50 protein-coding genes (1 of these 50 running past the window's edge) are annotated in these 50,751 nt (G+C 77.4%); 29 read left to right on the plus strand and 21 right to left on the minus strand.

Annotated features, from left to right (window positions below):
• A protein-coding gene (locus Q0789_RS11515; RefSeq protein WP_366917727.1) for a glycoside hydrolase family 13 protein crosses the window boundary here: on the minus strand, positions 1-1,279 show its 5' portion. It extends 407 nt beyond the left edge of the window; 1,279 of the gene's 1,686 nt are visible here — the first part of the coding sequence; its start codon is at positions 1,277-1,279; its stop codon lies beyond the left edge, outside the window.
• A 221-nt stretch (positions 1,280-1,500) separates the two neighbouring features.
• Here Q0789_RS11515 and Q0789_RS11520 point away from each other — a divergent pair, with 221 nt between their 5' ends.
• The 3 genes from Q0789_RS11520 to Q0789_RS11530 all read left to right on the plus strand — a co-directional run bounded on the left by Q0789_RS11520 (position 1,501) and on the right by Q0789_RS11530 (position 4,581).
• On the plus strand, positions 1,501-2,655 hold the full coding sequence (locus tag Q0789_RS11520; RefSeq protein WP_298805281.1) for an SDR family oxidoreductase: 1,155 nt from the start codon (positions 1,501-1,503) through the stop codon (positions 2,653-2,655).
• Between the two features lie 257 nt (positions 2,656-2,912).
• Positions 2,913-4,148 carry an FAD-binding domain-containing protein gene (locus Q0789_RS11525; protein ID WP_298805282.1) on the plus strand — a complete coding sequence of 412 codons (1,236 nt, stop codon included), beginning with the start codon at positions 2,913-2,915 and terminating at the stop codon, positions 4,146-4,148.
• A gap of 16 nt (positions 4,149-4,164) precedes the next feature.
• A complete protein-coding gene (locus tag Q0789_RS11530) occupies positions 4,165-4,581 on the plus strand; it encodes a DUF2256 and DUF3253 domain-containing protein (RefSeq protein ID WP_298805283.1) in 417 nt (138 codons plus the stop codon).
• Between the two features lie 31 nt (positions 4,582-4,612).
• Here Q0789_RS11530 and Q0789_RS11535 read toward each other — a convergent pair whose 3' ends face one another.
• Entirely contained in the window at positions 4,613-5,032 is a 420-nt protein-coding gene (locus tag Q0789_RS11535) for a hypothetical protein (protein ID WP_298805284.1), read from the minus strand.
• Between the two features lie 208 nt (positions 5,033-5,240).
• Between Q0789_RS11535 and Q0789_RS11540 the strand changes: the two genes are divergently transcribed.
• The 8 genes from Q0789_RS11540 (at position 5,241) to Q0789_RS11575 (ending at position 10,314) form a co-directional block, all read left to right on the plus strand.
• Positions 5,241-5,957, plus strand: a complete 717-nt coding sequence (locus Q0789_RS11540) for a TetR/AcrR family transcriptional regulator C-terminal domain-containing protein (RefSeq protein ID WP_298805285.1) — start codon at positions 5,241-5,243, stop codon at positions 5,955-5,957.
• Positions 5,958-6,038: 81 nt separating this feature from the next.
• On the plus strand, positions 6,039-6,524 hold the full coding sequence (locus Q0789_RS11545) for an Asp23/Gls24 family envelope stress response protein (protein WP_298805286.1): 486 nt from the start codon (positions 6,039-6,041) through the stop codon (positions 6,522-6,524).
• Positions 6,521-6,880 (plus strand): hypothetical protein, encoded by a 360-nt coding sequence (locus Q0789_RS11550; protein WP_298805287.1) that lies wholly within the window; start codon positions 6,521-6,523, stop codon positions 6,878-6,880. Before Q0789_RS11545 ends, Q0789_RS11550 begins: the two co-directional genes overlap by 4 nt.
• 97 nt (positions 6,881-6,977) lie before the next feature.
• Entirely contained in the window at positions 6,978-7,157 is a 180-nt protein-coding gene (locus tag Q0789_RS11555) for a DUF2273 domain-containing protein (RefSeq protein ID WP_171201624.1), read from the plus strand.
• Positions 7,150-7,578 (plus strand): Asp23/Gls24 family envelope stress response protein, encoded by a 429-nt coding sequence (locus Q0789_RS11560; protein ID WP_298805288.1) that lies wholly within the window; start codon positions 7,150-7,152, stop codon positions 7,576-7,578. The genes Q0789_RS11555 and Q0789_RS11560 overlap by 8 nt, the downstream gene beginning before the upstream one ends.
• Complete coding sequence (locus Q0789_RS11565) at positions 7,575-8,186, plus strand: DUF6286 domain-containing protein (protein ID WP_298805289.1); 612 nt, start codon at positions 7,575-7,577, stop codon at positions 8,184-8,186. The genes Q0789_RS11560 and Q0789_RS11565 overlap by 4 nt, the downstream gene beginning before the upstream one ends.
• Positions 8,183-8,770, plus strand: coding sequence for a hypothetical protein (locus tag Q0789_RS11570; protein WP_298805291.1), 588 nt, complete (start codon positions 8,183-8,185; stop codon positions 8,768-8,770). The genes Q0789_RS11565 and Q0789_RS11570 overlap by 4 nt, the downstream gene beginning before the upstream one ends.
• A 158-nt stretch (positions 8,771-8,928) precedes the next feature.
• Positions 8,929-10,314 (plus strand): GntP family permease, encoded by a 1,386-nt coding sequence (locus Q0789_RS11575; RefSeq protein WP_298805293.1) that lies wholly within the window; start codon positions 8,929-8,931, stop codon positions 10,312-10,314.
• 81 nt (positions 10,315-10,395) lie between these two features.
• On the opposite strand, the gene Q0789_RS11580 is transcribed toward Q0789_RS11575, so the two are convergent.
• Positions 10,396-10,839 (minus strand): OsmC family protein, encoded by a 444-nt coding sequence (locus Q0789_RS11580; RefSeq protein WP_298805295.1) that lies wholly within the window; start codon positions 10,837-10,839, stop codon positions 10,396-10,398.
• A gap of 263 nt (positions 10,840-11,102) precedes the next feature.
• Here Q0789_RS11580 and Q0789_RS11585 point away from each other — a divergent pair, with 263 nt between their 5' ends.
• From Q0789_RS11585 to Q0789_RS11595, 3 genes are all read left to right on the plus strand, one after another.
• Positions 11,103-12,077, plus strand: a complete 975-nt coding sequence (locus Q0789_RS11585) for an ABC transporter ATP-binding protein (protein WP_298805296.1) — start codon at positions 11,103-11,105, stop codon at positions 12,075-12,077.
• A gap of 53 nt (positions 12,078-12,130) precedes the next feature.
• Complete coding sequence (locus Q0789_RS11590) at positions 12,131-12,922, plus strand: ABC transporter permease subunit (RefSeq protein WP_298805298.1); 792 nt, start codon at positions 12,131-12,133, stop codon at positions 12,920-12,922.
• 230 nt (positions 12,923-13,152) lie between these two features.
• Positions 13,153-14,052 carry an alpha/beta hydrolase gene (locus Q0789_RS11595; protein ID WP_298805301.1) on the plus strand — a complete coding sequence of 300 codons (900 nt, stop codon included), beginning with the start codon at positions 13,153-13,155 and terminating at the stop codon, positions 14,050-14,052.
• Positions 14,053-14,217: 165 nt separating this feature from the next.
• On the opposite strand, the gene Q0789_RS11600 is transcribed toward Q0789_RS11595, so the two are convergent.
• Positions 14,218-15,084 carry a TrmH family RNA methyltransferase gene (locus tag Q0789_RS11600; RefSeq protein ID WP_298805303.1) on the minus strand — a complete coding sequence of 289 codons (867 nt, stop codon included), beginning with the start codon at positions 15,082-15,084 and terminating at the stop codon, positions 14,218-14,220.
• A 125-nt stretch (positions 15,085-15,209) separates the two neighbouring features.
• On the opposite strand from Q0789_RS11600, the gene Q0789_RS11605 reads away from it, so the two are divergent.
• Complete coding sequence (locus Q0789_RS11605) at positions 15,210-16,067, plus strand: alpha/beta hydrolase (protein WP_298805305.1); 858 nt, start codon at positions 15,210-15,212, stop codon at positions 16,065-16,067.
• 113 nt (positions 16,068-16,180) lie between these two features.
• On the opposite strand, the gene Q0789_RS11610 is transcribed toward Q0789_RS11605, so the two are convergent.
• Positions 16,181-17,986: an immune inhibitor A domain-containing protein gene (locus Q0789_RS11610; RefSeq protein WP_298805307.1), complete on the minus strand. Its 1,806-nt coding sequence runs from the start codon at positions 17,984-17,986 to the stop codon at positions 16,181-16,183.
• A gap of 237 nt (positions 17,987-18,223) precedes the next feature.
• Here Q0789_RS11610 and Q0789_RS11615 point away from each other — a divergent pair, with 237 nt between their 5' ends.
• Positions 18,224-19,219, plus strand: a complete 996-nt coding sequence (locus tag Q0789_RS11615; protein ID WP_298805309.1) for a mechanosensitive ion channel domain-containing protein — start codon at positions 18,224-18,226, stop codon at positions 19,217-19,219.
• Between the two features lie 76 nt (positions 19,220-19,295).
• Here the strand turns inward: Q0789_RS11615 and Q0789_RS11620 are convergent, their stop codons facing one another.
• The 6 genes from Q0789_RS11620 to Q0789_RS11645 form a co-directional block, all read right to left on the minus strand.
• Positions 19,296-19,673: a cupin domain-containing protein gene (locus Q0789_RS11620; RefSeq protein ID WP_298805311.1), complete on the minus strand. Its 378-nt coding sequence runs from the start codon at positions 19,671-19,673 to the stop codon at positions 19,296-19,298.
• Positions 19,670-20,920, minus strand: a complete 1,251-nt coding sequence (locus Q0789_RS11625) for an MFS transporter (protein WP_298805313.1) — start codon at positions 20,918-20,920, stop codon at positions 19,670-19,672. Before Q0789_RS11625 ends, Q0789_RS11620 begins: the two co-directional genes overlap by 4 nt.
• A 67-nt stretch (positions 20,921-20,987) precedes the next feature.
• Positions 20,988-22,106 carry a sulfate/molybdate ABC transporter ATP-binding protein gene (locus Q0789_RS11630; RefSeq protein ID WP_298805315.1) on the minus strand — a complete coding sequence of 373 codons (1,119 nt, stop codon included), beginning with the start codon at positions 22,104-22,106 and terminating at the stop codon, positions 20,988-20,990.
• Entirely contained in the window at positions 22,103-22,918 is an 816-nt protein-coding gene (locus Q0789_RS11635) for an ABC transporter permease (RefSeq protein WP_298805317.1), read from the minus strand. The genes Q0789_RS11630 and Q0789_RS11635 overlap by 4 nt, the downstream gene beginning before the upstream one ends.
• Positions 22,915-23,724, minus strand: coding sequence for a molybdate ABC transporter substrate-binding protein (modA, locus tag Q0789_RS11640; protein WP_298805319.1), 810 nt, complete (start codon positions 23,722-23,724; stop codon positions 22,915-22,917). The genes Q0789_RS11635 and modA overlap by 4 nt, the downstream gene beginning before the upstream one ends.
• Positions 23,721-24,128: a molybdopterin-binding protein gene (locus Q0789_RS11645; RefSeq protein ID WP_298805321.1), complete on the minus strand. Its 408-nt coding sequence runs from the start codon at positions 24,126-24,128 to the stop codon at positions 23,721-23,723. Before Q0789_RS11645 ends, modA begins: the two co-directional genes overlap by 4 nt.
• A 72-nt stretch (positions 24,129-24,200) precedes the next feature.
• Here Q0789_RS11645 and Q0789_RS11650 point away from each other — a divergent pair, with 72 nt between their 5' ends.
• Positions 24,201-24,422 carry a hypothetical protein gene (locus Q0789_RS11650; RefSeq protein WP_298805324.1) on the plus strand — a complete coding sequence of 74 codons (222 nt, stop codon included), beginning with the start codon at positions 24,201-24,203 and terminating at the stop codon, positions 24,420-24,422.
• A gap of 3 nt (positions 24,423-24,425) precedes the next feature.
• Positions 24,426-24,812 (plus strand): type II toxin-antitoxin system VapC family toxin, encoded by a 387-nt coding sequence (locus tag Q0789_RS11655; RefSeq protein WP_298805326.1) that lies wholly within the window; start codon positions 24,426-24,428, stop codon positions 24,810-24,812.
• A 23-nt stretch (positions 24,813-24,835) separates the two neighbouring features.
• Here Q0789_RS11655 and Q0789_RS11660 read toward each other — a convergent pair whose 3' ends face one another.
• The 3 genes from Q0789_RS11660 to Q0789_RS11670 all read right to left on the minus strand — a co-directional run bounded on the left by Q0789_RS11660 (position 24,836) and on the right by Q0789_RS11670 (position 27,273).
• A complete protein-coding gene (locus Q0789_RS11660) occupies positions 24,836-25,813 on the minus strand; it encodes a pirin family protein (protein WP_298805328.1) in 978 nt (325 codons plus the stop codon).
• Between the two features lie 344 nt (positions 25,814-26,157).
• The gene (locus tag Q0789_RS11665) at positions 26,158-26,745 is read right to left on the minus strand and encodes a DoxX family membrane protein (RefSeq protein ID WP_298805330.1); all 588 of its coding nucleotides are present in this window, start codon (positions 26,743-26,745) and stop codon (positions 26,158-26,160) included.
• Between the two features lie 240 nt (positions 26,746-26,985).
• Positions 26,986-27,273 carry a Dabb family protein gene (locus tag Q0789_RS11670; RefSeq protein WP_298805332.1) on the minus strand — a complete coding sequence of 96 codons (288 nt, stop codon included), beginning with the start codon at positions 27,271-27,273 and terminating at the stop codon, positions 26,986-26,988.
• A 115-nt stretch (positions 27,274-27,388) separates the two neighbouring features.
• On the opposite strand from Q0789_RS11670, the gene Q0789_RS11675 reads away from it, so the two are divergent.
• A complete protein-coding gene (locus Q0789_RS11675) occupies positions 27,389-27,910 on the plus strand; it encodes a DUF427 domain-containing protein (RefSeq protein ID WP_298805334.1) in 522 nt (173 codons plus the stop codon).
• A gap of 103 nt (positions 27,911-28,013) precedes the next feature.
• On the opposite strand, the gene Q0789_RS11680 is transcribed toward Q0789_RS11675, so the two are convergent.
• Positions 28,014-29,855: an alkaline phosphatase D family protein gene (locus Q0789_RS11680; RefSeq protein WP_298805336.1), complete on the minus strand. Its 1,842-nt coding sequence runs from the start codon at positions 29,853-29,855 to the stop codon at positions 28,014-28,016.
• Between the two features lie 398 nt (positions 29,856-30,253).
• On the opposite strand from Q0789_RS11680, the gene Q0789_RS11685 reads away from it, so the two are divergent.
• On the plus strand, positions 30,254-30,646 hold the full coding sequence (locus Q0789_RS11685) for a universal stress protein (protein ID WP_298805338.1): 393 nt from the start codon (positions 30,254-30,256) through the stop codon (positions 30,644-30,646).
• Positions 30,647-30,705: 59 nt separating this feature from the next.
• The gene (locus tag Q0789_RS11690; protein ID WP_298805340.1) at positions 30,706-31,662 is read left to right on the plus strand and encodes an acetamidase/formamidase family protein; all 957 of its coding nucleotides are present in this window, start codon (positions 30,706-30,708) and stop codon (positions 31,660-31,662) included.
• A 130-nt stretch (positions 31,663-31,792) separates the two neighbouring features.
• On the opposite strand, the gene Q0789_RS11695 is transcribed toward Q0789_RS11690, so the two are convergent.
• Complete coding sequence (locus Q0789_RS11695) at positions 31,793-33,478, minus strand: ABC-F family ATP-binding cassette domain-containing protein (protein WP_298805342.1); 1,686 nt, start codon at positions 33,476-33,478, stop codon at positions 31,793-31,795.
• Positions 33,479-33,663: 185 nt separating this feature from the next.
• On the opposite strand from Q0789_RS11695, the gene Q0789_RS11700 reads away from it, so the two are divergent.
• Entirely contained in the window at positions 33,664-33,849 is a 186-nt protein-coding gene (locus Q0789_RS11700; protein ID WP_298805343.1) for a hypothetical protein, read from the plus strand.
• A 137-nt stretch (positions 33,850-33,986) separates the two neighbouring features.
• Here Q0789_RS11700 and Q0789_RS11705 read toward each other — a convergent pair whose 3' ends face one another.
• Both Q0789_RS11705 and Q0789_RS11710 read right to left on the minus strand, forming a co-directional pair.
• Positions 33,987-35,633, minus strand: coding sequence for a SpoIIE family protein phosphatase (locus Q0789_RS11705; RefSeq protein WP_298805345.1), 1,647 nt, complete (start codon positions 35,631-35,633; stop codon positions 33,987-33,989).
• A gap of 261 nt (positions 35,634-35,894) precedes the next feature.
• Positions 35,895-37,262 (minus strand): NAD(P)/FAD-dependent oxidoreductase, encoded by a 1,368-nt coding sequence (locus tag Q0789_RS11710; RefSeq protein ID WP_298805347.1) that lies wholly within the window; start codon positions 37,260-37,262, stop codon positions 35,895-35,897.
• 240 nt (positions 37,263-37,502) lie between these two features.
• On the opposite strand from Q0789_RS11710, the gene Q0789_RS11715 reads away from it, so the two are divergent.
• The 4 genes from Q0789_RS11715 to Q0789_RS11730 all read left to right on the plus strand — a co-directional run bounded on the left by Q0789_RS11715 (position 37,503) and on the right by Q0789_RS11730 (position 44,409).
• Positions 37,503-39,560, plus strand: a complete 2,058-nt coding sequence (locus Q0789_RS11715) for an MDR family MFS transporter (RefSeq protein ID WP_298805349.1) — start codon at positions 37,503-37,505, stop codon at positions 39,558-39,560.
• Between the two features lie 233 nt (positions 39,561-39,793).
• On the plus strand, positions 39,794-41,590 hold the full coding sequence (locus tag Q0789_RS11720) for a hypothetical protein (protein ID WP_298805351.1): 1,797 nt from the start codon (positions 39,794-39,796) through the stop codon (positions 41,588-41,590).
• 81 nt (positions 41,591-41,671) lie between these two features.
• The gene (locus tag Q0789_RS11725) at positions 41,672-42,241 is read left to right on the plus strand and encodes a DinB family protein (protein WP_298805353.1); all 570 of its coding nucleotides are present in this window, start codon (positions 41,672-41,674) and stop codon (positions 42,239-42,241) included.
• 38 nt (positions 42,242-42,279) lie between these two features.
• Positions 42,280-44,409: a patatin-like phospholipase family protein gene (locus Q0789_RS11730; protein WP_298805354.1), complete on the plus strand. Its 2,130-nt coding sequence runs from the start codon at positions 42,280-42,282 to the stop codon at positions 44,407-44,409.
• 71 nt (positions 44,410-44,480) lie between these two features.
• Here the strand turns inward: Q0789_RS11730 and Q0789_RS11735 are convergent, their stop codons facing one another.
• Both Q0789_RS11735 and Q0789_RS11740 read right to left on the minus strand, forming a co-directional pair.
• Positions 44,481-45,077, minus strand: a complete 597-nt coding sequence (locus Q0789_RS11735) for a DUF4126 domain-containing protein (RefSeq protein WP_298805356.1) — start codon at positions 45,075-45,077, stop codon at positions 44,481-44,483.
• Positions 45,078-45,181: 104 nt separating this feature from the next.
• The gene (locus tag Q0789_RS11740; RefSeq protein ID WP_298805359.1) at positions 45,182-46,126 is read right to left on the minus strand and encodes a DUF368 domain-containing protein; all 945 of its coding nucleotides are present in this window, start codon (positions 46,124-46,126) and stop codon (positions 45,182-45,184) included.
• A 132-nt stretch (positions 46,127-46,258) separates the two neighbouring features.
• On the opposite strand from Q0789_RS11740, the gene Q0789_RS11745 reads away from it, so the two are divergent.
• Positions 46,259-47,194 carry a hypothetical protein gene (locus Q0789_RS11745; RefSeq protein ID WP_298805361.1) on the plus strand — a complete coding sequence of 312 codons (936 nt, stop codon included), beginning with the start codon at positions 46,259-46,261 and terminating at the stop codon, positions 47,192-47,194.
• 32 nt (positions 47,195-47,226) lie between these two features.
• On the opposite strand, the gene Q0789_RS11750 is transcribed toward Q0789_RS11745, so the two are convergent.
• Positions 47,227-48,138, minus strand: a complete 912-nt coding sequence (locus Q0789_RS11750) for an SMP-30/gluconolactonase/LRE family protein (RefSeq protein ID WP_298805363.1) — start codon at positions 48,136-48,138, stop codon at positions 47,227-47,229.
• A gap of 137 nt (positions 48,139-48,275) precedes the next feature.
• Between Q0789_RS11750 and Q0789_RS11755 the strand changes: the two genes are divergently transcribed.
• Both Q0789_RS11755 and Q0789_RS11760 read left to right on the plus strand, forming a co-directional pair.
• The gene (locus tag Q0789_RS11755) at positions 48,276-49,559 is read left to right on the plus strand and encodes a hypothetical protein (RefSeq protein WP_298805365.1); all 1,284 of its coding nucleotides are present in this window, start codon (positions 48,276-48,278) and stop codon (positions 49,557-49,559) included.
• On the plus strand, positions 49,550-50,751 hold a 1,202-nt coding region (locus Q0789_RS11760; RefSeq protein WP_298805367.1), incomplete at its 3' end, for an EAL domain-containing protein. The genes Q0789_RS11755 and Q0789_RS11760, both read left to right, overlap by 10 nt.

Consider the following 50,751-nt stretch of genomic DNA (forward strand, 5'->3'; position numbering starts at 1 on the left):
ACGGCAGGGGCACCCGCGAGCCGTCGCGGCCCGGGTCGGTGCCGCCGGAGCGCCGGTAGATGGGGTCGGAGCGGCGCTCGGCCGGGATGTCCTCGACCTCCTCGAGCCCCAGCTCCTCGCCGAGGTAGACGTAGAGGACCCCGGGCAGCGCCGCCGTCAGCACGACGGCGGCGCGGGCGCGGCGCCGTCCGAGGTCCAGGTCGGGCTCCTCGGTGGGCCAGCGCGCCCGCTCGGTCTCGTTCGTGCCCTTCTCGGGGAACTGGGTCCGGGCGTAGCGCGTGGCCTGGCGGACGACGTCGTGGTTCGTCAGCACCCAGGCGCAGGGGGCGCCGGTCAGCTCGGCCATGGCGAGCGAGCGGTCGACGACGTCGCGCCACGGCCGGGCCCGGAACGCCACGTGCAGGGGCTCGAACTCGAAGGCGGTGTGCAGCTCGTCGGGGCGCAGGTAGAGCGGGAGCCGCTCGGCGCGCCGGGCGGGCCACGCCTCGGCGACGAAGACCCGCGGCGGGTCGTAGGCGTCGGCGAGCGCCCGCCACTCGCGCCAGACGTCGTGGACCTCGTCCTGGTCCCAGCCCGGGTGCTCCTCGGTGCGCCGGTCGCGGCCCGCGGCGTCGGGCAGGCCGGGCGCCTTGACGAGGCCGTGCGCGACGTCGACGCGGAAGCCGTCGACCCCGCGGTCGAACCAGAAGCGCAGGACGTCGAGCATCTCGTCCGCGACCTCGCGGTTCGACCAGTCGAGGTCGGGCTGCTCGGGCGCGAACATGTGGAGGTACCAGTCGCCGGGCTCGCCGGTCGCCGGGTCGGTCGTCCGGGTCCACGCCGGGCCCCGGAAGCAGCTCTCCCAGTCGTTGGGCGGCTCGGCGCCGTCCGCCCCGCGCCCGGGCCGGAAGAGGTAGCGCGCGCGGGCGGCCTCGTCGCCGGCGAGGGCCGCGCGGAACCACGCGTGCTGGTCGCTCGTGTGGTTCGGGACGACGTCGAGCAGCACCCTCATGCCCAGCGCGTGCGCCTCGCGGACCAGCGCCTCGGCGTCCTCGAGCGAGCCGTACCGCGGGTCGACGCTCCGGTAGTCGGCGACGTCGTAGCCGGCGTCGACCATCGGCGAGGCGTACCAGGGGTTCACCCACACGGCGTCGACGCCGAGGTCGCGCAGGTGCGGCAGCCGGGAGCGCAGCCCCGCCACGTCGCCGACGCCGTCGCCGTCGCCGTCGGCGAAGGACCGCAGGACCACCTGGTAGACGACGGCCGTCCGCCACCACGCGCGGCCGGCGTCGGCCGGCACGTCGAGGGGCGCGACGCCGTCGAGGGCCGGGTCGGCGGGGTCCGGCTCGGGGGTGCGCGCGTCCGGGCTGCGCGGCTCGAGGGGGCGCTGGGTCACGGGCGCCATCGTCACCCAGGCGCCGCGCGGTCTCGACCGCGCCTCGGCGGCGGGCCCGCGGTCCGGCGGCGCGCCGGGTGGGAGCCGGGTGGAACAGGAGGAGGCCCGGCGTCGCTGGGCGACCCGTGACCACGACGACGACCACGCCCGACCTCGGCGCCCGCTGGGCCGGCGACCCCGGCGCCGACCGCGCGCCCACGCCCGTCCGCACGCCTCCGGAGGGCGCGCACGCCCTCGTCGTCGGGGCGACGGGCATCACCGGCTCGGCGCTCGTGCGCCAGCTGCTCGACGCCGGCTGGCGGACGACGGGGCTCTCGCGCCGCCGCCCCGCCGACGACCGCGCGGCGCACGTCGCCGCCGACCTCACCTCGCGGGCCTCGCTCGAGGAGGCGCTGGCCGACGTGCGGCCGACCCACGTGTTCGTCGGCGCCTGGGCGCGGCAGGAGACGGAGGCGGAGAACATCCGCGTCAACGGCGGGATGGTGCGCGACCTCCTGGCCGTGCTCGGCCCGCAGGGCTCGGTGCGGCACGTCGCGCTCGTGACCGGCCTCAAGCACTACCTCGGCCCCTTCGAGGCCTACGGCCAGGGCGAGATGCCGGACACGCCCTTCCTCGAGGACGCCGAGCGGCTCCCGGTCGACAACTTCTACTACGCGCAGGAGGACCAGCTCTTCGCCGCGGCCGACGCCCACGGGTTCTCCTGGAGCGTCCACCGCTCGCACACCGTCGTCGGCCACGCCGTCGGGAACGCCATGAACATGGCGGCGACGCTGGGCGCGTACGCCGGGATCCAGCGCCGGCTCGGGCGCCCCTTCGTCTTCCCCGGCTCCCGGGCGCAGTGGGACGGCGTCGTCGACGTCACCGACGCCGACCTCCTCGCCGACCACCAGCTGTGGGCGGCGACGACGCCGGGAGCGGCGGACACCGCCTTCAACGTCGTCGACGGCGACGTCGTCCGCTGGCGCCGCCTGTGGCCCCGGCTCGCCGAGCACCTCGGCGTCGAGCCGCAGGGCCCCGGGGAGGAGCCGCAGCCGCTCGAGCAGCAGATGGCCGGGGCCGAGGGCGTCTGGGCCGACCTCGTCGCCGAGCACGGCCTCGCGGAGCCCGACCTGGCGCGTGTCGCCTCCTGGTGGCACACCGACGCCGACCTCGGGCGCCCCTTCGAGGTCGTCGCCGACATGACCCGCAGCCGCCTCCTCGGCTACACGGGATGGGTGAGCACCGAGCGGGCGCTGCTGCGCCAAGTCGACGCCTACCGCGCGGAGCGCCTCGTCCCCTGAGCTCCGCGCCCCCGGTGCGAAGGAGGCGTCACCTTCGCGTCTGGGCGTCCTCCCGGGGTGAAGGAGACGTCACCTTCGCGTCTGGGCGCCCTCTCGGGGTGAAGGAGGCGTCACCTTCGCGTCTGGGCGCCCTCGTGGGATGAAGGGGGCGTCACCTTCGCGTCTGGGCGCCCTCCCGGCGTGAAGGGGGCGTCACCTCCGCGCCGCGGGTCGACCCCGGGCGGGCGGGACGACGGCGCCCGGGTGACGATCGGGCGGTGCCCCTCCTGCCCGCCCCGCCGACCGACCGGGACGGCGTCGTCGCCTACGTCGCCGAGCACCTGTCCCACCTCACGTGCGACGAGCCGGCCGCCTACGGGACGTCGAGCACCCGCGGCGGGCAGGCCGCGGCGGACGCGGCGCTCGCCGCGCTTGACCTCACCGGGTACGCGCGGCGGCGCAGCGTCGTCGCCCCCGAGAGCGGTCGCGGCGCCACCCGGCTGAGCCCCTACATCCGGCACGGGCTGCTCCCGCTGCCCGAGGTCTGGGACGCCGCGGCGGACGCCCCGGCGAAGGACCGCCAGCGCTTCCGCGACGAGCTGCAGTGGCAGGAGTACAGCCGCCACCTCTACGCCCGGGTGGGCCGCGAGCTGCGCGAGCCGCTGCGCGCCGGGTCGCCCGTCCCCGCGCCGGGCGCCCCGCCCGCCGACGCGGGCCTGCAGCGGGACCCGTGGCCCGAGCGGATGGCGTGCATGGCCGCGACGACGGGCGAGCTCCACGAGCAGGGCTGGCTCGTCAACCAGACCCGCATGTGGATGGCCTCGCAGTGGGCGGTGCGCGCCGGCGCGGACTGGCGCGACGGTCGTGACGAGATGTACCGACACCTCCTCGACGGCTCGCCCTTCGCCAACGGCCTCGGGTGGCAGTGGACCGCCGGCACGGCCACGGGGAAGGTCTACGGGTTCAGCCGCTGGCAGGTGGAGAAGCGGGCGCCGCAGCTGTGCCGCTCGTGCGCCCTGCGCGACGCCTGCCCCGTGCAGGACTGGCCGGAGGCGCAGTCGGGGGCACGCCTCGAGGGCCCGCCCGGCCTGTCCGGCGGCCCGACCGACGCCGGACCGCGGCGTCCCGAGGTCACCGGCGAGCCCGAGGCCGTGTGGCTCACGGCCGAGTCGCTCGGCGACGCCGACCCCGCGCTCGCCGCCCACCCCGACCTGCCGGCCGTCTTCGTCCTCGACGAGCCCCTGCTCGCCCGCCTGCGGCTGTCGGGCAAGCGCCTGGTCTTCCTCGTCGAGACCCTCGCCGAGCTCGGCGCTCAGGTGCACCTCGGCGACCCCGTCGAGGAGCTGGCGGGGCGCCCGCTCGCGACGACGTGGACCTTCGCGCCCGGCTGGAAGCGCCGCTCGGCGCGGCTCGACGTCGTCGCGCTCCACCCGTGGCCGTGGCTGCGCCGCCCCGGCTCGAGGTCCCTGCGCTCCTTCTCGGCGTGGGTGCGGTCCGCGCCCGGCCGCGGGTGAGGCGCCCGGTGGCGCCGTGAGCCGCAGCACGAGCCGCAGCGGGCGGGGGTCGGCGCGCGACGCCCTGCCCACGAAGCCCTGCGCGGCGTGTGGGCGCACCATCACGTGGCGCAAGGCGTGGGAGCGCGACTGGGACGACGTCCGCTACTGCTCCCAGCGCTGCCGCCGCGCGGGGGCGGACCCGGTGGGCCGCGACCTCGAGGCGGCCGTCCTGCGGCTGCTCGACGCGCGGGCGCCGGGGGCGACGATCTGCCCCTCGGAGGCCGCGCGCGCCGTCGGCGGGGAGGACTGGCGGCCGCTCATGGAGCCCGCGCGCGCCGCCGCCCGCCGCCTGGCCGCCGCGGGCGAGGTGGAGGTCACCCAGCGCGGCAGCGTGGTCGACCCCTCGACGGCGCGGGGGCCGGTGCGGCTGCGCCGCACGGCCCGTCCCTGAGGGCTGCGACGGCGGGCCCGCCGCGGAGGCGTCAGCCGTCGGCGCCCGGCGCCGCGCCGGCCGCGGTGTCGTCGGCGGGCGAGAGGCCGTGGTGCCGGTAGACGGCCAGGACGTCGTCGGGCCCCACGTGCTCGACGTCGCCCGCGACGGGGGAGGCCTCGACCGCTGCGACCGTGACGGCGAGGTGCAGGCGCGCGCCCTCGGTGCGGGAGCCGACCAGCGGCACGAGGCGCTCGCCGTCGGGCAGCGCCACGAGCGCCAGCTCGGCGCGGCCGGTGTGGTCGTCCTCGAAGACCGCGAGGACCCGCCCGACCTCGCGGCCGTCGACGTCGACGGCCGTCGTGGCCCGGTCGGTGTCACGGTCGGTGTCCCGGTCGGGTGTCGCGTCGGCGGGCTCGTCGGCCCCGGGGGTGGCGACCTCGTCACGGCCCCCGGTGGTCGGTGGCGCCACGGTGCCTCCTCGTCGTCCTCTGCTGGTCGTCCGCGCCGCCCCCGTCCGGGCGTCACCCGGTCCCGACGATCATCACCGCCGACGGGCGCGGGCGCGCGCGGGGGAGGACGATCGGCGCCCGGAGCACGCAGCCTCCCCGACGCGGTCGGGCGACGGCGCGCGGGCCGACGTCCCAGGAGCACCAGCACCAGCACCCGGAGGAGGAGCGGTGGTCGACGGCGAGCCGACGGGGGAGCGCGCGGGGGCCACCCGCCGTCGCCCCGGGCTCTCGCGCGCCGCCGTCCTCGACGCGGCGCTCGAGCTCGTCGACCGCGGCGGCCTCGCCCAGCTCTCGATGCGCCGGCTGGGCGCCTCGCTGCAGGTCGAGGCGATGGCGATCTACCGGTACGTGCGCAGCCGGGACGCGCTGCTCGACGGCCTCGTCGACCGCGTGATGGACCAGCTCTACGCCGACCCGGCCGTCCTCCTGCAGGAGGGCGACGACTGGGCGGACTTCCTGCGCCGCGTCGCCGACGGCGTCCGGCGGGTCGCCCGCCAGCACCCGCAGCTCTTCCCGCTCATCGCCACGCGCCCGCCCGCGGCGCCCTGGGTGCGCCCGCCGCTGCGGAGCCTGCGCTGGGTCGAGGGGTTCCTCACCGGTCTGCAGTCCCGCGGCTTCTCCGAGGACGGCGCCATCTACGCCTACCGCGCCTTCGCGTCCTTCCTCGTCGGCCACCTGCTGCTCGAGGTGTCGGCGAAGGGCGTCGACCCGGTGCCGACGGAGCCGACCGGCCCGCCGCCGCCCGACGTCGACCTCTCGGCCTACCCCGAGCTGCAGCGGCTCGCGCCCCGCCTGGCCGTCGAGGACCTCGACGAGGAGTTCGCCCACGGCCTCGAGGACCTCCTCGAGCGCATCGGGGAGCGGGCTCGGCTCGCGCGCCCCTGAGAGCGGGTCTACCGTCCTTCGAGACAGGGTCCATACGATGTAAACACGTCCGCGGTGCGCCGCGGGGAGCAGGAGCCCGACATGAGCGAGAAGTCGCCCGAGCGCAGCACGTCGTCGACGAGCACCACCACCTCCGCGCAGGGTGCGGCCTCGCCCAGCGCCCTCGTCACGAGCCAGGGCCGCACCTCGATCGCCGACGGCGTCGTCGCGAAGATCGCCGGCCTGGCCGCCAAGGAGGTCACGGGGGTGCACGCGCTCGGCGGCGGCGCGGCCCGCGCCATCGGCAGCATCCGGGAGCGCATCCCGGGCGGCCGCACCAACCACAGCCAGGGCGTGGCCGTCGAGGTCGGCGAGCGCGAGGCCGCCGTCGACATCGACCTCATCGCCGAGTACGGCGTCGCCATCGCCGACCTCGCCGCCGGCGTGCGCCGCAACGTCATCGGCTCCGTGGAGCGCATGACGGGCCTGAAGGTGACGGAGGTCAACATCGACGTCAACGACGTGCACCTCCCGAACGAGGAGGACGACGCCGACGACGCCGAGCCCGCCCCCTCGCGGGTCCAGTGAGCTCCGCCCCGGGCGCCCCCGATCCCGAGCGCGACGTCGCGGAGGTCGTGCGCGACGCCGTGGTCGCGGCGCCCGGGGTCGTCTCCCTGCACGCCGGCCCCTTCGGCGAGGTGGGCACGTATCTGCCCGGTCGCCGGGTCGCGGGCGTGCGCATCTCCGAGGACGAGGTGGAGGTCCACGTCGTCGCCGCCCTCGGGCAGCCGGTGGCCGTCACGTCCGCCGCCGTCATGACGGCGCTGGCGGACCTCCCCGCGTGGACGGGGCTGGCCGACCGGCCGGCCCACGTCGTCGTCGAGGACGTCGCCGATCCCGCCGAGGCGGCCCAGGCGGCTCTGCCCGCTGGTCCCAGCGCCTGAGCCGTCCCCACCCGCCCCACGCACCGCACCCGTCCGGGCCACCGGTCGGGCCACCGCACGACGGGCCCTCGCGGCCCCCCACCCCCTCGGAGTCGCCATGTCCCCCGCCGTGACGGGCCTGCTCGTCGGCCTGCTCCTCGCCCTGGTCGCCGCCCTCGGCGGCTTCGGCTACTTCCTCCTGGCCGTCGTGCTGGGCGCCGTCGGCTGGGTCGTCGGCGCGGCCGTCGACGGCAAGCTCGACCTGGCCGCCGTGGTGCGCGGCCGCGGTCGTGGCTGAGGCCCCGGCAGCCGCGGGAGCCTCCACCGGCGAGCCGTCGTCCGCGACCGGCTCCGACGACGGGGCCGACCGCGGCCACCTCGTCGTGGCCGACCGGGTCCTCCAGCGCATCGCCGTCGTCGCGGCGCGCGAGGTCGACGGCGTCGCGCCCGACGACGGCGGCTCCGGCCCCCTCGGTCGGCTCTTCAGCTCGGGCTACCCCGCGGTGGAGGTCGACCAGGCCGGCTCGCGCGTCCGGGTCCAGGTCGACGTGGCCGCTCTGTGGCCGCGCCCGGCCGCCCAGGTCGCCGGCGGCGTCCGTGACGCCGTGGCGCGCCGGCTCGGCGAGCTCACGGGCGTGCGCGTCGACGCCGTCACCGTCACCGTCCGCGACGTCGTCCGCCGGCATCCCCGGCAGCAGCAGGAGGCGAGGGTCCGATGAGCGGCACGACGCAGCAGACGCGCCCCCAGCAGCCCCGTCAGCAGTCCCCCCAGCAGCAGGGCGGCGGCGGGCGCGAGCCGATGCGCGCCGCGCCCGAGCGGACCGGGTCGGGGGCGGTGCCGGTCGTCGGCGTCCTCCTCGCCCTGTGCCTGCTCGCCCTCGCGGTCGCCCTGGTGCAGCACGCGCTCGTGGCGCTGGGCGTGATCGGCGGGCCGGCCTGGCCGCAGGTGCTCGTCGAGGGCGTCCGCGGCACGGCGCCCGCCACGTGGATGGTGCCGGTGGGTGTCGTCCTGGCCCTCGTGGGGCTGTGGCTCGCGCTCCGCGTCGCCCTCGGGCGCCGCACGCGCTCGGAGGTCCGCCTCCGCTCGCGCGCCGCGGTCTCGGTGGAGCCGCGCGACCTCGCGCGCCTCGCCTCCAGCGCGGCCCGCGACGTCGACGGCGTCCTCGGCGCCCGGTCGTCGGCCGACCGCCGCAAGGTCGTCGTCCGCGTGCAGACGACAGGCGAGGCGTCGGTGCCCGGCGCCGTCCAGCAGGCGGTCGCCGAGCGGCTGCGGGCGGTCGAGCGCCAGCCGTCCGTCCGGGTCCGGGTCGAGGGGGGTGACCGGTGATCAAGCGCAGCGTCCTCGGCCTCGACCGCCTCGCCGCCTTCGTCGCGGGGCTCCTGCTCCTCGTCCTCGGCGTCGGCATGGTGCTCTGGTGGGGCGGCTGGCTCTCCTCGCTGTGGCCGCGCGCCCCCCAGGAGCTCACGCTCCAGACGGCCACGGACGCCTTCGAGGCGTCGTGGTGGTCCGGTGCCGCCCTCGGCGCGGGCGTCGTCCTGGGGCTCCTCGCCCTGTGGTGGCTCCTCGCGCACCGCACGCACCGCGGCGTGGGGCCCGTCCGCCTCGAGGGGTCCGGCTCCTCCGGCGAGCTGCTCCTCGACGGGTCGGCGGCGGCGTCCGCCGCCTCGGGCGCCCTCGAGGACGTCCCGGGGGTCCGGGCGGCCCGCGGCAAGCTCGTCCGCGACCGCGGGAAGCTGGTCGTCGAGCTGTCCGCCGTGGTCGAGCCCACCGCCGACCTCGAGCGGGTGGTCGAGGGCTCGGAGGCGGCTCTCGCGGACCTCGGCGCCGTGCTCGGGCGGCCCGACGTGCTCGCCCGGGTGCGCCTCGACGTCGCCCGCGACGCGCGCGGCAGCGAGCCGCGCGTCCACTAGCGCACCGCTCGTCCCGCCCCTCGGCCCGCCGGCGCCCCGTGCGCCAGCGGGCCGAGGGGCGTCCGGGTGTGGTGGGGTGGCGCCCGCCGGTGCGACCGCACCGGCAGCGCCGACGTCGGCGCGGGCGCGCCCGCTCCGGCAGTGGAAGGGGGACGCTCGTGGAGACCATCGACGACTGGACTCAGACGTTGACGGCGGGCCCGCTGCTCGCCATCGCGGCGGCGGCGATCGCCGTCCTGCTCGTCCTCATCATCGTGTTCCGGGTCCACGCCTTCCTGGCGCTGATCCTCGTCAGCCTGGTGACGGCGTTCGCCACCGGCATCCCGCCGCAGTTCCTCATCTCGTCCCTGACGGCGGCGTTCGGCTCCACGCTCGCGAGCGTGGCCCTCCTCGTCGGGCTCGGGGCGATGCTCGGGCGCCTCGTCGAGGTGAGCGGCGGCGCCCAGTCGCTGGCCGACAGCCTCATCGGCCGCTTCGGCGAGCAGCGCGCACCGCTGGCGCTCGGCATCACCTCGCTCGTCTTCGGCTTCCCGATCTTCTTCGACGCCGGGCTCGTCGTGCTGCTGCCCATCGTCTTCACGGTGGCGCGCCGCCTCGGCGGCGGTGTGCTGCGCTACGCGCTCCCGGCGGCGGGCGCCTTCTCGGCCATGCACGTCCTCGTGCCGCCGCACCCCGGCCCCGTGGCCGCCACCGCGCTCATCGAGGCCAACGTCGGGCTCGTGCTCCTCATCGGGCTCGTCGTCGCCATCCCGACGTGGTTCCTGTCGAGCTACGTCTTCGGCCTGTGGGTCGGCAAGCGCTTCGTCCTGCCGGTGCCGAGCATCCTCGGCGAGGCGAGCGACGAGGCGGAGGCGAACCCCCCGTCGCCCGGCACAGTCGTCGGGCTCCTGCTGCTGCCGCTCGTGCTCATCTTCCTCGAGACGGGCCTCAACACCCTGGCCACCTCGGGCGTCGTCGACGGCGGCGCCACCTGGGTCGCGGTGCTGCGCGTCTTCGGCTCCACGCCCGTGGCGCTGCTCCTCACCGTCCTGCTCGCGAGCCTCGTCCTCGGCACGCGCCGCGGTCGCGCGAAGGAGGACGTCGAGAGCCTGCTCAACTCCGCCCTCGGCCCGGTCTGCGCGATCATCCTCATCACCGGCGCCGGCGGGATGTTCGGCGGCGTGCTGCGCACGTCCGGCATCGGCGGCGCCCTGTCGGACACCCTCTCCGACGTCGGCCTGCCCGTCGTCGTGGCGGCGTTCGTCATCGCGACGCTGCTGCGCGTCGCCCAGGGCTCGGCCACCGTCGCGCTGACGACGGCCGCGGCCCTGGTGCAGCCGGCCGTCGCCGCCGGCGACTACAGCGCCGTGCAGCTCGTCGGCGTCGTCATCGCCCTCGCGGCCGGCTCGGTCGTCCTCAGCCACGTCAACGACTCGGGGTTCTGGCTCGTGGGCCGCTTCCTCGAGATGGACGTCAAGACGACGCTGAAGACGTGGACGGTGCTCGAGACGCTGCTCGGCCTCGTCGCCTTCGCGCTCGCGGCGGTCGTCTTCGTCATCGGCTAGCGCTACCGCCGGTCCCACGCGGGACGACGACGGCCCCGACCCCTCTGCAGGGGTCGGGGCCGTCGTCGTGGCGCCGGGGGCTCAGGACTCGAGCGCGGCGTCCAGGGTGATCTCCACGCCGGTGAGCGCCTTGCTGACGGGGCAGCCGGCCTTCGCCTTCTGCGCCGCGTTCTCGAAGCCCGTGGCGTCGAGGCCGTCGACCTCGCCGCGGACCGTGAGGACGATGCCGGTGAGCCGGAAGCCGCCCGCGGTCTCGTCCGGGCCGAGCGAGACGTCGGCCTTGACCTCGAGGCTCTGCGGGGTGCCGCCGGCCTCGGCGATGAAGGCGGACAGCTGCATCGCGTAGCAGGCCGAGTGGGCCGCGGCGATGAGCTCCTCGGGGCTCGTCGTGCCGCCGGCGTCGTCCGCCGCGCGCTTGGGGAACGAGACGTCGTACGTGCCGACCTTCGAGCTGGAGAGCTCGACCTGGCCGGAGCCGTCCTGCAGGCCGCCGTTCCAGGCGGTGCGAGCGGTGCGCGTGGGCATGGGACCTCCGAGGGGGCGGGCGCCGGATGCTCCGGCGCCGGTCGCGGTGACGTTCACGGGCGGCAACACCCTCGTCGTCCCCGGCGCTTCCCGCGCGCCGGAGGTCCACCCGGTCGGGGGCGTCGGTCGGTCCGCCCGAGCCCCCGGCCCTCGGACCCCCGGGTCGCGCCGCCCTGGTCGCGCGGGTGTCGGTGCGGCACCATGCGGAGCCCGCGCTGGCGCGTCGAGAGCGCCGGCGCGCTGGACCTCCCGGAGGTGGCGCCGTGGTCCGCGATCCCGCTGCCGACCCCGCGGTCGACCTGCGGGGGGTGACGAAGGACTACGGCGGCGTCGGTGTCTTCGACCTCGACCTGCGCGTCGAGCGGGGCGAGGTCGTCGGCTTCCTCGGGCCGAACGGCGCGGGCAAGAGCACGACGATCCGCGTCGTCCTCGACCTCGTGCGGCCCGAGGCGGGGACCGTGCGGGTGCTGGGCCTCGACCCCCGGGCGGCCGGCCCGCAGGTGCGGGCGCGCCTCGGCTTCCTGCCCTCCGACCTCGCGGTGTGGGGGCGCGCGACGGCGCGGCAGGCGCTCGACCACCTCGCCCGCCTGCGCGGCGGCGTCGACCCGGCGTGGACCGGCGAGCTGTGCCGCCGGCTCGACGTCGACCTCGACCGTCCGCTCCGGACTCTGTCCACGGGCAACCGGCAGAAGGTCGGTCTCGTGCAGGCCCTGGCCCACCGTCCCGACCTCGTCGTCCTCGACGAGCCGACGATGGGCCTCGATCCGCTCGTCCAGCAGGAGGTGCAGCGCCTGCTGCGCGAGACCGCCGACGAGGGGCGCACGGTCCTGCTCTCGAGCCACACGCTCTCGGAGGTCGAGAGGGTCGCCGACCGCGTCGCGGTCCTGCGCCGGGGGCGGCTCGTGGCCGTCGAGCGGGTGGCGGCTCTCAAGCAGGTCGCGGTGCGGCGGGTCCGCGCCGAGCTGGATCGCGAGCCCGACGCGGGGGCCTTCCGGCGCCTCCAGGGGGTGCGCGACGTCGTCGTCGACGGTCGCCGCCTCGAGGCCGTGGTGGAGGGGCACGTCGACGCGCTGGTCAAGGAGCTCGCCCGCTCGACGGTGGTGTCCCTCGATGTCGAGGAGGCCGACCTGGAGGAGGTGTTCCTCGCGATGTACGCGGGCGACGGGAGGGCAGCGGCGGGGTGCGGGGGCGGCGACGGGGCTGCCGCGCCCGGGCACCGGGCGGGGGCCGCGCGGTGAGCGGGCCGGCGCGCACGACGGCGCCGCCCGCCTGTGCTCCGCGGCCCGGCGCTGTGGTCCGTGAGCTCGCGCGGTGGGACGTGCGGCAGCGGTGGCGCTCGGCCGCGGGGACGGGAGCGGCGCTCGGCGTCGTCGGCGTCATGGTCGTCGCGCTCTACCCGTCGGTGGGCCGGTCGCTGGGCGACCTGGCCGACCAGCTGCCCGCCGCCGTCGCCAACCTCCTCGGCGGCGCGAGCACGAGCACGCTCGCCGGGTGGGTCGAGTTCGAGTACGTGAGCATCCTCGGGCCCTTCGCGCTGCTCCTCCTCGGCGGCGTGCTCGGTGCCGGATGGCTGGCGGGCGCCGAGGAGGAGCGGACGACGGCGCTCGTCCTCGCCACCCCGGCGACGCGGCGCGGCGTCGTCCTCGCCGCCCTGGTGGCGGGCGTCCCGCTCCTCGTCCTGGCCGCCGCCCTGTCCGCCGTCGGACTGCTCGTCGGGGACGCGCTCGTCGCCGAGGGGGACCTCTCGCTCGGCGGGGTGGTGGCCGTCCACCTCCAGCTCGTGGGCCTCGGCGTCCTCGGGCTGGCGCTGGCCCTCGCCGTGGGCGCGCTGGGCGGGCGCCGTGCCCTGGCGCTCGGGCTGGTGGGCGCCGTCGGCGTCGTCTCCTTCCTCGTCGACGGCTTCGCACCCACGGTCGACGGCCTGGCGTGGGCGGAGCGGCTGTCGGCCTTCTCCTGGGCCGTCGGGTCGAGCCCGCTGACCGGAGGGCTCGACGGTGCCGGCCTCGCCGTGCTGCTCGGCGCCGCCGCCGCCCTCGTCGTCGTGGCCGTGGTCGCGCACGAGCGACGCGACCTGCACGCCTGAGCGGCTCGCGGCGGGCTGCCCGCTGCAGCGCTCAGGTCAGGCGCGGGCGGTCCCTGTCCGTCCGCCCGCTGCAGGGGTGCTGGACGACCCGACCGCCGGGTCTGGCCGGCGAGGTGCCGGTGCAGCCGCCTGCGGGGGAGGATCAGCCCGCGCCCGGAGCCGCCCCGGGCGGTCCCCCTCGTCGTCGCGCGCCGCGTCGTCGCCCGTCCCGTCGACCCCCGGAGCCGTCCGTGCACCTGCCCGAGCCCGTGGTGCCCGAGTCGCTGGTGCCCGCCGTCCTGCGCCTCCTCCGCGCCGCGGCGCCCTACGCGAGCGCCGAGGCCGCGCGGGCGGAGGTGCGCGCCCTCGACGTGAGGCCGCACGCCTACGGGCCGCCGCGGCGGCTGCGTCGCGGCGTCACGGTCACGGCGTCGCGCGTCGCCGGCGTCCCCGTCCACACCGTGGCGCCCGCGGACGGGCCGCCCCGCGTGCGCGTGCTCTACGCGCACGGCGGCGGGTGGGTGCACGAGATCAGCCGGTGGCACTGGGCCCTCGTCGCCCAGCTGGCGGCCGAGGCCCGCGCGGCCGTCACCGTCCCGGTCTACCGGCTGCTGCCCCACGGCAGCGCGCGGGAGGCCGTCGACCTCGCCGCGGGGCTGGTCGAGCGCCTGTCCGCCGCGGGGGACGAGGTCGTCCTGGCCGGCGACTCCGCGGGCGGCCAGATCGCCTTGTCGACGGCCCTGCACCTGCGCGACCGGGGGGGCCGGGGCCTGCGGACGGTGCTCGTCTCCCCGGCGCTCGACCTCACCGTCGCGAACCCGCGGATCCCCGACGTCGCGCCCTCCGACCCCTGGCTCGGCGTGGACGGCGTGCGCTGGCTGGCCCAGGCCTGGGCGGGCGACCTGCGGCTGCGCGACCCGCGCGTCAGCCCGCTGGAGGGCGACATGGCCGGGCTCGGGCCGATGCTCCTGCTCACGGGGACACGCGACATCCTCAACCCCGACGCCCACCTGCTGGCGGAGAGGGCCCGCGCGGCGGGCGTCGACGTCACCCTCCTCGAGCACGAGGGCGGGCTGCACGTGTACCCCCTCCTGCCGACCCGCAGCGGCGCGCAGGCCCGCCGCCGGATCGTCGAGGCGCTGCGCGGCTGAGACGTCGACCGGGCGTCACCCGGCGGCGACATCGAGGCTGCAGCCACCACGGACGCCTGGTCTGGCTGCAGCCTCGATGTCGCGGGTCGTCGAGATTGAGGCTGTGGTCACGACCCGGGCCTCCGGGTGACCACAGGCTCCATCTCGCCGGGTGCGGGGCGGTTCTCAGCGCCGCCGCGGGAACCCGCGCTGGCGCGCCACCTCGTACAGCGCGACGCCCGCGGACGCGGCGGCGTTGAGCGAGGACGCCGCGCCGCCGATGGGGATGGCCGCGACGTGGTCGCAGGCCCGGCGCCACGCGGCGCTCATCCCCGTGGCCTCGGTGCCGACGACGAGGACGACGGGGCCGGTGAGGTCGAGCGCGTCGAGGTCGGCGCCGCGGTCGTCGTCGGGCGCGGCCTCGTCGGTGCCGACGACGCGGAGGGGGACGCCGCGCTCGCGGTGGCGCGCCACCCACGCCAGCACGTCCGCGGGGGCGGGTGCCGCGACGACGGGCAGCGCCAGCGCTGACCCCGTCGACGCCCGCAGCGCCCGGGAGTCCGTGGGGTCCGCGGCCCGCCCGCAGACGACGACGCCGTCCGCCCCGAGCGCGTCCGCCGAGCGCACGGCCGAGCCGAGGTTGCCGGGGCTCGCCGGCCGGTCGAGCACGAGGACGAGCGCGTCGGGGCCCACCGGGATGCGGTCGAGGTCGTCGGGCGCCGTGCGCGCCACGAGGACGAGCTCGACGCCGTCCTCGCCCTCCTCGGCGTCCTTCTCCGCGAGGACGGCGAGCAGCTCCGGCGCCATGCGCGCCCGGACGGCGCCGGGGTCGGCGCGGTCCCAGACGTCCTGCGCCCAGGGGGACAGCCGCCGGTCCAGCGGCGCGAGGACGGCGGCCAGCGGCCACTCCCGCTCCACGGCGACGGTGATGGGCCGCACGCCCTGGACGAGCATCTCCCCGGCGCGGTGGCGCTTCGAGCGGTTGCCGCGCAGCGCCTCCCACTGCTGGAAGCGGGCGTTGCGGGTCGTGATGCGCAGGACGTCGGCGGGCACGGGAGGAGGGTCCCAGACGCCGCCGCCCGCGTCGTCGCCCGAGGTGGGGACCGCTGGGCGTGCGACCCCGGCCGCGCGGTGCTGGGGTCGGGGCACCCGACCCGCGCGCACGGAAAGGACCCGCCATGCCGAAGCTGCTCGTCGCCCGCGACGACCGCACCGACGTCGAGATCTCCTACGAGGACCAGGGCACCGGCCGGCCGGTGGTGCTCGTGCACGGCTGGCCGCTGTCGGGCCGCTCGTGGGAGGCGCAGGTGCCCGCGCTCGTCGGCGCCGGCCACCGCGTCGTCACCTACGACCGCCGGGGCTTCGGCGACTCCTCCCGCCCGTGGCACGGGTACGACTACGACACCCTCGCCGCCGACCTCCACGCGCTGCTCGAGCACCTCGACCTGCGCGACGCCGCCCTCGTCGGCTTCTCCATGGGCGGCGGCGAGGTCGTGCGCTACCTCGCCCGGTACGGCACCGAGCGCGTCTCGCGAGCGGTGCTCGCCGCCGCCGTGCCGCCCTACCTGCTCCGGACGGACGACAACCCGGACGGCGGGCTCGACGAGGCGACGATCGCCCAGTTCGAGGAGGGCGTCGCCACCGACCGCCCGGCCTTCCTCGAGACCTTCGTCGAGAGCTTCTTCACGGCGGGCGACGAGGTGGTCGTCAGCGACGCGCAGCGCCGCTTCGCCTGGACGCTGGCGCAGGCGGCCTCGCCGCGGGCCACGCACGAGTGCATCGCCGCCTTCGGCCGCACCGACTTCCGCGACGACGTCCGCGCGCTCGACCTGCCGCTGCTCGTCGTCCATGGCGACAGCGACGCCGTCGTGCCCTTCGAGGTGAGCGGCGGTCGCACCGCCGAGATGGTCGAGGGTGCGCAGCTGGTCGTGATCGAGGGCGGACCGCACGGGATCAACGCCTCGCACCCGCAGGAGTTCAACCGCGCGCTGCTCGACTTCCTCGGCGGGGAGACGACGGCGGCGCGCGCCAGCTGACCGGGACGACGGCCCGCAGGACGCGGGGAGTGCCCCCGCCCCGACCGGTGCGGTCGGGGCGGGGGCCCTCGTCGTCGTGGTGCTGGTGGTGCTCGCCCCCGCGGGGCGTCGGGTCAGCGGACCTGGACGGTCATCATCCCGTTGCGGTTGGCCTGGACGACGCGGATCTGCGTGCCCGTGCCGGCCACCTTGACGCTGTTCTGCGGGGCGGCCGGGTCGTAGTAGGCCATCGGGTCCGAGTCGTCGAAGACGGCGACCGCCGGCCGCGACGGGACGTCGAGCGTCGTCATGCCCGCCGCGGTCTCGCGGTGGAGGCTGATCGGGTCCGTCGCCTCGGTGCCGAAGGTGGCGTCGAAGGACTGGATCCGGTTGCGGGCCACCGTGCCGTCGGACCACCGCAGGGCGGCGGGCCGGGCGTCGACGGGCAGGGCCAGGCCCTCGCCCGGGTGCTGCCGGGTCGCGTTGTTGCGCTGCGCGGTGTTCCAGTACGTCACGGACAGGCCGTTCTGGTACGGGAAGTGCTCGACGCGGTCGGGGTAGGTGAGGGGCCAGCCGAAGTTGTACGGGCCGGTCGCCAGGGTGCGGTCGTAGCCGACGTACTGGCGGTTCTCCGCGAGGTAGTAGCGGGCGTTGCCGGCGGCGTCAGGGCCGAGGTCGACGACGAGCGCCTGCGCCTTCTTGGTCGCGTGCTCCGCGACGCCGAGCTGGTGCGTCGACTTCTCACCGGCACGGGCGACCTCGTAGTCGAGCCACCCGAGCTGCAGCTTCTCCCAGGCGCCCATGTGGTTCGGGACGGTGCCGATGGCCTCGGCGCCGTCACCCATCCACGAGCCGGAGCTCATGAGGGTCCAGAAGCCCGTCCCGTTCTCGCCGCCGCTAGTGTCGTAGAGGTCGGGCAGGCCGAGGTCGTGGGCGTACTCGTGAGCGAAGACGCCGAGGCCGCCGTTCTCCGGCTCCGTGGTGTAGTCGCGGATCCAGAAGCTCGACTCGCCGACCTGGACGCCGCCGAACTTGTTGAACTCGGGGCCGTCGGTGCCGTAGCCGCGCTGGCCGACCGACCAGCGGTGCGCCCAGATCATCCACTCGGGAGCGCCGGCGGACTCGTCCTCGCCGGCGCGGACCGCCTGGAAGTGGTCGATGTAGCCGTCGGGCTCGTCGAAGACGCCGTCGCCGTCGTAGTCGTAGCGGTCCCACTGGTCGAACGTCGCGAGGTACTCGTCGACCTCGGCCGGGGTCTTCCCCGTGGCGAGCTGGTCGGCGTACCAGGCGTCCGCGCTGTCCTGGATGAAGCGCGTCATGTCCGTCTGGCTCTCGGTCATGCCGTAGCTCGCGGAGCTGTAGGGCACCGTGACCCAGTCGCTGACGTCGCCCTCGACCGTGTAGCGGCCGCTGGAGAGCTCCTCGTAGACGCCCTTGAACGAGTCGCCGCCGTCGCCGCGCGCGTCGAAGAACATGTCCATGAAGTGGTCGCGGCCGAGGTCCGGCTCCCAGTACGTCGAGTTGTCGACGCTGCGGTCGGGCTCGGGGATCTCCCCGGCCTTCGGCCCGGACGCCGGGGCGTCGGGGAAGCGCGGGTCGGCCTGGTCGCCGAACTCGACGAGGAAGGTGAGCAGCTGGTCGGTGTCCTGCACGCCGTACTGCACCCACTGGCCGGGGGCGACGCGGACGGACTTCCCGCCGCCGCGCTGCTGCGGCGTCGCCTCGCCGGAGAGGACCATCGAGACGGCCTCCTGCTGCAGGGCGCGCTGCTCGGCGACGACGGGGTCGGGCCGGTCGTCGACGCGCTCGGCGCCCTGCGGGGCGGGCGCGGCGGCGGGGGCGCCCGAGGCGGGGGCCGCGACGGCGGTGGACGAGACGGTGGTCGCGAGCAGGGCGGCTGCTGCCGCCCCGCCGACGACCGCGAGGGTGCTTCGACGCACGGATGTCCTCCGGTGGTGGGGTCCTTGGACGGGTCGTCCTGCGGCGGGGTGCTGCGGGTGGGCAGCGAAGATCCGTCCGTTTGGGGATGCTTCGTCCCCGCCGACGCGCTACCCGACCACACGATCGACGGTGTGTCGAGACCCCCCTCGGAGATCGGCTGCCGCCGGGGGTCGGGCCGGCCCGCCGTACGCTCGGCCCGTGGACCACCACCGTCGGCGCCCGCGCGGGAGCCACCGGTGAGCCTGCTCGCGACCGTCCCCGACGTCGTCGGCACCGAGTCCGGCGCCGTCCAGGTCCTCGGCGTGACGCTCATCGGCGTCAGCACGACGACAGCGGTGAAGCTGCTCTTCACGGGCCTCCTGCTCGCCGCTGTCCTGCTGCTGCGGGCGGGCGCGCTCGTCGTCGTGCGCCGCGCGCTGGGCGGTGACGTCGCCGACCAGCGGCGCTTCTGGGCCCGCCAGGGCCTGCAGGTGGTCGCGGCCGTCGTCCTCGCGCTGGGCGTCCTGTCGATCTGGATCACCCCGGAGACCGACGTCTCGACGGGCATCGGTCTCGTCACGGCCGGTCTGGCCTTCGCCCTCCAGCAGGTGGTCCTGTCCCTGGCGGCGTACGTCGTCATCCTCCGCGGCGACACCTTCGGCGTCGGCGACCGCATCGAGATGGGAGGCGTGCGCGGCGACGTCGTCCGCCTCGGCTTCCTCCGGACGACGATCATGGAGATGGGCCGCCCGCCCTCGGTCGCGTCGTCCGACAGCGCCTCGTGGGTGCACGCCCGGCAGTACACGGGCCGCCTCGTGACGGTCGGCAACGGCGTGATCTTCTCCGAGCCCGTCGCCAACTACACGCGCGACTTCCCCTACCTGTGGGAGGAGATCGCGCTGCCGGTCCCGTACGACGCCGACCGGCACCGGGCCGAGGAGGTGCTGCTGGACGCGGCGCGGGCGCACGCCGTCGTCGACGATCCGGGCGCCGAGGCCGCGCTGGCCCGGATGCGCTCCCGGTACGCGATGGCCGACGCCTCCCTCGACCCCGCGGTGTTCTGGCGCATGACGGACGGCTGGCTCGAGATGTCCGTGCGCTTCCTCGTGCCGCACCGCGGCGTGCGCGCCGTCAAGGACGCCATGGCCCGCGACGTCCTCGCCGGGCTGGACGCCGCGGGCATCCCGATCGCGTCGACGAGCGTCGACGTCGTCGACGTGCTGCGGCGGGAGGAGCGGCGCTCGGGCGGCTGACGCGGGCGCGACCTGTTCGTCGGAGGTGACCGTGCACGGTCACGTCCGACGAGCAGGTCGTCAGCAGGCGCGGTCGTCACGCGCTCTCCTCGGGCAGCTCGCGCAGCGGGGACGTGAGCGGGCCGCCGGCGTCCCCGGTGTTGACCGTCCCGGCCCGCTCGAGGAGCACGGCGTGCACCTCCTCCTCGGCGCGCGGGCGGTGCTCGACGCCGCGCGGGACGACGAAGACGTCCTGCGGCCCGAGGACGACGTCGCGGTCGCGCAGCTCGATCGTCAGCCGCCCGCTGAGCACGAGGAAGAGCTCGTCGGTCTCGGGGTGCGTGTGCCAGACGAACTCGCCCTGCAGCTTCACGACCTTGACGTCGTGGTCGTTGACGGTCGCGAGCCGGTGCGGCGCCCAGTGCTCGGTGATCGCCGCGAGGGCGTCCGTGGTGCTGCGCACGTCGTCGCTCACGGCTCGAGGCTCGCAGCCCTCCGGCCGGTCGGCGAGGCGGGCCGCGTCCGACGCCCGCGGCCGAGGGCGAGGGTCAGGGCGAGCGCACCGACGGCCAGGGCCGCGCTCGTCGTCGTCAGCAGCGCCTCGCCCCGGGCCAGCAGCAGCCCGCCCGTCCACGCGCCGACGGCGATGCCCGCGTTGAAGGTCGCGTTGACGACGGCGGGGGCGGCGTCGGGCACAGCGGTCGCCCGCAGCGCCGAGAGCTGCAGGAGCGAGGGCAGCGCGCCGAAGGTGGCACCCCAGGCGACGACGACGAGCGACGTCGCGACGGGGGAGCCCGACGCGGGCGCGAGGGCCAGCAGGCACGCCGCGACGAGCCCCACGGCCAGGCGCAGGGCGGCGACCGGGTGGCGGTCGCCCGTGGCGCCGGCGGCGACGAGCCCGACGACGCTGGCCGCGCCGTACCCCAGCAGCACGAGGCTGACGAGCGCCGTCGGGACGCCGGCCTGCAGCACCAGCGGCGTGACGTAGGTGTACGTCCCGTAGTGGCCGACCATGAGCACCACCGTCACCCCGGCGACGAGCAGCAGGGCCGGCCGGCGCAGCTCCCCCAGCACCGACGGGCGGGGCGGGGCGGAGGTCGCCGCCGACGCACGGCGAGGGGCGTCCGCCGGGAGGACGAGGGCCGCCGCGACGGCGAGCCCGGCCAGGACGAGGGCCACGCCGGCGAAGGCCCACCGCCACCCGAGGGCCGTCCCGACGGCCGTCCCCAGCGGAACCCCGAGCGTGAGGGCCAGCGCGACGCCGCTGTTGACCAGCGCGACGGCCCGGCCGACCCGCCGGGGCGGCGACACGGCGACCGCCACGGCGACGACGACGGAGAAGACGGCGGCGTGCGCCAGCCCGCAGAGCAGCCGGGCGGCCAGCGCCCACCGGTGGTCGTCGGTGAGGGCGACGGCGAGCGTGCCGACGGCGTAGAGCAGCGCGAGCCCGACGAGCACCCGCCGCTGCGACCAGCGCGCGACGAGCGCCGTCACCGGCAGCGCCCCGACCGCCACGACGACGGCGTAGGCCGAGACCCACGTGCCGATCGCCGCCTCGTCGACGCCGAAGTCCCGGGCCAGCTGGGGCAGGAGCCCGACCGGCAGCACCTCCGTGGTGACGGCCGCGAAGACCACGGCCGCGAGCAGCAGGAGGGTGCCGAGCGGGAGGCGGGCCGCTGTGCCGACGGGCGCGCCCGTGGTGGGCGGGCCGGGCAGCGTCACCGCGGCACCGTGCTCAGCCGCCGAGCGGTGTCCGGAGGACCTGGTCGACGGAGGTGGTCGTGCACGGTCACGAGCGTCGACCAGGTCCTCCGAGGCGGCCCTCGGGCGAGCCCGCCCGGACGGTCGCTGCTGCCCTGGGGCCGAGCCCCAGGCGGTCGCCGGGCGCGAGCGTCGCGGCACGGCCGGCGGGGAGCGCGACGACGGGGCCCGGCCACCCGTCGTCGGCGTCCGCCCCGCGCACGAGGACCACACCGCCCCGGGGCTCGAGCCCGACCACCGTCAGCAGGACGTGCGCGGAACCGTCGTCCGCCGCGGGCACGAGGTCGTGCGGCGCCAGGTGCACGAGCGCGGCGTCGCCGGGCCGGCAGCCGTCGGCGAGGCGGCCGGGGACGAGGCGGCCGTCGTCGGTGCGCAGCCCGCCGGCCTCGGCGGTGCCGCGCAGGACGGTCAGCCCGGACAGGCGTGCGGCGAAGGCGCTGCGCGGGGTGGCGAGGACGTCGGCGGCGGGCCCGGTCTCGACGACGCGGCCGTGCTCGAGGACGACGGCGCGGTCGGCGAGGGCGAGGACGTCGAGCGGGTCGTGCGTGACGAGCAGGGCGGAACGGCCCTCCGCGCGCAGGACCTCGCGCAGCAGCTGGCGCAGCGCGGGGGCCGCAGCGACGTCGAGGGCCGCGAGCGGCTCGTCGAGGAGGAGCAGCCGCGGCTCGGCGGCGAGCGCCCGCGCGAGGGCCACCCGCTGGGCCTGGCCCCCGGACAGCTGCGCGGGGCGGCGGTCGGCGAGCTCGCCGGCGCCGACCCGGTCGAGCCAGCGCCTCGCGGTCGCCCGCGCGTCGGCCCGGCCCGCGCCGCGGGCCCGCGGCGCGAAGGCGGCGTTCTCCAGGGCGGTGAGGTGGCCGAAGAGGAGCGGGTCCTGCGCGAGCAGCGCCGTGCGGCGCCGGTGCGGCGGCACCCACGTGCGCGCCCCGCCGGCGTCGCCAACGTCGACGAGCACTTCGTCGTCGAGCACGACGCGCCCCCGGTCGGGGCGCAGCAGCCCGGCCACGAGGCCGAGCGCCGTCGACTTCCCCGCGCCGTTCGGGCCGAGGAGGGCGACGACCTCGCCGGGCGCGACGGTGAGCTCGACCTCGAGGGCGCGCGCGTCGACGCCGGCGTGCAGGTCGAGACCGGCGGCCCTGCACGCACTCACAGGGCCGGCCGCCCGCGCACGGCCACGACGACCACCGCGGCGACGACGACGAGGAGCAGCGCGAGGGCGACGGCGGCGTCCGGGTCCGTCTCGCGCTGCAGGTAGACCTCGAGGGGGAGCGTCCGCGTCGTCCCCTGCAGGCTCCCGGCGAAGGTGAGCGTCGCGCCGAACTCCCCGAGCGCCCGGGCGAAGGACAGCACCGCCCCCGAGGCGAGGCCGGGCAGGACGACGGGCAGGGTCACGCGCCGCAGCACCGTCCAGGGGCCGGCGCCGAGGACGGCGGCGACCTCCTCGTGGCGTCGGCCCGCCGTCCGCAGCGCCCCCTCGAGGCTGACGACGAGGAAGGGCAGCGCGACGAAGGTCTGGGCGAGCACGACCGCCGCCGTCGTGAAGGCGATCGAGACGCCGAGCGCCTCGAGCTGCCCGCCGAGCAGGCCGCGCCGGCCGAAGGCGTAGAGCAGCGCGAGCCCGCCGACGACGGGCGGCAGCACGAGCGGCAGCAGGACGAGCGAGCGCAGCACCCGCAGCCCGGGCAGCGACGTGCGCGCGAGGACGAGCGCCATCGGCACCCCGAGCAGCACGCACAGCGCCGTCGCCGCGGCCGACGTGCGCAGGCTGAGGGCCAGCGCCGCGCGGGAGGCCTCGCTCGTCAGCAGCGCCGGGAGGTCGGCCCAGTCGACCTGCAGCACGAGCGCCGCGAGCGGCAGGAGCACGAGCAGGGCGCCCACCGCGGCGGGCGCGAGGACCCACCGCGGCAGCTCGGCGCCGGCGCTCGCGGGACGTCGCGCCGCCCTGCGCGGGACCGGGCTCACGACCCGCCGGGCGGGCCGAAGCCGGCTTGCGCCAGCACCTCTCGCCCCTCGGGCCCGGTGAGGAGGTCGACGAACGCCCGTGCGGCCGCGGGCTCGGCCGCGTCCGCGAGCACCGCGACGGGGTAGGAGTTCACCGCGCCGTCCGCCTCGGGCACCTCGACGGTGCGGACGGCGTCGCCCGCCCGCCGCGCGTCGGTGGCGTAGACGACGCCGGCGTCCGCCTGCCCGCTCGTCACCGCGCCGAGGACGTCGGTGACGTAGCCGGCCTCGCTGACCGGCTGCAGGGTCGTGCCCGTCAGCTGCTCGAGCCGCTCCGTCGCCGCGCCGCACGGCACCTGCGGGGCGCAGACGACGACGGCCAGGCCGGGGCGGGCGAGGTCGGCGAAGGAGGCGACGCCGTCCGGGTCGTCGGGCGGCGTGACGACCACCAGCGAGTTCGTCGCGAACGGCACCGGGTCCGCGGCGAGCCCGGCGTCGACGACCCGCTGCATCGTGCGCTCGTCGGCCGTCGCGAGGACGTCCGCGGGTGCGCCCTGCTCGACCTGCGCGGCGAGGTCGGAGGAGCCGGCGAAGGACGTCCGCACCGTGAGGCCGGGGTTCTCCTGCTCCATCGTCGTGGCGAGCTCGCCGACGGCCTCGATGAGCGAGGCCGCGGCGAAGACGGTGAGCGTGCCCTCGAGGGCGTCGGCGGCGGTGACGGGCGCTGCTGCCCCCGCCGTCGCGGTGCCGGGCGGGGCGTCGCCGTCGCTCCCGCACGCGGCGAGGAGCAGGCCCGCGACGGCGAGGAGGGCGAGGGCGCGCCTCACGACGCGCTCCGCGGCGTCTCGACGACGACCGTCGTCGCCTTGACGACGGCGACGGCGACCGTCCCCGGCTCGAGCGCCAGCTCGCGGGCGGCGTCGGCGCTCATGAGCGAGACGACGGCGTGCGGGCCGCACTGCACCTCGACCTGCGCCATGACGCCGTCGACGACGACGCGGGTCACGAGCCCGACGAAGCGGTTGCGCGCCGAGCGCGCGACGCCGGTCGGGTCGCTCGCCGGGGCGCCGGCGTGCTCGCGGGCGTGCGCGGCGAGGGCGGCGCCGTCGACGACGAGACGGCCGGCGTCGTCCTTGGTCGCGTCGAGCGCACCCGTGTCGACCCAGCGGCGCACGGTGTCGTCGCTGACGCCCAGCAGGTCGGCGGCGTCGCGGATCCGGAAGTGCGGCACGAAAGCCAGCCTAGAGCCGCGTGTGCGGCTCTGTATCCGCCCGCTATCCCAACGCTGCTAGCGTTCTGCGACATGACGACCCTGTACCTGCGGAACGTCCCCGACGAGGTCGTCGACCGCCTCCGTCGCCTCGCGGAGCGGGAGGCCACGTCGGTCAACGCCGTTGCGCTGCGCGAGCTCGCGAGCTCCACGCGTCGCGTCGACAACCCCGCGCTGCTGCACGACCTCCCGGACCTCGGCGTCCGGCCGTCCGACTCGGTCGACGCCCTGGACGCGGCGCGCGAGGGACGCTGACCGGTGGCCGTCGTGCTCGACGCCTCGGCGGCCGTGCACGGGCTCCTCGGTGACGGGGACGCCCGTGCGCTCATGGCGACGGAGGTCCTCCACGTGCCCCACCTGGCGGACAGCGAGGTGGCGAGCGTCCTGCGCCGGCACGTCTCGGCCGGGCGCCTCGCCGTCGACGACGGCCGGCGCGCCCTGGTCACGTGGGGTCGCCTCGGGGTGACGCGGCACCCCGCGGTGGGGTTGCTCGACCGCGTGTGGGAGCTGCGCGGGAACGTCACCGCCTACGACGCCACGTACGTCGCGCTGGCGGAGGAGCTGGGGGGCGCCCTGGTCACGGGAGACGCCCGCCTCGGCCGGGCCCCCGGCCTCCGGTGCGACGTGCTCGTCGTCCCGGGCTGACCGACCGGGCGCCTCGCGGTCCGTCAGTCCCTCCGCCGCCGCGGCACCAGCCGCACGCCCGGCAGCGGCGGGGCGGGGATGCGCGCGTCGCCGTGGCCCGCGACGACGCCGAAGCGGGCGCTGCGCTCCTCCCACTCCTCGCGGGCGGCCACGACCTCCTCGTGCGTGCGGGCGACGAGGTTCCACCACATGAGCAGGTCCTCGCGGAACGGCTCGCCGCCGAGCAGGAGCACGCGCAGGTCGCCGCGGGCCTCGAGCGCCAGCTCGGTGCGGCCGGTGCCGAGGTGCAGCAGTCCGGGCCGGGCGCCGTCCGGCAGCAGGGGCGCGCCGTCGACGTCGAGGTCGCTGGGGTCGCCCGTCAGGAGCAGGAGGGCGTGCTCGTCGCGCGGGTCGAGCGGCAGCTCGGTGGTGCCCGGGCGCAGCGCGACGTCGGCCGCGAGCGCGCGGGTGTGGACGAGCGCCGGGGACTCCGCGTCGCCGAGCCGCCCGACCATGACGGTGCTCGCCGACGACGGCCCCTCGAGAACGGGCAGGCGGCGGTGCTGCTCGAAGCGCGGGGCCTGGTGGCGCACCTCGTCCGGCAGGGCGATCCACAGCTGGACGCCGGAGAGCTCGGCGCCGTCGTCGGCGATCTCCGAGTGCGAGACGCCGTGCCCGGCGGTCATGAGGTCGAGCTCGCCGGGGCGCACGACGACGTCGCTGCCGGTGCTGTCGCGGTGGCGGATCGGGCCGGACAGCGGCCACGTGACGGTCTGCAGACCGGTGTGAGGGTGGGGGAGGACGCGCATGGGCGCCGTCGAGGGGCCGTACCGGTCGACGAAGCACCACGCGCCGACGGTCGGGACGTCGCGCTGGGGGAGGGTCCGCTCGACCTCCGTGCCCCGGACGCCGCCCAGCGGCACCTTCCGGGCGGTGAGGAGCTCGCGCCGCGGGCCCCCGGCCGCGCCCATCGGCTCGGCGGGCACCGCGTGCTCGGTGGGGCGGGTGTCGAGGTCGCTCACGACGTCCTCCTGCGGGGGGTGGCCTGGCGTCCATGGTGGACGACGCCCGCCCCCTCGCGCCGGTGAAGGAGACGTCATCTTCGCGTCGGGAGGGGCCTCGAGGGTGAAGGAGGCGTCACCTTCGCGTCGGGAGGGGCCTGGGACGTGAAGCAGGCGTCACCTTCCGTCGGGAGGGGCCTGGGACGTGAAGGAGGCGTCACCTTCGCGTCGGGAGGGGCCTGGGACGTGAAGGAGGCGCCACCTTCACCTCGAGAGGGGTCCTGGACGTGAAGGAGGCGTCACCTTCGCCCCGCGAGGGCGCCCCTCCCGCCGGTGCCGGCGGGAGGGGCGACGTCGTCAGGCGCTCAGGCGCCGGTGGACTCCGCCTGCTCGGCGGCGGCGACCTGCTCGGCGTCGCTCGTCTGCTGCTGCGCGGCGGCCGCGGCGACGGCCTTGCGGCGCTGGGTGATGACGTGGGCGGCGGCCAGGCCGAAGAGCGGCAGCGTGACGGCGGCCATCCACGGCTTGTCGAGCTTGTGACCGAGGGCGTGGTCGAGGGAGTACCGGCCCGGGCCGGCGACGGCGAGCGCCGAGCCGACCGTCGCGAGGACGGCGTTGTACTCGAAGCCGCCGTCGGTCACCCAGAAGCCGGCGGGGCCGTGCACGGTGCCGGCCGTCGTCATGGTGGCGGCGGCCGCGGCGCCGGCCACCGGCGTCGCAAGGCCCAGCGCGAGAGCCGCGCCGCCGCCCGCCTCGCCGAGGCCCGCCATGAGGGCGCTGCGCTTGCCGGGGGTGAAGCCCATGGACTCCATGGCGCCGCCGGTGGCCTCGAGGCCGTAACCGCCGAACCAGCCGAAGAGCTTCTGGGCGCCGTGGGCGAAGAGGGTGCCGCCCACACCGGCGCGCAGCGCCAGGAGGCCGAGGTCGGTGCGCTTGCTGCGGTGGTGCGTCATGGGAGCTCCTCGCCGACGCGGCGACGTGCGCCGGTCGACCGTTCGTGGCCGCCGGTGGGCGGTCCGTGGTCGGTGGCGGCGACGTCGGTGGCGCCGGTGGTGACGGTACGTCGATCTAGTTGAGCGCACAAGCAGAGCCGTCACGCGTGAGGCGGGCGGGCGTCTCTGACGGTCGCTCCGGACGGCACCGGAGCGTCGCTCCCCCGGGCGGAGCGCCGCTCCGCACGGGGTGGCGGAGGATCAGCAGCGCACCTGCACCCGCGCGATCTCCGCGCACAACGGGGCGAACAAATCGCGCCGCACCCGGTTGTGCTCCTCGTCCTCGTCGTAGGCCCGGTAGGCCTGCTCGTCGACGAAGTCCGACGTGATGGCGAAGTCCCACGACTGCTCGCGCAGGCCCGCGTCCAGCCCGACGACGACCGAGACCAGACCGGGCGGCTCGAGCGCCACCACCGCCTCGAGCCCCGGTCCCAGCGCCGAGGGCTCGACTCCGTCGTGCAGACGGCCCACCACCACGTTGCGGATCACGGCACGACGCTCGCACGCCCGAGCGGGCCGCGCCCGCCCGCCGTGCCGCGCCGCCGTCGCCGCCGCCTTCCCGCCCGCCCGCGCCGGTCCGGCGACGTCGGCGCAGACTCGCCCGGTGAGCCCCGCCCGCCGTCCTCAGCCCGTCCCGCCCGGCCCCGGCCAGGAGTCCGTCTGGGACTACCCGCGCCCGCCCGCCCTCGTCCGCAGCGAGCGCCTCGTCGAGGTGCGCCTGTCCGACGACGGCCCCCTGCTCGCGACCACTCGCCGCGCCTGGCGCGTGCTCGAGACGAGCCACCCGCCGACCTGGTACGTGCCGCGCGAGGACGTCGCCGACGGCGTCCTCGCCCTCTCGGACGCCCCGGCGACGACGTGCGAGTGGAAGGGGCGGGCGACGTACTGGGACGTCGCCGAGCCCGGCGGCCGCGGGGAGCCGCGCCGCGCGGCCGCCTGGAGCTACGAGGACCCGACGACGCGCTTCCGCGACCTCGCGGGCGCCATCGCCTTCACGCCGTCGCAGGTCGTCGCGACGGTCGACGGCGAGCGCGTGCGCCCGCAGGAGGGCGGCTTCTACGGCGGCTGGGTGACGGACGACGTCGTCGGGCCCTTCAAGGGCGGCCCCGGCACCTGGGGCTGGTGACCCCGGGCGGCCGCACCCGGGGCTGGCCACCGTCGAGATGGAGCCTGTGGTCACCCGCGGGACCCCACGATGACCACAGGCTCCCTCTCGACGGCGTCCGGGATCAGGCCAGCAGCACCTCGCGGTCGCGCCGCAGGCGGACGTCGTCCGGGCTCCGCACCTCGGTGCCCGGCCCGCGGCCCGGCTCGGCCTTCTCGAAGACGACGCGGGCGCCGGGGCCGGTGAGCTCGAGCGTGGCGAAGCCGTTGCCGAACATCGGCCCGGTGGTGGAGCGCCAGGAGACGCCGAGCGGCGCCGCGCCCACCGATCGCCGCAGCAGGCGGCCGAGCAGCCGAGCCGGCGGCGTGTGGAGGAACCGGAACATCGCGGGGAGGCCCTTCGGCAGCGCGTTGCGCAGCGGCGAGCTGACGACCTGCACGACGGGGGAGCGCACCCCGCGCTCGACGGGGTAGCGCAGCGGCGCGACGTAGCCGTGGTGGACGTCGCCCGAGAGCAGGAGCACCGAGCTCGGCGCCCGCCCGAGCCGGCCGGCCGCGACGTCGCCGAGGCGGTCGACGAGCCGGTGGAAGGAGGACTCGAAGGCGCCCCAGTGCTCGAGGTCCACCGCCTGGCGCAGGGCCTCGGCGTGCGGGCGGAAGCGCTCGCCCCACGCGCCGGCCGACGCCGTCTCGGCGTTCCAGAGCTCGACGTCGTGCAGCGCCGGCTCGAGCAGCACCGGCAGCGAGGCGGCGACGAGCAGGTGGTCGACGTCGCCGGTGAGGTGCTCCTCGACGTCGGCCCACTCCTGCTCGTCGAGCATCGAGCGGTGCTCCTCGGAGAGCACGCGGCCCGAGCGCGTGTCGACGACGACGAGGCGCGTCCGCCCGAGGTCGCGGACGTAGGACCACTCCGAGGTGCCGCCGCCGTCGATCTGCTCGTCCGCGGCGACGGCGAACTCCCGCAGGACCTCCGCCGCGTCGCCGTCGCGGCCGACCTCGCGCACACGGGCCCACAGCTCGTCCTCCGCGAGCCGCGAGGGCATGAGGTTGCCCAGGTGCTGGTGCAGCCAGTAGGCCGCGTAGGCGCCGACGATGCGCTCGCGCCACCACGGCAGCCGCTGGACCTGCTCGCGCCACGTGCGCGAGGTGTTCCAGTCGTCGCGGACGTCGTGGTCGTCGAAGATCATCGCCGTCGGCGTGGTGGCGAGCAGCCAGCGCACCTCCGGGTCGGCCCAGCTCTCGCGGTAGAGCCAGGTGTACTCCTCGAAGTCGCCGATCTCGCCCTGCGGGTCGGCGTCCCCGCGCTTGTCGCGGATGCGCTCGCGGAGGTAGGGCGACAGGCCCTCGTCGGCGTAGACCTGGTCGCCCAGGAGCAGGAGGAGGTCCGGCAGCTCCCGGCCGGCCTGGCACTCGGCGGACAGGGCGACGAGGGCGTCGACGCCGACGCCCTCGGGGTGCTGCTGCGCCGTCCAGGTGAAGGGCGGCTCCATGGGCCGGTCGACGCGGCAGGAGCCGAGGGCGATGCGCAGGCGCGGGTCGCCGCCCGTGCTGCGGGTGGCGCCGCCCGGCGCCGGCAGGGGCCGCACGGTCGGTCCGGGTCGCGGGTCGTCGGGCAGGGGCCACGCCCGCTCGCCGTCGAGCTCGACGACGTAGGGCACCTGCCGGTCCGGCTCGAGGCCCTCGACGACGACGAGCGCGTAGTGGTGGCCGCCGACCGTCACCGTGCGGTCGCGGCCGACGGCGTCCCCGGCCCGGACGACGACCTCGCCGCGGCGCGCCGTCTCCACCCACACCGTGGCGCTCGTGCTGTCGACGTGGCGCAGCAGCGGGCCGAGCACGAGGGGCCCCGAGTCCCGGGTGCCGGGCGGGGCGGCGTCCAGGACGTCGGCGTCGTGCCCGTGGCCTCGGCCGTGCGCGTCGCCGTGCCCCGGCTCCTCGTGCGGACCCGCCGGGTCGCTCGTCGTCACGCGCCGATCGTCGCAGGCGCTCCCGCGACGGGCGCGGGGACCACCCGTCGGGGTGACCGGGCCGAGCGGAGGTGTCATCCGGACCGAGCGGGGGCGGGTGTGACCCGGGCCGCGCGGGGCGCGGCGGGGCGACGCACGCCCCGCGCGGCGCGCCGGGGGCGCTCGCCCGCGAGCGGGGGCGCCGGGCCCAGCGTCGCACCGCGGTGCGAGGCGCGGCGTCCCGGGGGCCGCCCGAGGAGCCGCGGGACGGGCGTGACCCGGACGTCGGTGCGTCGCCCGCGGGGCATGTCCTAGGGTCGGGCCACCCTGGGCCGTCGTCCGAGCCGACGTGCTGCGGCGGCCGGGGGCCGCCGTCCTGGGCGCCGAGGCGGGCGCCACCGTCCCCGCGAGGAGGCACCGTGAGCGTCGTGGTCGGCTACGTCCCCAGCCCCGAGGGTCGGGTCGTGCTCGAGCGCGCCATCGCGGAGGCCCGCGCGCGCGGCACCCGGCTGGTCGCGCTCAACGTGCCGCGCGCCGCCGAGTTCGCGCAGGACTTCGTCGCCGACGCCGACGACCTGCAGCACCTCGACGAGGCGCTGGCCGCCGCGGGGGTCGAGCACGAGGTCCGCCGGGGCGCGGGCGACGAGACGCCGGCCGACACGCTGCTCGACCTCGTCGAGGAGGTCGGCGCCGACCTCGTCGTCATCGGGCTGCGCCGCCGCTCGCCCGTCGGCAAGATGATCATGGGCAGCACGTCGCAGCGCGTGCTCCTCGACGCCCCCTGCCCCGTGCTCGCCGTCCAGTTCGACTGACGCCCCGGCACCGCGCGGGGCCCGACGAGGGGCCGCCCCGGCCCCGGAGAGCAGGCCCCGTGAGCCCGCTGCCCACCCCCCGCGGCCCGCACCACCGCCGGTCCCACGCCGTCTGGGACGCCTCGCTCGAGCCCCTGTCCGTCGTCGCCTCGGGCGACGAGGTGGAGGTCGTCGCGCAGGAGGCCTCCGGCGGCCAGCTCCGGCCCGACAGCACGGCCGACGAGCTGCTCGCCCTCGACATGACCTCGCTCAACCCCGCCGTCGGGCCCTTCGCCGTCGAGGGCGCCCGTCCGGGGGACGCGCTCGTCGTCGACGTGCTGTCCATCGGTCTCGACACCTGGGGCTGGACGGCGCTCATCCCCGGCTTCGGCCTGCTCGCCGACGACTTCCCCGAGCCCTACCTGCGGACGTCGGCCGTCGACTCCACGCCCGGGGGCGGCGGGGTCCAGCTGCTGCCCGACGTCGTCCTGCCGCTCTCGCCGATGGTCGGGACGCTCGGCGTCGCCCCGCCCGAGCCCGGCCCGCACCCCGTCATCCCGCCGACGCGCTGGGGCGGCAACCTGGACGTCCGCGACGTCGGCCCGGGCGCCCGCGTGGTCCTGCCCGTCGGTGTGGAGGGGGCCCTCTTCTCGCTCGGCGACGTCCACGCCGTCATGGGCGACGGCGAGGTCTGCGGCACCGGCGTCGAGACCTCCGCCGTCGTGCGGGTGCGCCTCACCGTCGCCCCCGGGCGGGCGCCGCGCTCGCCCGTCGTCATCACCGACCGGCAGAGCCTCCGCCTGGAGACGACGGTCGCGACGACCGGCGTCGGGCCGGACCTGATGGAGGGCGCGCGCGACGCCGTCCGCCAGGCGGTGGACCTGCTGGTCGAGGAGCGCGGCACGAGCCGCGAGGACGCCTACCTGCTGCTGTCCCTGGCCGCCGACCTGCGCGTGTCCGAGGTCGTCGACGCGCCGAACTGGGTGGTCACCTGCCACGTCCCGCGGCGCCTGCTCGCCGGCTGGCCGCACGTCTGACCTCTGGTCCTGGCGGACTTCGGAGCACTTCTCCGTCCCCGGAGCCGTCCGGGGCGATCTTCGTGGCCTTCGTCCGTCGCTGAGGCGCCGTCCGGCGGACTTCGTAGCCCTTGTCCGCCGCCGGCGGGGGTCAGCGCTCGGTGACGGCGCCCGCCGCGACGTCCCAGCGGCGGGTCAGCGACACGGCGTCGAGCATCCGGCGGTCGTGCGTGACGAGCAGCAGCGTGCCCGTGTAGGCGTCGAGCGCGGCCTCGAGCTGCTCGATGGCGGGCAGGTCGAGGTGGTTGGTCGGCTCGTCGAGGACGAGCAGGTTGACCCCGCGGGCCTGCAGCAGCGCCATCGCGGCGCGCGTGCGCTCGCCGGGGGAGAGGGTCGCCACGGGCCGCAGCACGTGGTCGGAGCGCAGGCCGAACTTCGCGAGCAGGGTGCGCACCTCGGCCGTCGGCCAGTCGGGCACGTGCGCCGCGACGGCGTCGAGCACCGACGGCGCCCGCCCCTGCCCGCTCCCGGCGGAGGCACCGGCGCCCTGCAGCGCCACCGCGCCCAGCGACCGCCGCGCCTGGTCGACCTCGCCGACGGCCACGCCCGAGCCGAGCCCGCCGTCGCCCTCGTCGAGCGGGGTGCGCCCCAGCAGCGCGCCGAGCAGCGTCGTCTTGCCCGAGCCGTTGCGCCCGGTGACGCCGATGCGGTCGCCGACGTCGACCTGCAGGTCCAGCGGCCCCAGCGTGAACGAGCCGCGCCGGACGACGGCGCCCCGCAGCACCGCGACGACGGACCCCGAGCGCGGCGCCGCGGCGATCTCGTAGCGCAGCTCCCACTCCTTGCGCGGCTCGTCGACGACGTCGAGCCGCTCGAGCATCCGCTCGGTCTGGCGCGCCTTGGCGGCCTGCTTCTCCGAGCCCTCGCGCGCCTTGTGGGTGATGTGCTTGTCGCCGTCGCTCTTCTTCTTCACGGCGTCGCGCACGCCCTTGGCGAGCCAGTTCCGCTGGGTGCGGGCGCGGTCGGTGAGCGCCTGGCGGCGGTCGTCGTACTGCTCGTAGGCCTCGCGGGCGTGCCGCCGCGCCGTCTCGCGCTCCTCGAGGTAGGCGTCGTACCCGCCGCCGAAGACGCTGACCTGCTGCTGGGCGAGGTCGAGCTCGACGACGCGGGTGACGACGCGCGAGAGCAGCTCGCGGTCGTGGCTGACGAGCACGACGCCGGCCCGCTGCTCGACGAGGAAGCGCTCGAGGCGGGCGAGCCCGTCGAGGTCGAGGTCGTTCGTCGGCTCGTCGAGCAGGACGACGTCGAAGCGCGAGAGCAGCAGCGCCGCCAGGCCCACCCGCGCCGCCTGGCCGCCGGACAGCGACGTCATGGCCGCCGAGGTGGCGACGTCGAGGCCGAGGTCGGCGAGGACGGCGCCGGTGCGCTCCTCGAGGTCCGCGCCGCCGAGGGCCAGCCAGCGCTCCAGCGCCTCGGCGTAGGCGTCGTCGGCGCCCGGTGCGCCCTCCGCCAGGGCCGCGGCCCCCGCGTCCATCGCCTCCTGCGCCGCGGCGACGCCCGTGCGCCGGGCGAGGTGCGCGAGGACGTCCTCGTCGGCGCGGCGCTCGACCTCCTGCGGCAGCCACCCCCGGACGGCGCCGGGCGGCGTCGTCGTGACCGAGCCCTCCTGCGGCTCGTCGACGCCCGCGAGCATCCGCAGCAGCGTCGACTTGCCCGCCCCGTTGGCGCCGACGAGCCCGACGACGTCGCCGGGCGCGACGACGAGGTCCAGCCCGGAGAAGAGGGTGCGGTCGGCGTGCCCGGCGGCGAGGCCGCGGGCCACGAGGGTGGCGCTCATGGGGTCATGCTCCCAGCGGCCCCGGGCCCCGGTCGACGGACTTCCGCCGCGCGCCGGGGCCCGCGGGTCGGTAGACACGGGGGTCGGCGGTACGGGGGACGGGCGCGCGGCGACGGCGTCCGTCACCCGTCCGCAGCGTCGACCTCGACCTGAGGGTCATCGCGACCCCTTACCAGGAGGACACCGTGCCCTTCCTCGTGACCATGCTCCGCCGCTGGGTGCTCGTCGCCGTGGCGCTCCCGCTCGCCGGCAAGCTCCTCGGCCACCTCGCCAGCCGGATCCGCGCCAGGCGCGGCGAGAGCGGCGTCACCAAGGCGCTCGACTCCGCGAGTCGCGCCGCCTCGCGCAAGCGGCGCCGCGAGAAGCACTGATCCCGCGGGACCACTGATCCCGCGGGACCACTGAGCCCGCGGGAGCACCGAGCCCGCGCGAGCACCGAGCCCGCACGGGCACCGGCCCGGAGCGGCGTCCCCGCCCCGGGCTCGGGCGACGGGCCCGAGCGGTGGGCTCAGGCGGTGGGGTCGGCCGGCCCGGCGTCGTGCAGCCGCACGGCCAGCAGCGCGACGTCGTCCTCGGCGTCGAGCGCGAGCCGCACGACGAGCTGGTCGAGGAGCTCGGGCAGCGGCAGGTCGCCCAGCTCGGCGAGCGCCGCCTCGAGCGCGGCCGTGCCCTCGCGGACGCCGAGGTCGCGGCGCTCCACGAGCCCGTCGGTGTACAGCAGCACCGTGGCGCCCGGCTCGAGGGCGACCTCGGTGTCTCCCCGCGCGAGCTCGGGCAGGACGCCGAGCATGAGGTCGCCGGCGCCGCGGAGGTCCACGACCTCGCCGTCCGGGCGCCGCAGCAGGGGCGCGGGATGGCCGGCCCGGCTCCAGCGCAGCGTCCGCGAGCACGGCGCGTCGTCGGCGGACTGCGCGACGTGGAGCACCACCGCCGTGGCGGTGCGGCCCGGGTGCAGCCGGTCCATGGCCCGGTCGAGGCGCTGCAGGAGCGCCGACGGCGGCTCCACCCGGTCGGCGGCGAAGCCGCGGAGCATCGAGCGCAGCTGGCCCATCGTCGCGGCCGCGCCCACGTCGTGGCCGGCGACGTCGCCGATGACGAGGGTGGTGCCCCCGTCGGGGGCGTAAAGCGCGTCGTACCAGTCCCCGCCCACGCGGGCCGTGCGCGCCGCGGTGCGGTACAGCGCCGCGAGCTCGAGGCCGTCGCGCTGCGGGAGGTCGGTGAGCATCGCCCGCTGCAGCGTCTCGGCGACGTGCTGGCGCTGCTCCAGCAGCGTGGCCCGCTGGATGGCCTGCGCGGTGTAGCCGGCGAAGATCGACAGCAGCCCGCGCTCCTCGCGGCTCATCGCGTGCTCCTCGGCCCACGTGACGGCGAGGGTGCCGAGCACGGCGTCGCCCGCGATGAGCGGCAGGTGGGCCAGGGCGTGGACGCCGGCCGTCTCGAGGTCCGGCCCGAGGTCGGGGAAGTCGGCGAGGGCCTCCTCGCGGGTCTCGTGCAGGTGCGCGCGACCGGTGCGCGCCGTCGTCGACGGCGGCGTGTGCGCGGCGAAGGGGAAGACGGCCCAGGCCTCGGCGGTCTCCTCCGGCAGCGGGGCCAGGCTCACGTAGCTCATGGAGCGCTCGTCGGCGGCGATGAGCGCGATGCCGGCGAAGCTCGCGTCGAAGCCGGAGAGGGCGACGCGCGCGACGACGTCGGCCACCTCGGCCACGGTCCGCGGCCGGGCGACGGCCTCGGACAGGCGCAGCAGGAGGTGCGCGCGGTCGAGGGCGCGCTCCAGGTCCTCGGTGAGGCGCGCCGCCTGGCGGTCGCGGGCGCGCCGCGCGTCGGTCGTGCGGGCCGCGAGGACCACCTCGCCGTCGTCGCCGGCCGTCGCCTCGCCCTCGAGCCACAGCTCGAGCCCGGAGTCGTAGCCGTCGAAGGGCGTGGGCTCCTCGACCGCGCGCGCCGTGGCGATCGCCGTCCGCAGCAGGCCGTCGCGCGCGGGCCGCAGGTCGTCGAGGTGGTGGCCGACCACGTCGGTGACGGCGCCGCCCAGGACGGCCACCGCCCCCTGGTTGGCGTAGGTGACGACGTCGGAGGCGTCGACGACCACGAGGCCGTCGCGGGCGCTGTCGAGGGCCCGCAGCAGCGAGGCCGGTGCCTGCGCCGGTGCCTCCACGTCCCCTCCTCCTCGCGCCACCGCCCCGCGGCGGCCGAGGGGGCCGAGCGCCCCCGTGCTCGACCCTAACGGCCGGGCACGTCCCGCACCGGCCGCTCGGGGGAGTCCCCCCGCCCGGGGACGCCCGCCGCGGCGGCGGCGGTCGACGCAGAGCGGGCCGGCCGCACGGGGACCCCGGACGTAGCGGACCGCCCGCGGCGGGTGCCGCGGGCGGTCCGGGAGGGCGCGGTCCGCGCCCGGTGGTGCGAGGGGAGGGGCGCCTCAGGCGGCGCGGCCGCCCTGCTTCTCCAGCTGCGGGTCGCGCTCGGCCTTCGGCTCGTCGGACTCGTGCCGGCCGGCCTGCGGCACCCGGCGGGGCTCGCCGACGATGACGTTCTGCATGCCGGAGCGGGAGACGTAGTGCGAGGCGATGTTCGTCAGCGCCGCCAGCCGGTTGCGGAAGGAGTGCAGCAGCGTGATGTGCAGCCCCATCCACATGAGCCAGCCGATCGGGCCGGTGAACTTGCCCTTGAAGGGCCACTTGATGTCGGCGACGGCGCTGTAGCGGCCGACGATCGCCATCGTGCCCTTGTCGCTGTAGGAGAACGCCTCGGTCGGCTGGCCGGCGAGGAGCTTCTTGACGTTGGCGGCGGCGTGCTTGCCCGTCTGGATGGCGGGCTGCGCCAGCTGCGGCAGGGGCGCGCCGTCGACCGCGCCGACGTCGCCGACGGCGAAGACGGCGTCGCTGCCCTGGATGCGCAGGTCGGGGTCGGTCTGCAGCCGGCCACCGCGGCCCTGGGGGAAGCCCCACTCCGACAGCGACTTCGGCGCGGAGACGCCCGACGTCCAGATGGTGAGGGCCGAGGGGATCTCCTCGCCGCCCTTGAGCAGGACGACGTCCTCGCGGACCTCGGCGACGGCCGAGCCGAGCCGCAGCTCGACGCCGCGCTGCTCGAGCGAGCGGCGGGCGTACTGGCGCAGCGAGTCGTCGAAGGGGGCCAGGACGAAGTCGAGCATCTCGATGCAGACGACCCGCACGCGCGAGGGGTCGAGCTCGGGGTAGTTCTCCGCCACGTAGGTGTTGCGGAGCTCGGCGATGGCGCCGGCCATCTCGGTGCCGGTGGCGCCGCCGCCGACGACGACGATGCACGGCGGCTCCCCGCCGGTGTGCTTCGCGGCCGTCTCGAACGCCGTCATGAGGCGGTCGCGCACCTCGACGGCGCCGTTGCGCGTGTACATCGTCAGCGTGTGCTCCTCGGCGCCGGGGATGCCGAAGTAGTTCGCCGCGATGCCGCTGGAGACGATGAGGTAGTCGTAGGCGACGTCGTCGCCGCCCTCCATGCGGAGCACCTTGCTCTCGGCGTCGACGCCGGTGGCCGTGCCCTGGCGGAAGCCGACACGACGCCGACCGCCGGTGAAGGTGCGCAGCGAGTAGGTGACGTCACCGGGGTTGAGCCCGCCGGTGGAGACCTGGAAGAGCAGCGGCTGGAAGGTGTTGTAGGCGTTCTTGTCGACGAGGAGGACGTCGGCGTCGACACCGTCGAGCTCGCGGACGGCCGACAGGCCGGCGAACCCGGCGCCGAGCACGACGACCTTCGGTCGGCCGGTGGCGCGGCCCTGGGGTCGACCCGTGGTGGCGGTGGTGGACAAGAGGACTCCTCAGGGCGCTCTGGCGGACTCGTGCTGGGCTCTGGCGGCCCCCAGCGTAGGGACAGCGGGTGACCTGCGTCTCGTCAGGGTCGTCGCGCTCGCCCCGACCTGCCCCGTGCGCCCTCCCGCGCGGGCGCCCGCACGGGGACGGTTCCCCGGGGACGGCGGGCGGTCGGGTGCCGTGGGCACCTACCCTCGGCGCGGGGGACGTCCCTCCGCCGATCGCCTGCGAGGACCGCCATGAGCCGCACGAGCCCCGCCCCCGCCCCCGCCGGGGGAGACCCCGCCCCGACCGCGCCGGAGCGCCGGCAGCGGGCCGCCGCCGCGGAGGAGCGACGCCGGCAGCGCGCCGCCGCGAGCGCGCCGGCGGGCGAGGACGGCGGCTTCTCCCACCGCCAGGTCCTCACCGTCCTCGGCGGGCTCATGCTGGGGATGTTCCTGGCGGCGCTCGACCAGACGGTCGTCTCCACGGCCATCCGCACCATCGCGGACGACCTGCAGGGGTACGACCTCCAGGCGTGGGCGACCACGGCCTTCCTCATCACCTCGACGATCTCCACACCGCTGTACGGCAAGCTCTCCGACATCTACGGCCGCCGGCCGTTCTACCTCGGGGCCATCGCCGTCTTCGTCCTCGGCTCGGCGCTGTGCGGCGTCTCGACGTCGATGTACGAGCTGGCCGCCTGGCGCGCCGTGCAGGGCGTCGGCGCCGGCGGCCTCATGTCGCTGGCGCTGGCGATCATCGCCGACCTCGTGCCGCCGCGGGAGCGCTCGCGCTACCAGGGCTACTTCATGGCCGTCTTCGGCACCTCGAGCGTCCTCGGTCCGGTGATCGGCGGCTTCTTCGCGGGCCGCGCCGACATCCTCGGCCTCGACGGCTGGCGGTGGATCTTCTGGGTCAACGTGCCCCTCGGGCTGCTCGCCTTCACCGTCGTCGCCCGGGTCCTGCACCTGCCGCACGAGCGCCGCGAGCACCGCATCGACGTGGCCGGCGCCCTCGCGCTCGTGCTGTTCCTCGTGCCGCTCCTCGTCGTCGCCGAGCAGGGCCGCACCTGGGGCTGGGGGAGCGGGGGCGCGCTGCTCGCCTACGGCCTCGGCGCCGTCGGCCTCGTGGCCTTCGTGCTGGCCGAGCGGCGCATCGGGGACGACGCGCTGCTGCCGCTCGCGCTGTTCGCCAACCGCACCTTCCTCGTCGGCGGCCTCGGCAGCGTCGTCGTCGGCATGGGCATGTTCGGCGGGCTGCTGCTGCTGCCGCAGTACCTGCAGATCGTCGGCGGCAGCACGCCCACCGAGGCCGGGCTGCAGATGGTGCCGCTCGTGCTCGGGATCATGACCGGTGCGCTGTCCTCCGGCATCGCCATCTCCCGCACCGGCCGCTACAAGGTCTTCCCCGTGACGGGCGCCGTCCTGCTCACCGTCGCGCTGCTCTCGCTGTCGCGCGTGATCGGCGCCGACACGCCCTACTGGCAGCTCGTGCCCTTCATGGTGCTGACGGGCCTCGGCCTCGGCTTCAACTTCCAGCCGGTCGTGCTGGCGGTGCAGAACGCCGCGGGCCCGCGCCAGACGGGCGTCGCGACGTCGTCCGTCACCTTCTTCCGCCAGATGGGCGGCACGCTCGGCACCGCCGTCTTCCTCTCGGTGCTCTTCACCCGGCTGCCGGGCGACATCCGCACCTCGGTGCAGGAGGCCGCCGCGGCCGACCCGCAGCTCGCGTCGCGGCTGCAGGACGTGCCGACGGGGCAGGGCGCGCTCTCCGACACCTCCTTCATCCAGCAGCTGCCCGACGCCGTCGCGGCGCCGTTCCGCGCCGGGTTCTCGACCTCCATCGACGCCGTCCTCCTCATCGCGGCGTGCGTCGTGGCGGTCGGCATCGTCGTCATGGCCTTCCTGCCGCAGGTGGAGCTGCGCTCGCAGTCGGGCCTGCAGGCGCGCGCCGCCGACGGCGGGGCCCGCCCGGACGCAGGCCCTGGAGCAGGTGCAGGCGCGCAGCCGGAGGCCAGCGCGCCGGACGACCGGGACGCCGGCGCCGACGCCGCGCTCTCGGGCGCCGCCGCCCTCGGCGGGTCCGACGGCGCCGCCGGTGACCGCCGCAGCGCCGCCCCCGCGCCGTCGGACGGCGAGGACGCGGCCGACGACGCGGGCGACGACGCGGGCGCCGAGCGCGCTGAGCGCGCCGAGGCCGTCCAGGGGACCGGCGACGCCGGTGCGCCGCGGCCGCGCCACGCGCGCACCGACGCCGAGGTCGACGCCGAGCCCCGCTCCTCGCGGTCGGCGGGCGCGGGCGCGCACCGGGCCTGACGAGGGCGCGGGCTCCGCGGGCGCCCGGCCCGGCCCGCGGCCGGTCGCCACGGACCGGCCGCCGCGGACCGGTCGCCGCGGACCGGCCGCCACGGACCTGCGCCGGGCCGCCGGCGCCGTCCGGGGCGTCGGGTGAGGCGGACGCGGAGAACCCCTCGAGTCGGCGCCCGGCGTGCCGATGGAGGACGTGGCGGCTGCTGCCGCCGCACGTCCCCGCGCCCGAGGAGCCCGCCATGAGCCGCACCGCCGAGACGACCGGTCCCGCCGACCGGGCCGCCACGAGCGGGCTGGCCGCTGCGGCCGGTCGGGCGCGCGCCCTCGTCCTCGCCGGGCTCGCGCTCCTCGCGTCCCTGCTCCTCGGCGCGCTGCCGGCGCACGCCGAGGCGGCCCCCGCCGACGCGACCGTCCTCCCCGGCGGCTCCGTCGTCGTCCCCGCCGCGAGCGCCGCGGGCGACGACGCCCGGTGGCAGCTCGTCGGGACGCCGGACGCCTCGCTCGTCCGCGCGGCCTCCGTCGACGCCGCCACCGGCGAGCTGTCCGTCGAGGTGGCCCCCGGCTACCGCGGGCGCCTCGTCCTCGTGCGCCGCGCCGTCGACCGCGCGGCGGGCACGGCGACGGACCCCGAGCGCGTCGTCCTCGACGTCGCCGGCGACGCGCCGCTGGCCGCGGGCGAGCGCCTGCGCCTGCCGCTCGCGGCGGACGGCACCGCCGAGGTCGCGGTGCCGCTGCCCGCGCTCGAGGACGGCGCGACCTACGCCGTCGAGGCCGGCCCGTCGCTCGTCGCGGACGTCGACCCGGCCACCGGTGACCTGCGCGTCGCCGCCTCCGCCGCGGGCGCGAGCTCGGTGAGCGTCGTCGCGACGGCGGCGGACGGCACCGCCGGCGACCCGCTCGTCGTCCCGGTGGACGTGGCGCCGTCGCTGCCCGGCCTGTCCGGCGCCACCCGCGCCGACGCCCCCGTGCTCCTGCCGCTCGCGGCGGACGTCGACGTCGCGGTGCAGCAGCCCGCGACCGGCGCCGCGGCCGCCGTCACGCCCGACGGCCTGGAGGTCGACCCGCGCGGGACGAGCGGCGCCCTCGCCCTCGCCGTCGTCCCCTCGGCGGGCGGCGTCGTCGGCGACCCCGCCCCCGTCGTCGTGGCGGTGGCGCCCGTGGTCTCCCCCGTCGAGCTGGCCGGCGCCCCCGGCGACGTGCTGCGCGCGCCCCTCGCCGTGGTCGGCACGGGCGTGGTCGCGGACGTGCTCGACGACGCCGGCGGCGCCCTCGCCGTCGAGGGCGACGAGCTCGTCGTCACCGTGCCCGCCGGGGCCGCGGGCGAGCTGCGCGGCTCGCTCGTCGGCGTCGACGCCGACGGACTGGTGGGCGACCCCTCCGACGTCGTCGTGGCCGTCAGCGGCCCGACGCCGGCCCCCGACGCGCCGGTCGACGAGCCGCCCGTCGGAGTCACGCCGGTCCAGGACCCCCTGGACGAGGACGGCGTGGTCGAGAGCCCCTCCTCCGAGGTGCCGCCCGCGGACGCCGTCGAGGAGGCGGAGGCGCCGTCCCCCGCGCCCGCGACCGACGACGTCGCGCCGGCCCCCGTCCCCGACGCCGAGGACGTCCTGCGCACCCAGGGCCTCGTGGCCGCGGCGGTCGCGCCGGCACCCGCTCCCGCCGCCGGCGAGGACCTCGTCGCCCGGGCCGCCGCCGCGAAGCTCGCCGACGAGGAGCTGCGCGCGTCCCAGGCCTTCTCCGCGACGACCGCCCCGGTGCCGGCCCCGGCCATGGAGCTGGCGTCGACGACGGCGCCGGTGCCCGCGGGCACGCAGCTGGCGCCCGGCCTCGTCCTCATGGACAGCTTCAGCACGGCGAGCCCCACCACGACGACGACCGCCGTCCCCGCCGGCGCCGTCCCGACGGCGCCGGTGGCGGCCCTGCCCCGCACGGGCGGCGAGCTCGTGGCCGGCGGCGCCCTCGGCGGCCTGGCCCTCCTCCTCGGCCTCGGGCTGCTCGTCGCCGGGCGCCGGCGCCTGCAGGTGGGCCGCGGCTGACGGGACCGACGCGGGTCGGCCGCCAGGGCGGCTGCCGACCCGGCGTGCCGGCCGTCGGGGGTGGCTGCCAGCATCGCGCGGGTGATCGAGGACGGGGTGGTCGACGGCGGTGGGGCGCTCGCGCACGGCTGGCTCCCCGGACCCGGTGACGACGAGCCGCCCCGCGCGGCGGGCGAGGTCCGCGACGTGCTGCTCGCCCAGCTCGAGCTGCACCGCGCGCGCCTGCTCCGGAAGGTCGAGGGGCTGACGGAGGAGCAGCTGCGCCGCTCGGTCCTGCCCTCGGGCTGGACGCCGCTGGAGCTGCTCGTCCACCTGGACGCCGTCGAGCGCCGGTGGCTCGTGTGGGGGTTCCTCGGCGAGCCGCTGGCCGACCCGTGGCGCGACGAGGGGCCCGACGGCCGCTGGGCCGTCCCGGACGGCGCCAGCGGGGCCACCGTCGTCGAGGGCCTGCGCGCGCGGTGGGAGACCTCGCGCGCCGTGGTCGCCGACGTCCCGCTCGAGCGGCGCTCCGCCGTCGGGGGCCGCTTCGCGTCGGCCGAGGAGGCGCCGACCCTGGGGTGGGTCCTCCTCCACCTGCTGCAGGAGACCGCCCGCCACGTGGGGCAGCTCGACGTCGTCCGCGAGCTCCTCGACGGGCGGACGGGCGAGTGAGGGCCGCGCCGTGGCGACGCCGACGCACCCCCGCGCCCGTGGAACCGCCCGCGCCCCTGGCGGCGGCGGAGTCGTACGCCTCCCCGGCGGCCACCTGCGACGTCGTCATGCGCGGCGGCGTCACCAGCGGGGTCGTCTACCCCTGGGCGGTCTGCGAGCTGGCGCGGCACTACCGCCTCGTGCGCGTGGGCGGCACGTCCGCGGGCGCCGTCGCGGCCGCCGCGTCGGCGGCCGCCGAGCACGGGCGCCACGGGGGCGCCTCCGGGCGCGGCGGCTTCCCCGTCCTCGCACGGCTGCCGGGGGACCTCGCCTCCGCTCGCCGCGGCCGCTCCCGCCTCTCCACGCTCTTCGCGCCGCAGCGCGCGACGGCGCCCCTCCTGCGGCTCCTCCTCGCCGTCCTGGCCGCGCGCGAGGCCGGGTCCCTCGCCGCCCGCGCCCGCGCCGCGCTCACCGGCGTCGGCGCCGCGGCCGTGGCTCCCGGCGGCTGGTGGCGCCTGCTCCTCGGCGCCGTCCCGGGCCTCGTCCTGCTGGCCGTCGCCGCAGCGGGCGGCGCGTCCGCCGCCACGGCCGTCCTCGTGGCCGTCGTCGGCGTCCTCGTCCTGCTCGCCGGCACGGCCGCGGGCGCCGCGGCCGTGCACCTGCGGGCGCTGCGCGTCGCCGTCCCCGCGAACCTCTACGGCGTCTGCTCCGGCATGCCCGCCGGTGACGGGCGCGACGACGACCAGGACGACGACCAGGACGACGACGACCGGGTCCTCGCGCCGTGGCTCACCGACCTCCTCGACGAGGCCGCCGGCCTGCCCGAGGGCGCGGGCCCGCTCACCTTCGGGCACCTGTGGGCCGGACCGGCAGCCGAGCCGCTCACGGGCCTCGAGGAGGCGCCGGCCGACGCCGCGGTGCGGCTCGAGGTCGTCACCACCTCGGTGACGCACGGGCGGCCCGTGCGCATGCCGCTGGGCGCGCGGCGCGACGGCGTCCCGCCCCTCTACGTCGACCCGGCCGAGCTGCGCCGGCTGCTGCCCGAGCGGGTCGTCGCGTGGGTCGAGGAGCACCCGCCCCCGCTGCCGGAGGACCCGGCCGAGCGGCTCGAGCGCCGGGCCCGCGACGCCCTCGCGCGCCCGCTCGTGCCCCTGCCGGCGTCGGCGGACCTGCCCGTCGCCCTGGCCGTGCGCACGAGCCTGTCCTACCCGCTGCTCGTCAGCGCCGTGCCCTTCCACGTCCTCGACCTCGAGGAGGGCGCCGGTGCGCTGCGGCGCGTCGCCGCGGCGGTCGACGACGTCCTCGCGTCCGCCACCTCCTCCGCGTCCTCCTCGGACCCGGGCGGCGAGCTGGGCGAGGAGGACCTCCTGGCGGCGGTGCTCGTGCGCCTGCCCGGCGAGGTGCTGCCGACCCGGCGGGTGTGGACCACCGACGGCGGCGTCACGAGCAACTTCCCCGTGCAGGTCTTCGACGCCTTCGCGCCGTCGCGGCCGACCTTCGGCATCACCCTGCGCCCGCAGCGCCCCGGTTCCCCCGTGGGCGGTCCGCTGGACCCGGGGGCACCGGGTCCCGCCGACGACGCCCTCGCCCCGGTGCTGCACCCGCTGGAGCCGGGGGCCGACGGCTCGCCCGCCGGCGTCCTGCGCTTCGCGGGCGCCGTGCTGTCGACGATGCAGGACTGGTCCGACACCGTGCAGCTGCCCCTGCCGGGCGTGCGGGACCGGGTGGCGCAGGTCCAGGTCCCGGCGGGGGACGGCGGGTGGGACCTGCGGATGCCGCCCGAGGCCATCGCCCACCTGGCCGGCCGCGGCCGCGAGGCCGGCGTCGCCCTGCGCGAGCGCTTCACCACCGCGGGCGCGTCGGGCTGGACGGGCTGGGAGACCCACCGGTGGACCCGGCTGCGCGCTTCGCTGCCCCTGCTCGAGGAGGCCGCCGGCGAGCTCGTCGCGGCGCTCGACCCGGCGACCGCGGGCCCGGGCGAGCAGGACCTGCGCGAGATGCTGCGCCTGCCGCCCGAGGAGGTGCCGGTGCACCCGTGGACGGGCCGCTCACAGCGGCGGCGCGCGCAGCGGGCCCTCGCCGGGCTGCTCGAGTCCTCGCCCGTCGACGTCCCTCCTGAGGACCGGCTCGGCGCCGGCGCGCCCCAGCCGCCGCTGGCGCTGCGCTACGGCCCGCGCGACGGCGTCTGAGCCGTCCCGCGGCGGACCGGAGCGGCGCTCCGGCGGCCGGCGGAGCGTCGCTCCGGTCCGCCGCGGGGCGGTCAGACCGGGCGCACGGCCCGTCGCCGTCGCCGCCGGCGGACGACGGCCACGGCGACCGCGACCAGCACCGCCAGGGCGACGAGCACCAGCACGGGCGCGAGCAGCGCTGAGGCCACCAGGCCGAGGGAGAGGGCGTCCTCGGCCGCCGAGGCCACGGGGGCGCCGACCCCCGCCGTCGTCGCGTTGACGGCCGCCCGGCCCGCGGCCTTGAGCAGGTGGACGACGAGCGCCACCGCCGCGCCCGCGAGCACCGTCGTCCAGTCGACGCCCGCGAGCCACGACGCGTCGTCGCCGGCGCCCGGGCCGGCGGTCGCGCCGCCGGTGCCGGCGCTCGCCGCCACCCCGCCGGCGAGGGGCCGGACGACGGTCTGCAGCGCGTCGTTGACGTGGTCGACGCCGGGCACCTTGTCGGCCAGGACCTCGACGACGAGCAGCACGGCGAGCACGGCGAGGACGCCGGGCTCCGAGAGCCACGCCCACCCGTCGGGGAGGGCGACGACGTCGGTCCACCGCGCGGCCGAACCGAGCAGGAGCAGGGGCAGCCAGGCGTTGAGGCCGGCGGCGCTCGCGAGGCCCGCCCCGGTCAGCAGCTCCACGGGTCCTCCTCCGGCGGTCGGCGGATCGTCCACGGTACGGACGCGCGCCGGGCGCCGCGCGGCGCAGGGAGCGGCTCAGGAGCGCCCGCCGACGGGCGCCGGCGTCAGCGCGCCGCGGGCGGCTCGTCCGCGGTGGAGGAGGCCGGGTCCGCCCCGCCGACGAGCCGCTCGACGACGAGCAGCGCGACGACGACGGCCGCCCCGGCGAGGGCCAGCCCGAGGATCGCCAGCACGTCGCCCGAGGGCGCCAGCACGTCGCGGTCCTCGGTCTGCCAGGGCCACAGGGCGCGCAGGGAGCCGGCCATGAGGCCGGTCATGACGGCCAGCGTCACGGCCCGGTGGGTGGAGAGGAGGTGCTGCAGCAGCCGCACGAAGAGGGCCAGGCCGATGACGGCGCCGAGCGCGAAGGCCCCGAGGTAGCCGAGGTCGCGCCCGTTGACGGCGGCGATGGTCGGCTCGTAGAGGCCGACGGTCGCGAGGAGGAAGGACCCGGAGACGCCCGGCAGCACGAGGGCGCAGATGGCGACGGCGGCCGCCAGCGACACGACCGGCAGCGGCGGGTCGGCGGCCGAGCCCGGGGGCAGCCCGGTGAGGACGAACGCCAGGACGGCCGCGACGACGGCGACGACGACGAGCCGCGTCGTCCAGGCCCGCCCGACCATCATGGCCGGGACGCTGAGCGAGGCCAGGACGAGCCCGGCGAAGACGGCGCGCGAGCCCACCGGGTGGTCCTCGAGCAGCGGCTCGATGAGGGAGGCGCCCACGACGACGGCCACGACGGTGCCGAGCAGGAGCGGGACGACGACGAGCCAGGTGCCCTGCGCCAGCTCGGCGCGCGCCCCGCGGACGTCGCCGGTCACGAGCCGGCGGAACGCCGTCACCGTGTGACCGGCCGTGTCGATGAGCGTCTCGTAGACACCCGTGATGAGGGCGATGGTCCCGCCGCTGACCCCGGGCACCACCTCGGCGGCGCCCATGAGCATCCCGCGGCCGACGTGCAGCGGCACGTGGCTCACCGGCGTGCGCGAGCGCTGGTCCTGCGTCGTCATGGGACGACCGTAGGCGGTGGTCCCTCGCGGAGGTGGCTGCACGAGGACGGCGTAGAGGCCGTCCTCGTGCAGCCACCTCGGTCGTCCACAGGCCTCGACGCACGCCTCGGCCGGTCGGTCCAGCCTCGTCGCGTGCCGAGGACGTCGTCGCTGCCCGCCTCCCTGCCCGCGCTGGCGTCGCAGCAGGGTGGGTGCCTCTCCCGCGCGCAGCTGCGCGAGCACGGCGTGGACGCCGACCGGGTGGCCTCCGAGGTGCGTGCCGGGCGCTGGTGCGTCGTCGGCCCGCTCGTCGTGCGCACCTCCACCGGTGAGCTCGACGTCGCCGCGAGGCGGTGGACCGCGGTCCTGTCCGGCGGGCCTGGGGCCGCCTTGGCGGGGCTGTCGGCGTTGGAGGTCCACGGGCTGCGGGGGTGGGAGCGCTCGTCGGTCCATGTTCGCGTGGCCCGGGGGCACCGGCTGCCCGCGCTGGCCGGCACGACGGCGACGTCGAGCCGCCGGACCGCGCGGGTGGTGCGACGCGGGGGCCTGCCTGTGCTCGCCGTGGAGGACGCCGCGGCGGAGGCGGCGGGCGCGGCCCGTTCGGCGGCCACGGCAGGGGGTCTTCTGGCGGCGGTCGTCCAGCAGCGGCTGACGACGCCGGCGCGGCTGCGCGCAACCGTCCTCGCCGCCGGGCCGGTGCGGCACCGCCGTGAGCTGCTCGCCGTGCTCGACGACGTGGAGGGCGGGGCGCAGGCGCTGTCGGAGGTGCGGTTGGTGCGCCTGTGCCGTTCGGCGGGGCTGCCGGCGCCGGCGCAGCAGGCGGTCCGGCGTGACGCCACGGGGCGCCGTCGCTACCTGGACGCCCTGTGGGAGCTGGAGGACGGGCGCCGCGTCCTGCTCGAGGTGGACGGCGTCGGGCACGTCGAGGAGGCCCGCTGGTACGACGACCTGCTGCGCGCCGCGGAGGTCACCCGGCCCGGCGAGGTGGTGCTCCGCCTGCCCGCGCGAGCGCTGCGGCTCGAGCCGGAGCGGGTGGCGGCGCTCCTGCGGCGCCACCTCGAGCCGGCTGGCAGCACCAGGACGGCGTAGAGCCCGTCCTCGTGCAGCCAACCTCGGCCGGCTCAGCGCGGGGCGAGCACGTGCGCGGCGTCGCGCACGCGCGTCCGCAGCCGGTACAGGCTCGTCGAGGCGCTGATGAAGACGTCGGTCCCGCCCGGCCCCCCGAAGCAGAGGTTGCTCACGACCTCGCCGACGGGCACGCGGCCCACCTCGGAGCCGTCGGGGCGGAGGACGACGAGCGCGGTGCCCGCCGTCGTCCACACGTGGCCGTGCTCGTCCACGCGGATGCCGTCGGGCAGCCCGGGGTCCACCTCGGCGAGCACGCGCCCGCCCTCGCAGCGGCGGCCGTCGACGACGTCGTAGGCGTGCACGGCGTGCCCCTCGCCGGGCGGGTCGTCGTCGCGGGTGGGCGCGCGGGAGGAGTCGGCGACGTAGAGCACGCGCTCGTCGGGGGAGAAGGCCAGGCCGTTGGGCATCGCGACGTCGGTGACGACGGCGTCCAGCTCCCCGGTGGCCGGGTCGAGGCGGAAGACGTGGTGGCCGCCGTACTCCTCCTCGCCCGGGTGGCCCTCGGCGCGGCGGTGGATGCCGTACGAGGGGTCGGTGAACCACACGGTGCCGTCGGAGCGGACGACGACGTCGTTCGGCGAGTTCAGCCGGTGCCCGCGCCAGGCGTCGACGAGCCCGGTGACGACGCCGTCGCGCTCGACCTCGACGCGCCGGCGGCCGTGCGAGCACTGCACGACCTCGCCGCCGAGCCCGAGGGTGCGGCCGTTGGTGAACTCGACGTCGTCGGCGAGCACGCCCCACGCGCCGGTGGGCTCGTGCCACTCCATGACCCGGTTCCCCGGGATGTCGCTGCACCGCACCGCGCGGCGCGCGGGGACCCAGAGCGGGCCCTCGCCCCACGTCATCCCGCCGCCGAGGCGCTCGACCGCCGCGCCCGCCGTCAGCAGGTCGTCCAGCTCGTGCACGTCGACCTCCTCGTCGCCGCCGACGACGCTAGGCCAGGTGGCAGCCTCTCGTCGCGGTAGAGCGCGACGAGGGGCTGCCACCTCCGTCCGTCCACAGGTCCCCAGCGGGCGCGCGGACTCCTCGGCAGGCTCCGCGCGTGCCCCGGACCTCGCCGCTGCCTCCTCAGGTGGCGACGACAGCGGTCGAGCAGGCGGGCTGCCTCTCGCGAGCCCAGCTCGCGGCTCTGGGCGTCGGACCCGACCGGGTCGGTCGAGAGGTCCGTCGAGGTCGCTGGCAGCGGGTGGGCCCCCTGGTCGTCGCGACGACGACGGGGCCCCTGGGGCGCGACGCCCAGCGGTGGGCGGCCGTCCTGTCGGCCGGTGCGCAGTCCGCGCTGTGCGGGCTGTCCGCGCTCGAGGCCCACGGGCTGCGGGGCTGGGGGCGCGCCGAGGTGGTGGTGCGCGTCTCGCGCGGGCGGGCGGTGGCCGGTCCGCCCTGGGTGCGGGCGACGACGGGCCGGAGCCCGGTGCGCGTGGTGAGGCGCGGCGGCCTGCCGGTGGTCGCCGTCGAGGACGCCGCGGTGGGAGCGGCAGCGGCGTCGCCATCCGCGGCGGCGGCGGGCGGCCTCCTGGCGGCCGTCGTGCAGCAGCGGTTGACGACGCCGGCCCGGCTGCGTGACGCCGTGCTCGCGGCGGGTCCCGTCCGGCACCGGGCCGAGCTGCTGGCGGTGCTCGACGACGTCGAGGGCGGGGCGCAGGCCCTCTCCGAGGTGCGGCTGGTGCGCCTGTGCCGCTCCGCCGGCCTGCCCGTACCGGTGCAGCAGGCGGTGCGGCTCGACGCGACCGGCCGGCGCCGCTACCTCGACGCCCTGTGGGAGCTGGACGACGGGCGGTGCGTGCTGCTCGAGGTGGACGGCGTCGGGCACGTCGAGGAGGGGCGCTGGTACGACGACCTGCTGCGGGCCGCCGAGGTGTCGCGGCCCGCCGGGGGCGCGCGCGACCACGTCCACCTGACGCCGCAACGCACCGCTGGCGCCCGTCGTCCGCCACGATGCCTCCCGCCCGCCGCGGGGGCGCCCGCCGCGGGGGCGGCGAGCGAGGGGGCGGTCGTGGCGTCGCTGGACGTGCGGAGCGTCTTCCAGCCGGTGGTGCGGCTGGGGACGGGCGAGGTCGTCGGCTACGAGGCGCTCGCCCGCGGCAGCTCAGCGAACGGCCCGCGGGAGCCCGGGGACCTCTTCGCCCGCGCCCGCGCCCGCGACCGCGTCGACGAGCTCGAGTGGGCGTGCCGCGTCGCCGCCGTCGAGGGGGCCCTCGAGGCCGGCGTCGAGGCGCCTCTCGTGCTCTTCGCCAACGTCGCGCCGGACGTCGTCACCGCCGCGCCGTCGCAGTCCACCCGCTGCTCGAGCGCGCCGGTGAGCGCCTGCGCCTCGTCGTGGAGCTGACGGAGCGGTCCCTGGCGTGGCGGCCGTCGGAGCTGCTGCACCTCGTGGCGCGCGTCCGCGAGCTCGGGTGGGCGGTGGCGCTGGACGACGTCGGGCAGGACCCGCTGGCGCTGGCGCTGCTGCCCGTCCTGCAGCCCGAGGTGGTCAAGCTCGACCTCGCCCTGGCCCGCCGGCGCCCCGACGCGCTGACGGCGCAGGTGGTCGTGGCCGTCGCCGCCTACGCCGAGCGGACGGGGGCCGTCGTCGTCGCCGAGGGGCTCGAGACGCCCGAGCACGTGCAGCAGGCGCTCGCCATGGGCGCCTCGCTCGGCCAGGGGTACCTGCTGGGTCGGCCGGGCCCGCTCGAGCGCCGCCCGCCCGCGCCGGCGGCTCCTCTCGTGCTGCCGCGCCCGCGCCCGCGCCCCCGCCCGCCCGGGGGCAGCGCCTTCGCGCTCGTCGCGGACCGCGACGTCCAGCGCTCGACGAAGCCGCTGCTGGAGGCCGTCAGCCGGCACCTCGAGGCCCAGGCGCTCACCAGCGGCCCCATGACCGTGCTCCTGGCCGCGCTGCAGCACTCCCGCTACTTCGGGGCCCGGACGGCGGCCCGCTACCGCCGGCTGGCCTCCTCGGCGGCGCTCGTGGCCGTGCTCGGGGAGGGCATGGCCGTCCACCCGACGGAGCGGGTCCGGGGCGCCCTCCTCGAGGCCGGCGACCCGCTGCTCGAGGAGTGGGTGGTCGCCGTCGTCAACCCGCACTTCACGGCGGCGCTCGTCGCCCGCGAGGTCCACGGGTCGGGGGGCCGCGCCGACGAGTCCCCGGAGGTCTCCACCGGGGGGCCGGGCCAGCCGGCGGCGGGCCCGGACGCGGAGCGGGTCTTCGAGTACGTCATCACCTACGAGCGCGAGCTCGTCCTCGAGGTCGCGGCCCGGCTGCTGATGCGCGTGACGCACGGCCCCGACGGCGACCCCCGGTCCATGGCCTCCGCCGTCGTCGGTCCCGTCACCGACACCACGGTCGCGGCGGACACCGGCGGTCCCGACTACCGCCGCGCCTTCACCGAGGCCCCCGTCGGCATGGCGCTGGTGACGCCGGAGGGAGGCGTCATGCGCGCCAACCGCGAGCTGGAGCTGCTCCTCAGCCCTGATCCACCGATAGGTCGCGGTGCCTGGTCGGTGGCGGGCCTGGAGTCGTCGTCGGGCGGGTGGGCGTGGGT

Origin of the sequence: uncultured Pseudokineococcus sp. (genome assembly GCF_947499845.1) — a bacterium.
Classification (GTDB): domain Bacteria; phylum Actinomycetota; class Actinomycetes; order Actinomycetales; family Quadrisphaeraceae; genus Pseudokineococcus.

Coding starts and splice junctions, on each gene's coding strand:
- Q0789_RS11650 (WP_298805324.1), top strand. CDS start 24,201: ATGACGACCCTGTACCTGCGGAACGTCCCCGACGAGGTCGTCGACCGC.
- Q0789_RS11740 (WP_298805359.1), bottom strand. CDS start 46,126: ATGACGACGCAGGACCAGCGCTCGCGCACGCCGGTGAGCCACGTGCCG.
- Q0789_RS11565 (WP_298805289.1), top strand. CDS start 7,575: ATGAGCGGCACGACGCAGCAGACGCGCCCCCAGCAGCCCCGTCAGCAG.
- Q0789_RS11715 (WP_298805349.1), top strand. CDS start 37,503: ATGAGCCGCACGAGCCCCGCCCCCGCCCCCGCCGGGGGAGACCCCGCC.
- Q0789_RS11555 (WP_171201624.1), top strand. CDS start 6,978: ATGTCCCCCGCCGTGACGGGCCTGCTCGTCGGCCTGCTCCTCGCCCTG.
- Q0789_RS11665 (WP_298805330.1), bottom strand. CDS start 26,745: ATGACGCACCACCGCAGCAAGCGCACCGACCTCGGCCTCCTGGCGCTG.
- Q0789_RS11545 (WP_298805286.1), top strand. CDS start 6,039: ATGAGCGAGAAGTCGCCCGAGCGCAGCACGTCGTCGACGAGCACCACC.
- Q0789_RS11695 (WP_298805342.1), bottom strand. CDS start 33,478: ATGAGCGCCACCCTCGTGGCCCGCGGCCTCGCCGCCGGGCACGCCGAC.
- Q0789_RS11580 (WP_298805295.1), bottom strand. CDS start 10,839: ATGCCCACGCGCACCGCTCGCACCGCCTGGAACGGCGGCCTGCAGGAC.
- Q0789_RS11605 (WP_298805305.1), top strand. CDS start 15,210: ATGCCGAAGCTGCTCGTCGCCCGCGACGACCGCACCGACGTCGAGATC.
- Q0789_RS11720 (WP_298805351.1), top strand. CDS start 39,794: ATGAGCCGCACCGCCGAGACGACCGGTCCCGCCGACCGGGCCGCCACG.